Below are 57,671 nucleotides of genomic sequence, written 5' to 3'. Positions count from 1 at the left end.
ATCTCCCCATCGTCCGTTTCCGAATCGCACGGCGATATCAATCTCCTTCGGGCGGAGGTCTGCGGTGAACATCTGCGTGGAGAGACGAAGCTGCAGGTTCGGTTGGGCATCCCTGAGGGAAGCCAGCCGAGGCAGCAGGCGAAAATGTGAAAATGCAGACGTTGCTGCAAGCACCAGTTCCTGCTGGACTGGGCCGCTGGCTAACCGGTCGAACACGCCGGCAATTTTCTGCATCGACTCGGCCACGACGAGATACAGGGCTTCACCATCCTCAGTGAGTTCGATTGAACGATGCAGGCGGTTGAAAAGCCGGGTCCCGAGCGTTTCCTCAAGAAATTTCACCTGCCGGCTTACCGCGGCCTGGGTTACTCCAAGCTCATCGGCTGCCAGAGTGAAGCTCGCGTGCCGGGCGACCGCCTCGAACTCGACGAGAGCTGTCACCGAAGGGATGAGCCGCCGGTATCCCTTGTTGCGTGCAGTTGCCGGCTTCACTTTGCTCCTCCAGTCAAAACAGTTCAGCGCTGAGCTTAAGCACCCGGACCTTGTGATTGAGAAACTATCTTCGACCCGGTGTGAGCAACGACCAGCACCGTGCAGCCTTCTTCCGAGGAGGTTCTATGCCTCGAGCCAGCTGGGTAGCACACCGTCTGTCCCGGAAGGAAATCAGTACCGTCGTCATCGGTGAACACACCATCCAGAATCAGAATCAGAATCAGTTCGGTCGAGTCGTGCTGGTGCTCTAACGACCGCGCCCCTGGTTGCAGACGCATCCAGTAGCTGCCCCATGCCCCATTCTCATCATCGGCAACTGGAATCGAGAAGAATCCGGGAAGCACCGTTTCCCCAATTTTCATCGGCCGCCAGTCGCGCTCATCAATTGAATACCAACGACGACCGTCTTTCACCTTCAATCCAAAGAGAATCATTTCATCGCACATACGCGTGGTCACCATTTTCAGCCGTCTCGGCTGTCTGAGCAAAAAGGTAAGCCCTGTTTATCAATCGGCGCTCGCTGCTTTCGCAGCCGCAGCGCTGACGCGAACTACGTAACTGCATGCTCGCTATGTATCAATGCTTGTTGGCCCTGTGGTCGCGCCACGCGATATGCGTTTGGCGATTCGCCAAACTCCTTCTTGAACTCACGGCCAAGATGAGAGGAGTCGGAGAATCCGCAGGAAGAAGCAATATCAGCGACCGAGCGGTCGGAGCTCGTCAGCAGCCATGACGCCGTCCGTATCCTGATCTGTCGCCCGTACGCCAGCGGTGATTTCCCCGTCTCTGCAGTAAAAAGGCGCTCAAGCTGCCGGACAGACATCTCAAGACGCCTGGCTAGCTCGACCAGGCTAAGTGGGCTCCCAATGTGCTGTTCCATCAACAGGATTGCCCGCCTAACCTTTGGATGTGCCGCGGGTTCAAGTCCGGCCGGATGCGGCTGCGGGGCATTCCCTTTCTGGGCGTCATCCACAAGCATGATACGCAGCGCTTTATGTACGACCGTCGCCTCGACATGTCGCAACAGGATAGCGGCTGCCACATCGATTGAAGCCCGTCCGCCTGAACAGGTAATGCGGCGCCGGTCGATGACGAATAGCCGGTCCGCAACGAGATTGCGTTCGTCGACACCAGGGAAGCGCTCGACGAAATCCCAGTAGTGGAACCAGCTTACGCACATCCGATATCCATCCATCACTTCAGCCCGCATCAAGGCAAATACGCCCGTGCAAATCCCGACCAATGTGGCAGGCGTTCCCGCCGCGTCATGAATGAACTCGAGCGTCGCTTTACTTGCGGACGGCCCCGAATGCAGCAAGCCCCCGACGACCACAACGTCATCGAAGGACCGGGCTTCGCCAAAAGTTGTCCATGGCGTGACCTGGATTCCACAGCTTGCTCTGACAGGAACGAGAGACTCTCCGACGATAGTCCATGAACAGCGAACAGGTCTGCTCATGTCGCCTTCGTCGCTTGCCAACCTGAGAAGGTCGACAAAACCGGAAAACGCCGTCAATGTGAAGTTGGGCAATAGCACGATTCCAAAGCGGATCTGCCGGGACGTTCCGGCGTTGGAATGGTTATGGTCGGGAAACATGGAGCCGCCTGGGTTAACGCTTTACCATTCGACCAGAACTGTCGTCGTTCGACGGACCTGCTCGCCCTTTCAACACTGACTCCAGCGGGGGTTACTTGATAGTTTCCGATTCGGCGCCTTTCCATTCGCGCATCATCGCGCCGACCTCCTCGCCAAGCCATTCGCGGAATCGTGGATACTCGGTTCGAAGCTTTGCCTTCTTGTGCGTTATCAGATAGTGGTGGCGGTCGTGGAATTCGAGCGCATCCTGCACCGGTCGGACCAGGCGGCCTTGTTCGACCTGGCGATGCACAAGATGATGCCAGCCGAGCAGGGTGCCCTCACCGGCTTCGGCCTGCGACACGAGAAGTCGATAGTCGTTGCTCTCCAGGCGTTCGTTCTCGAACAGTCTGTCTGAGCCATCGCTCTGCTGAAACCAGTTTCGCCACACGCGCCAGTCAACATGCTCGCAAACCTGGGCGCGCCCCAGCAGGGAAAGATTCAGCGTGGCATGCGATAGCAGGTCCAGCGGCTTCAATGACCGGCCGCGGAAATGACGCTCGTAAAACGATTGACTGCAGACGGGATACACAACGTCGTGGAAGAGCGGCTCAATTTCATACTCCGCCTCGCGCGGTGGATTCTTGCTGATGATGACGTCAGGTTCCATGAGCTCATCGAGTTCCATGAAATGCTCCGTCACCATCACGTGCAATCGAATATCGGGGAACCGTTTGCGGAACGACGGCAGCCTGAACGACAGCCACAGCGCCGAGAAAGTATGCGAGACGCAAATGGTCAGCGCATGTTTGTCGGTACGACGCACCGCCTGGGCCGCTTCAGCGATGTTCATGATTGACAGATAGGACGCGTTGTACAGAATACGCCCGGCATCGGTAAGCGCGATATGTCTACCCGTCCGTTCAAACAGGGGAACCTCCAGCGAGTCTTCCAGCTCCTTGATTTGTCGGCTGATTGCCGCCTGGGTGACACATAGCACCTCCGCTGCCTGTGTGAAACTTTCGTATCGTGCAGCCGTGACGAAGCATTTCAGCGCCCGTAACGACGGCATCTGGGCGAGAAGTCGGTCCGCAACCAACTGTTTCTTTTGCATGGCTTCACCTGTGAAACGGACGCACCCGATGGCCCGAGGACAACCCGTCACGCTATGCACTGCCCCGTGACAGTGCGACGACCGCGCGCCTGAGCTGATGTGCTCCTGCGCAAAAATAGTTTGCGAGTCTTGGACGTAACTGGCAAGCGGAGGCAACCCGACGCCGGAGGCTCGCCAAGACCCAAAACAGGCTGTATCCGGGTGATACCCGTTCCTAAATATTACCCTTCGTGTGCACTTGCGGGTGCCGGGAATGGGCGTCCCTGGATTCGGCTCAGCACACCATCAAGCGCCTCTCTGTACAGCACGTATGCGCCTCGGCGAGAGAGTTCGGCATGCACCTGCTCGTTGATACCGCCCGGTGTCATGCATTGCATAGCCATTGCTGAAAACGGTTGTTCAGTCTGGGCGGCGTCATTGGCAAGCCCAACACAGTAGCCGGAGAGAAAGGCTCGCGCCGAAGGGTATTCAAGACCTTGCTGCACAAGCCAGGCCGCCTGGGCCTCGAGAACGGCGTAGAAACTCGCCATCGTCGCCGTCACAGCAGACAGCGCGTCAAACTTGCGTTCGTCGTCCACCTCCACGGCTTCGCCTAGTACCGAAAAGATGGCTTTCGCAACCTCATCGGCGGGACAGATTGCAGTGCTGCCCTTGCCCTCAGCGACCGCTGGTAACGGAACTGCGCGCGCGACCCTGTCCGCCGGCAGGACGAGCCGCCTCACTTCATCAAGCGAGACACCAGCGATGAAACTGATGACGTGGTGACGAGAATCAAACGCGAGTTCGCTCAGGACGTTCACAGCAATTTGCGGAACGACCGCAAGGCACACGATGTCCGACGTCTCCAATACTTCCTGGTTGCTTGCACAGACGCGCACCCGTTCATCAAGCGCGGCAAGTTCGGCAGCGGTATTCGGATTACGAGGCGATAGCGATACCCGCTCGAATGGAACGCCAAACTTGAGCATGCCCGTCACAACCGCTTGCGTGATAGTCCCTGTTCCGATGAATCCAAGTCGCATGAAGCCTCGCGTGAGTTTCAAGTGCCGCGGCGTCGAAGGCTGCCACACCCGAACAGTCAGTAATCCAGGTTAGGACACCGATTGCGTCCAATAGTCGAACTGGCCTAGTCGAGCTTCAGCCAGGTGGTCTTCAGCTCACAATATTGGTCATGCGCGTAAACGGATTTGTCACGCCCACCAAAGCCTGATTGCTTGAAGCCGCCGAACGGCGTCGACAGGTCTCCCTCGCCGAAGCAGTTCACTGTTACGGTACCAGCCCGGATTCGCGCAGCAATTTTGTGAGCATGATTGATGTTGTCTGTCCAAAGCGATGCGGCCAGACCGTAGCACGTGTCGTTGGCAATCCGGACCGCCTCATCGACATCGTCGTACTCGATAAAGCAGACGACAGGGCCAAAGACTTCTTCGCGAGCAATGCTCATCTCAGGAGTGACGTTATCGAAGATGGTCGGCTCGACGAACCACCCACCCGTCTCAGTGCGTGTGGCCTTGCCGCCGCACACCAGACGCGCCCCCTCGACCTTCGCTTTCTCGACGTGGGCAAGCACCTTTTCGTAGTGCTTCTCTTCTATCAAGGAACCCAGCTTGACGTCAGGGTCGAGTGGGTCGCCAGTTTTCCATCCTTTCAGAACTGCCCGGACCTTTTCAAGCAACTCGGCTTTAGAACTCGAGGGAACCAGAATACGAGAGCCTGCGCTGCAGTTCTCGCCCATATTCCAGAATGCGGCCGCGACCGCCTGCTCCGCGACAGCATCGAGATTCGCGACATCGGGAAGCACGATTTGTGGGTTCTTGCCGCCGCACTCCAGTACGACCCGCTTCAGATTCGTGTCTGCCGAGTAATGGAGGAATCGCTTTCCCGTTTCCGTCGAGCCGGTGAAGGCAATCAGGTCGACGTCGGTATGCCGGCCCAAGGCTTGACCCGTGGTTTCTCCAAAGCCAGTGACGACACTGAAGACACCGGCAGGCAGCCCGGCTTCCATCGCCAGGTCAGCGATGCGCAATGTCGAGAGCGAGGTCTGCTCGGCAGGTTTCACAATGACGCTGTTGCCAACCGAAAGCGCCGGACCGATTTTCCAGGCAAGCATGAGCGCCGGGAAGTTCCAGGGCAGAACTGCGCCCACGACACCAATTGGTTCACGGGTAATCATGCTCACCACACCCGCACCGGACGGCGACAGGGCGTCGTACCGCTTGTCGGTGACCTCCGCGTGCCAGCGGATACACGCCGCCGACTCAGGAATGTCCAGTCCCATGCACTCGCTGATTGGCTTGCCCGCCTCAAGCGCTTCGAGGAGGGCCAGTTCCTCGGCGTTTTCCTCAATCAGTTGCGCCAGCCGCAAAAGCACGGTTTTACGCTGCGCCGGTGCTGCCTTTGACCACACACCAGACTCGAACGCATCTCTGGCGGCTACGACCGCATGGTCGATGTCTTTCGCATCGCACTTTGCCACATTGGCAAGTACCTTTCCGGTCGAAGGATTGAGGGTCCCGAAGGTCTCGTTCGAGGCAGCAGCACATCGTTGCCCGGCGATCAACGCCCTTCCATCGAGCGACAAGGCTTCTGCTTTCTGCTTCCATTCCTGGTAAGTCGTCATGTCCTGTCTTCCCAAATTTAAAGCTCGGCTCCCGCCGAAAATTCCTTCATCCAGATAGCTGCGGATACTGCGACATCGGTAATCGGACGGACTGGCAGCGAGCGCGGATGCGGCTGATTCAAAAGCTGACGAATGAGCTCGTTGTCGTGGCCGAGCGCATACTCGGCGATGAGCTTGCCTGACGCCGACCCTCTGCTCAGACCGAGCCCATTGCACCCGATGGCTTCAAGGACTCCATCATCTCTACGCCCAAACAACGCTCCGTTGTTAGCAGACAGACACAACGGGCCGCCCCATGTGTATTCGAGTTCGACATCTTTTAGCATCGGAAAGCGTCGGTCGAACGACCGCTGATGCAGACTTTTTGCCTTCGCCAAGTCGGCCTGCGACACCTCGAGATTGGGACGAAATGCGAAGTGATTGCGAACGCAGATGCGGTCCGTAATCAGGCGGCGAACGGTCGTGCCCATCGGGTCGGCCGGAATCAGTGCCCACGACCGCGTGCCGCCGAGCCGTCTAACTTCTTCCGGATTCATCACGCGGGTCATGGATGCAAACGTGTACACGGGCAGCAAGCCATTCGGATGCCCTCCGAACGTCGCCGCGTAGGCGTTCGTACACAGAATCACTCCCTTCGCCACAATCTTGCCGCCGCCAAAGGTCAGGACCTTCGCTTGCCCTCGGTCCTCTATTCCCCTTACCGCGCTAAGCTCGAAAACTTTCACATTCTTCGGCAAGGTCGCAGCAAGACCGCGCATCAGGGCTGCCGGCTGGACCGTGCTACATCCAGGCGTAAAGAGCGCGCCTTGGTAAAAGTTCGTGCCTGTTACGTTCCCGATTGACGCCTCGTCCAGCCACTCGAATGCTTCATCGATACGCGCGAGACCTTCTGCGAAGTGGGCGAGCGCGTTGTGCCCCTTCTTGTTTACCGAAGCGTGAAACTTGCCGTCGTCCCGCCAGTCGCAGTCGATGTTGTACTGCTTCACCGCTGCGCGTACGTAGGCGATGCCGTGTCGTTGAAAGCGGACGTCTGCCTTATCCGCTTCCACACTTCGCGAGTAACTTTCGCTGCTTATGTCGTGTGGCAAATCGACGAAGAATCCGGAATTTCGTCCGGCTGTGGTGCGCCCGATACGCTCCGCCTCGACCAGAGCTATCGAGGCGTCAGGTGCTAGCTCGGCCAGACGCCGGGCAGCACAAAGCCCTGTAATGCCGCCCCCGACAACGACCCAGTCGTACCGACTTTCAGAAGACACCGTATTGGCAGATGAGGGAGGTGGCAGAGTTTCCCACCACCCGTTCACACCGTCAGGAGCGGGAAACCGCACGAATTCCAGTTTCGAGGCCATGCAAAATTACTGCGCGTTGTACAACAGGGGTTGAACGAGCTTGGCAAAGGTGCTGCGCTCTTCGTCAGTGAGCGTGCCGAGCGGCGCGCGGGCAACACCGACAGGCATGCCGGCAAGCTCACAACCGTACCGAACGTATTGAATGAATTTGCCGCCGCGTTCCAGCAGTTCGAGCACCGGCAGCAGTTGCGCCATGAGCTTGCGGCCCGTGTTGAAGTCGCCTCGCTTAACGCACGCGTCAAAGAGCGCTGTGTGTGCTTCCGGCAAGAAGTTGGAAGCGCCCCCGACCCAGCTCCTTGCGCCCCAGACGAAGAATTCGAGCGCCTGGTCGTCCATCCCGCAGCTCAGCAACAGCTTGTCGCGGAAATGCGTGGAAAGGTGATGCAGACGCGAAATGTCGCCGGTGCTTTCCTTCATCGCGACGAAGTTCGGCCGATCGAGCAGCTTTTCCAGAACGCCATCGCTGATTTCCGTGCCCGTGCGTGCCGGGAAGTTGTACAGCATGATGGGCATGTCGAGACTGTCATCCACCTTCTGCAGATGGTTCAGAAGCTCTTCTTGCGTCGGTTGGGCGTAGTACGGAGCGGCAACCAGCAAGGCGGACAATCCGGCGCGCTTTGCTTCCTGACCCAGGCGAATGACTTCCTTAGTCGTCGTGGCATTGATGCCGGCAGTCAGATAGGTCTTGCCACCTGCTGCTTCAGCCACGGTGTTAAACGTCTGCACCCGTTCGTCGAAACTCAACGCGTAATATTCGCCTGTGGTTCCGCCGACTCCAAGACCCGAGACCCGGCCTGCGAGATTTGCGGCATGCTTGCCAAGCAAATCGTGGTCAATTTCGCCGTCTGCCTTGAACGGGGTAACCAGAGGCGTGTGTACTCCATCGAAGCTCATTTCCAGTTCTCTCTTTAAATAAGTTGGCCAAGTCCTATGCCGCCCCTCCGCGGTAAAGCCTTTACGACGGATGGTTGGCAAGGTGGCATTTAAGCGTTGGACTTATCCGTGCGGGCGCGAACAACGTGTCGCCCCTGGCCGATTCAACTACCACCTCGAACACCCGACCGGAAGCTGTACGCGACGATTAAACGAGTGCGTCTGCGTGTGAGTAAATGGGGAACTGACCACACAGGTCCCTTACGCGGCTACGGACTGCGCGCTCAGCCTGCTCATCGCCGTTGGGCTCGCGTTCGAGCGCCGACAAGACCTCCAGAATCATTTGCCCCACCTGCTCGAACTGGGCGATACCGAATCCGCGCGTTGTTCCAGCGGGAGTGCCGAGCCGGATTCCGGATGTCACCGTCGGGCTTTCTGTATCGAACGGGATACCGTTCTTGTTGCAGGTGATGCCTGCACGCTCCAATGCTTTTTCCGCCTGGGTACCGGTTAGCCGCTTCGAGCGCAAATCGACCAGCAACAGATGGTTGTCGGTCCCGCCCGTCATCAGGTTCAGACCACCCGACGTCAGAACGTCGCCGAGTGCCTGGGCGTTACGTAGTACCCGGTCGATGTACGCCGTGAACTCCGGACGAAGCGCTTCGCCAAACGCAACTGCTTTGCCCGCGATGACATGCATAAGCGGACCGCCTTGTAACCCCGGGAACACAGCGGAGTTAATTTTCTTGGCGATGTCGCCTTTGTTGGTGAGGATGAACCCGCCTCGCGGTCCGCGAAGCGTCTTGTGGGTAGTGGACGTCACCACATCGGCGAATGGAACGGGGTTCTCGTGTTTGCCCGCTGCGACAATGCCCGCGATGTGTGCCATGTCGACCATTAACAATGCACCAACGCTGTCCGCAATGGCGCGGAACGCTGCAAAATCCAAAGCGCGTGGATAGGCAGAATAGCCCGCGATGATGAGCTTGGGACGATGTTCCTCGGCAAGCCGGCGGACCTGCTCATAGTCGATGCGATAGGTATCGGGGCTCACACCATATTGGACCGCGTTGAACCACTTACCGGAAAGCGCAGGGCGTGCACCATGCGTCAGGTGGCCCCCTGCATCGAGGGACATGCCCATCACCGTCTCGCCAGGCTTCACGAGCGCGAGCATCACTGCGCCGTTCGCCTGCGCTCCCGAATGAGGCTGCACATTGGCGTATTCGGCTTCGAACAGGGCTTTGACGCGGTCAATGGCAAGCGCCTCGACTCTGTCCACATGCTCACAACCGCCGTAGTACCGTTTCGAAGGATATCCCTCCGCGTATTTGTTGGTCAGCACGGTACCCTGCGCTTCCATCACCGCCGCCGAGACGATGTTTTCAGAAGCAATCAGTTCAATCTGCGTCTGCTGACGGCGCAACTCCAGTGCAATCTCTGATGCGATGACGGGGTCACGGCTCTGGAGCGTTTCAGCAAAAAAGCGCGAGTTCTCGTTCACGTGGTCACTCCGTAAGTAGTCGTCTGAAGCATGTCTTGCAGTACTGCAAAATTTGTTGATGTGATGCAGGTACCGATTTCCCGGCGCGTAACGAGCGACGCGGCTCTCCGTGAACAAAGATGCGTCCCAAGACGTCACAAAGAGCCCATCGCCAATTTACTGCTGCAACCAGGCCTTCAGCTTTTCCGGATGCGCTTCGACGAATTTCTTGGCCGCCGTCGCGTAGTCGTTCGTGCTGTTGCCCTCGTACTCGATGGCCTCGACGTCCGCGAGAGTCAGCTTGAAATGCTTGAAGAACACGTCCGCCCGCGGGAATCTGGTTGCAAACTGCTTCGACGCGAATGCATGAATCTGTTCTTCACCACCCAACGCCCCCTTGGGGTCCTTGAGGTAGCGCATCTGCCATTTCTGGAAGAGCCAGTGCGGGCTCCAGACCGTCGCAACAACCCATTGCTTCGACTGGTAAGCTCGCTGGACTCCGGCGAGCATGCCTGCTTCGCTTGATGATTGCAGGTTGTACCCGTTCAGGTCGTATGCCTTGATTGCCTTTTCGGATGCCTGCATCAGGCCGCCGCCGGGCTCGATTCCCTGAATGGTGCCGTTCAGTTTGCTCTTGACATCCGGTTTTTCCAGGTCAGAAATCGACGAGACCTGGGATTCGGGAATGTATGCAGGCACTGCCCATCCGTTCTTGCCGCCCGTGTAGATGACGCCGACATCATCCAGGTCGTTCTTGTACTTTGTGTAGTACATAGCGTGGGTAACGGGAAGCCAGCCACCCACCATGATGTCGAGGTCGCCGCGGGCGACGCCCTGATACTGGATGCCAATATCGGCCTGCACGAACTGAACTGGCTGCTTGAGGCTGGTCTCGAGAACGTACTTGGCCACATTAGCGACGGACAGAACGTCTGCCCAGTTTGTTACTGCTATCTTGATAGGTTCGGCCGCGACAGCGGGCCCAACGACGATACCCATGGCAACGACCGTCGACATCGCCAGTTTCGTCATAAGCGATTTGAACAGATTGAATTTCATTTAACACTCCTACGTGATTGTAAGATTTCTTGAAAACTTGACGGCCGCTTGAATAGCGTGTCTGGTCTCCGAACTCCGTACTGCCTCTAGCGATAGCACTACACCCGCGCTACGTCCGTTGAGCGCTACCACCAGCCAAACTTTCCCCGAGCGGCCGCCTTTTCACGCGACCGCCGTCCATGCGTCATCAGTGGTCAGGTCCGCACCGCAGTGCCGGTGCCAGCCTTCGCTGGTGCGTTGCGCTTGGCCTTCTTGGCCTTCACACCAAAGCTCTCCGTCAGGCGGTCAAGTACGATGGCAAGCAGAACAACTCCCAGCCCGCCCTCGAAGCCAATCCCGATATCAAGCCGCTGAATGCCGCTCAGCACATATTCCCCCAGGCCACCAGCACCGATCATTGATGCAACCACAACCATCGAGAGCGCCATCATGATGGTCTGATTTACGCCTGCCATGATTGACGGGAGGGCGTTGGGAAGCTGGATTTTCCAGAGAAGCTGCGCATCTGTGCTGCCGAACGCGCGGCCTGCTTCTAGCAACTCTTCGCGCACCTGGCGGATGCCCAAAGTCGTGAGCCGTACGACTGGCGGCATCGAGAATACGATGGTCGCGATGACTGCCGGAACCCGCCCCAATCCAAACAGGATGACGGCCGGAATCAGATACACAAACGCCGGCATTGTCTGCATGAAATCCAGCAGTGACCGCAGAACCATCTCAACACGTTTGTTTCGCGCCCCCCAGATTCCCAGCGGCACGCCAAAGACGAGGCTGAAGAACGTCGCCGCGATAACGAGTGCCAGGGTGGAGACCGTTTGAGCCCACAAACCCATGTAATGGATGGTCAGGAGTGCAAGGCCGACGAAGACCGAGAACACGACCCCGCGTCGCCACAAGGCAAACGCCACGAGGATAACGAGGATGGCAACGAACGGAATGGCAGCTAGCCCGTCCTCCAGCAGCTTGACTACTGCGCCCAGTCCGGCAGAGAAAGCGTCAAAGCCGCCCCGGAAATGCTGAAAGAGGAAATTGACAGCGTCTTCCGCAAACTTCCCGATAACTGACGAGTTCATGCTGCTCTCCGTTCCATAACCTGCTTGAGTATCGTCCGGCAGGACACCACGCCTGCGAGTCTCCCGGCCGTGTCAGTGACGGGCACGTCGTGCTCCTGGCTCAAAGCGATGCCAGCCAGCTCATGCAAATCCGCGTCAAGCGAAACAGCATTCACATCTTGGAGCAATGCGTCCCGGACGGGGCGTGTACCGGTCTTATGCAAAGAGGCCGGCGTAACGCAGCCTTGATATCGACCAGATTCGTCGCAGACATAGCCGCATTTGGCGCCACTATCGATGAGCTGATTCAGGTAGCGTTCCGAGGACGTGCCGACGTCGCAAGATATGAGTCCCCCGTTGACCTTTGTCATCAGGCTAGAGGCCTTGAGGAACCGGGAGACGTCAACGTTGCGAAAGAAGTCCCGTACATACGAGTCCGCGGGAGATTGGATAAGCTCTGCCGGCGTGCCAACCTGAATCAGGCAGCCATCCTTCATGATGCCAATTCGGCCCCCAATCTTGACGGCTTCTTCAATGTCGTGGGAAATGAAGACGATTGTTCTCTGCTCGTCCTTTTGAAGTCGCAGAAGCTCATTCTGCATCTCGAATCGAATTAGTGGGTCCAGCGCCGAAAACGCTTCGTCCATCAGCAGCACCGAGGGATTAACAGCAAGCGCACGTGCTAGACCCACTCGCTGTTGCATGCCGCCGGACAGTTCACTCGGAAGCATCTTTTCGTACGAGCCCAGACCGACTCCCGTCAGCGCGGCACGGGCGATTTCATACCGCTCTGGTTTCTTCAGACCGGCGACTTCCAATCCATACGCGATGTTGTCGAGCACCGTACGGTTCGGCAGAAGTGCGAATGACTGGAAGACCATCGCCATCTTCTTGCGGCGCACAGCGCGCAGTTCCAATGTGGACATGGGCGCAATGTCGCGACCCTCGAGGATGACCTGGCCGGACGTCGGTTCAATCAGCCGATTGAGCAGTCGAACAAGCGTCGATTTGCCCGACCCAGAGAGACCCATGACAACGAAAATCTCTCCTGCCTTAACGCTGAGACTGACGTCATTGACTGCCACCATATTGCCGGTCTGCTCGAAAATCTCATTTCGGCCCAGGCCTTGCTTCACCAACTCGGCGGCACGCTCCGGCTTTGGTCCAAAGATTTTCGACAGGTTCTTGACCGTAAGAATGTCCGTTCCGGCTACCGCGACGGGTTTCGTTGCCGGGATAGCATCCTCAGCCTTGATTGCGTCCGGCGGTATCACGCCTTTCGGCGCAAATGTTGTGTTTGGGGTCATTCTGTCATCTCAACTGGCAAATTCAAGAAATTGAAGCCCGCGACTTCAGCCTTTATGGACTCGGCACTGAACATTGGTTCGCGTGCGGTTGGATACACTGCTAGCCTCGCCACTAACCTTGGCACAGGCGTCGAAGGTGAACGCTGCGAACCGGCTAAATCGCACAAGTGACCTGTCATCGAAATCGTTGTGCCGCCCACTAGTGCTCGTCGGTGTTGACTGCATGAATTGCAGCGTATCAAGCCAATTTGACCCATCCAGCTACATTTTCTGCGCACTTTCCCATACCTTTGGTAATGGATTGGCGACTATGTTGGGTTTGCAGAAAAGAGGCTTCGAAAATGACATGCTCGCGACGCCAGCATTTGCGCGGGTTTGCGGCCGACATGAGTGCGATATCGAGGCGTTCGAAAGCCTCTGGCCACTATGCTGCAAGGCTTGCGCTGTAGGGAATGTCCTAGGTCAGGTGCATTACCCATAACGTTCCTTGTTGTTATCCGCCTTGCCTCGCGGCTCGGCTTACCGGGTATCCGGCGGCTACGTTGTCCCGGATGCTAGCAGGCGATGTGCTGCCGGCGCAGTTCGCCACGCGGCTGAGCATAGACGGCCGTGTAGATGGTTTCTTGCGAAACGTCTTGAGTCGGGCCGGTCGGATACCTGCGACAAAGATGCGTGACCTCAAAAAAATACCCGAGCTGTTGGACCCGGATGTACATAACGTTTGATCGCATGCGGCATCAGCGTCATGCCCGACGAAGGAATGGTCGCGATGCGCCGCCTACCTGACGGTGGGTTTGGGAAGCAGAAAATCACCGAAGGAGACGCGACGTACAACTCGATTGGCAGCGATGATGGCGGATTCAACCGGTCGTCGCGGCACTAGATTGCTGAGCAGATTTTTGGTGTTCGTCCAAGGCTTCGACAGGTGTCTTCCCACCAGGCGTTTTCGAGGCGTGGAATTCAGTGTATTGCAAAGAGCCCAGATCTCTCGAGCGCTCTACCGAGATAAGTTCTGCCGCTGGGAAATGTCCGACCCAATACCTGCTCTGCACGTCAGCCTTGCCGATTGTGCAACGTACCTGCACCATTTGTTATGGTCATCCAGTCGCCGCTCTACGATACTGTGGCATCCCCGTCTCCGCTTCCAGCGCCCTTGGTACGTCCGTCCCTTTAACCAGCAGAGAGCCTGCCGCGTACCGAGGCATGAAGCCGTCGATTGATTCTTGACGATTGACCGCAGCGAGGACTGGTTACAACGGCTTAGTCGACCCAATTTGCGAATCTCTATTTGAACGCAACGTTGGCCTTTCCGATCGACCTCTTCGCTCACTGTTCGAACTCGCAATCGACAAAGCACGCCATTGATCTCCACTCTCAAGGTGAATGGGATATCGCGTCGCCACCGCTCTTCCGGCTGTCCCGGTCTGGCGCGTCCGAAGAGTGCAGGTCCAGAAGCTGATGAATCGCCCCAGTCAGCCAACCTGCTGGGCTGCGTTCAACAAAGATAGGCATTGCAGTACGCGTCGTGACAGATTCGCCGCATCCTGGACCGTAGCGCAGACGTGACCTGGTAGAGCCCTCGGTTACGTCCGGCCAAGCGTTCGATACAGTTCGTTTGCACGATTCAGATGCGCGCGCATTGCTTCAGCCGCGCCGTCGCCATCATGTTTCGCGATTGCATCGACGATTCGCTGGTGCTCCGACAACGTCAACTCTTCAGCGCCCGGCGCGCGCACGAGCGGCCGGTAGTATTCGCCCGCCCAGCGAAACAGCGATTCGACAATCGACGGGAAAATCGGATTGCCGCTGATCAGCGCAATCTCGCGATGAAACGCCATATCGCGCTCGATAAACTCCTCGAGATTGACCATGGAAGCGCGGTGCCGCGCCACGCTGAGTTGCAGGCGAGCCACGTCCTCTTCGGTCGCGCGCTCCGCCGCCATGCGCGCGGTGCCCGTCTCGAGAAAGACCCGCGCCTCTTTCAGGTGAGCCAGCATGTCGGGATGACTGCGCAGCAGGTGCATCGCGCCGCCGGCGATCTGCGCAATCAGCCGGTCGGCCGTGGGAACAACGACCCTCGCACGCTCCCCGTGCACGATCTCGACGATGCCGGAGCGCTCGAGCGTTTGCAGCGCCTCGCGAATGGCGGGCCGGCCCACACCGTAGATTTCCATCAACTCCCGTTCAGACGGAAGCTGCGCGCCGGGCGCGATTTCGCCCGAACGGATTCGCTCCATGAGCCGGTCGACAACTTCCTGATACAGCTTTCGGCGCTGAATGATCTCAGCCATGACATGTCCGCGTAAAACCAAGTGGTGTAATGACCTTACCACGGACACGCCGCCGGATGGAAGGGCGCGGGGGCCGTCGCCACCTATGACCTGACAAGACCCGGTGGCGCGCGGCGCGACCGCTCGCTGGTTTAACGCGCGCCGCACGTTACGCGCTCGACAGCCGCCCTTCCCTGACCATGCCAAAGAACGTTGCATCGCCGATCTGGCCGCCTTTCAGCACGATTTGCAGACCATCGCGCCGCGGCTCGGCGGACCACGCGCGGCACATCGGCGCGCCAGGGACGAGCCCCGCCATGACGCTCAGCGCATCGATGCCGAGCACGCTCGCCACTTCCCCCGAACTGTCGCCACCGGCGACGACCACGCGCGTCAGCTCGACGCTATCGAGCAGCCGCCGCATCACCTCGGCCAATGCGCGTCCGACCTTGCGCGCCGCATCGTGCCGCGCAAGTCCCGCAGCGGACGCAATGGCGTCGAAGCCGGTGACCGCCGGGTCGTGCGGCCCTTCGGCGCTATGCACGATCACGCTGATGCCGCGAGTCAACGCCTGCGTGGCTGCCGTCACGACGCGTTCGATCTCGGCGGCCCCGTCGCGCGAATCGAGCGCCCGAGGCAGATCGAGGCGCTCGGTGTGAAAACCGTGTGCGCGCGCCCAGCCGATTTGCGCGGCTGTCACCGGCGAGCAACTGCCGCTCACTGCCGCGATCGCCGGCACGGGATCGGCGACCGGTAGAGACGGCGTCGGCGGCAACCACCCACGCGCGCGCCAGTGCGCCGCCAGCGCGTATTGCAGACCCGACGACGACGCCGTGAAAATCCCTTCGCCACGCTGCTCCCAAACCAGACGGCCCGCCTCGGCCAGGGTCTCTTCGTCGAGCACGTCGATCGGGACGACCGGCGTGTCGGGCGCGCACAGCGCTCGCACCCGCGTCGCGACATCGGCGCCGCGCAGTTCAAGCATGTCGATCAGCTCGATGCGCCGCGCCGTTTGCCTCGCGAGATGCAGGCGAAGATCGGCCTCGTTCATCGGCGTGACGGGATGCCGCGACATGGTCGGATGCCGGTCGAGCCGGTAGCCGACACCATCCACGGCGGCGAACAGGTTGCCGAACATCTGGTAACGCTTCAGGCGCGGCGCGCCGATCACCATCGGCGACCAGTTGCCGGGCATATGCCTGACGCCGATGTCGATTGCGCGGCCGATCGATCCGACCTCGGGAGACGAATCGAACGTCGAGCAGACCTTGTATTGCAGGATCGGTGCGCCGAGCGCGGCAAGGCTCGCGTAAACATCCGGAAGCTCGTCGTCCATCCATGCGCTGGAGCGTCCACGCGAAGAACCCGCCATGCCCACGCAGCGCACTTCTGGAAAACGCGCCAGCAACTCGGGCGTCGGCTTTTGCAGACACAGCACGGTTGGCACGCCGGCGGCTTGCATGGCTTCCATCGCGTCCGTCGAGCCCGTGAAGTCGTCGCCGTAATAGGCGAGCAGCAGCCCGGCAGGCCACGCTGTCGCGTTCGTCCCGTTCGTCGGCTCCGTCCCGTTCATTTCCAGAACTCCAGCGCGGCGTTCAATGCCGGATGTCTTGCGGCATGCTGCTTGAGCGGCACGCCTTCGACGGCCGCGACCCACGCCTCGCGTAACGCCTCGACGCCCGCTGCCACGCCGCCCGGATGACCGAAGATGCCGCCACCGGCCGTGTGAATCAGATCCGCACAGCCGATCGCGGCGTACGTGTCCGCGGCCTGCAAGCCGGTCTGCCCTGAACTGAACACCGGCATCGCGGACATCGGCGCTTCGCGCATCACCGGCGCGAGCACCGCGCGCGCGGCGGCGATCACGCTGTCGTCGGACTCGCTGAACTTGTTGCGCAGCCCGTTCACATGCAGATGGTCGGCACCCGCGAGACGCCAGATCATTTGCCACGGCGCGTAGTCCCAGCCGAGCTCGGGGCAACGCGACAGATAACCCCAGCCGGCGCGATGCGCGTGAATCGGCAATTGCGCGTGCCGCCGCAGTTCATGCATGCCGACCAGACCGATCGAGTTGAGCACCGCCATCACACATGTGCCGCCCTCGGCCAGCACGAGATCATGACGACGACGCATCTGATCCAGGTCGCCCGTCACGTTGAACGCGACCATCGCCTTTTTGCCGGTGCGATCCGCTTCCGCATTGACCACACGCATCACGGCCCGCACCCGTTCGTCGAACGGACAGTGCGGACCGTCGGCCTGCAATTCATCGTCCTTGATGAAGTCGATGCCGCCCGCGACGAGTTCGCGCACCTGCTGCGCCGTCTCCACGGGCGACAACCCGACGCTCGGTTTGATGATCGTGCCGATCAACGGACCGTGCGCGACCCCGCTCAGCCGCCGCGTGCCTTCGATACCGAACGCGGGCCCCGGATACGCCGAAGCGAACGACGGCGGCAACGTCAGCCCGGTTAGACGCAAACCCGACACCTGCCGCAGCTCGAACAGATTGCCAGCGATGGTCGACATCAGATTCGGCAGGGACGCACCGAGATTTTCGATCGGCCACGACAGTTCGAGCGTGCAGCGGCTATACCGCTCCGACACGATTCCGCCAGCCAGACTCGGCCTGCCGACCGTTTCCAGCACCGAGAGATGCTCGACGCGCGCGCCCGAGCGAGCCTTCAATTCCGGCGTTTCGTTCGGCAGCGCGACAAAGGTGCCGCTCGATTGCTCGCCGGCAATCACGTCGGCAGCACGTTGTGGATCGTCGCCGGTTTCGAGCCAGTAAGTCGCGTGAATACGTTCGCTCACGATATCAATCCCTGTTTGGAAATCGGAAAGAAGGCGCACATCGCCCTATCACGTGATCCGGCGGATGCTCTCGGCGATTTCCGCGCGATCGAACACGTTCTTCCAGTCGTCGCGCATCAGCCGCGGCTTGCCGAATTCGATCGCCTTGTTGCACGCATCGGAGAACGCGCCGGGAATTTCGTTGAAGATCACCGCGCTCAGGATGTTCATGTGCCCGAGCAGAAAGTCGCGCGCGGCCTCTTTCGGCACGCCCCGCTTCACGGTCTCGTCCATCGCTTCGCGCATCACGTAGAGCAGCGTCGCGCAAATCGTTTCCGACAGGCCGGGTTCGAGCAGCGCCATCTGGTCGACGCTCAAACGATACGAGCGAAGAATCGGCGCGTAGATCACTTTGGCCACGTCTTCACCGAGGTCGAACGCTTCTTCCGGTCCTTGCATCAGCGCGCTGGTGATCGACTGCTTCGCGTACGCGCCACCGAAGAAATCGCGCCGCGCTTTCGGATCGTCATCGTTATTGAAAATGACCGGATGACACGGGTGCGCGACGAAATACGTCAGATCGGGCCGCTCAGGCAGATGGCCCGCGAACGGCGCCGCGGCGTCGAGCGTCATCACCATCGTGCCCGCCGGCAGCTTCGGCGCGATCTCATGACTGAGCTTGCCGATCAGTGTGTCGGGCACGGCGAGGATCACCACCTGTGCGCCGTCGAGCGCGGCATCGGTCGACACGCAGTCGACGTTCAGTTCTTCCTTGAGGCGCTTTTGCCCCGCCTCGCTCACCTCGACATGCGCGACGCGATAGTCGGACTTCAGCAGATTGCTGGTGAGGCGAAAGCCCATCTTTCCGCCGGCGCCGAACAGTGCGATTTTCTCTTTCATGGTGTGAGCTCCTTGCATGGATTCATTGAAATTCGTGGCGATCAGCTCGAATGCGATTGCGGCTCGAGCGTGACGGGCGCGATGCCGTCACCGGGTTTTGGCAGGCGCGCGCTGCTGCAGAACGCGAAGGCCAGTCCCGCGCTCATCAGCATCAGTACGCCGACGACGAACATCGGCGCGTGATATGAGCCCGTCGCATCCTTCACGGCGCCCGTGACGTACGGCGCCATGAAGCCGGCGAGATTGCCAATGGTGTTGATCAGCGCGATGCCCGCCGCGGCTGCGGCGCCGGAGAGAAAGCGCGCGGGCAGCGCCCAGAAGTTCGGCAGCGCGGAAAAGATCGCGCAGGCGGCGACGGTAATCACGGCGACGGTCGCGGCAGGCGATTGCATGTACAGCGCGAGGGGAATGCTCGCCGCGCCGATCAGTGCCGGCACGCCGATGTGCCACGCACGCACGCCATGCTTCGTCGCGTTGCGGCTCCACAAATACAGCGCGAGCGCGGCGGGCAGATACGGAATCGCGGTGATCAAGCCCTTCTGGAACACGTTGAAGTGCGTGCCGAACTGGCCTTCAAAGCCGCCGATGATCGTCGGCAGAAAGAAAGCGAGCGCATAGAGTCCGTAGATCAGGCCGAAGTACATCAACGCGAACATCCATACGCGGCCGCTTCTGAGCGCGGCTCGCGCATGCATCGAGTGCTGTGTCGACGCATTGGCGCGGGCGAGTTCTTCCGCTTCGAGTTCGGCGGTGAGCCAGGTCTTCTCGGCCGCGGTCAGCCAGCGCGCCTGCGACGGCCGGTCGGCGAGATAGAACCACGCCACCACGCCGATCACGATCGCGGGCACGGCGACACCGAAGAACATCACGCGCCAGCCGGCAAGTCCGAAGAGGCCATGCGCTTCGATCAGCAACGCGGCAACGGGTGCGCCGATCACGATCGTCAGCGGCTGCGCGAGATAGAAGAGCGCGAGGATGTGGCTGCGATAGCGCGACGGCACCCACATGCTGAGGAACAGAATCGCGCCCGGGAAAAAGCCCGCCTCCGTCACGCCGAGCAGAAAGCGCAGCGTGTACAGGCCGGGAATACTGCTGACCCACGTGAACAGCAACGCGACGATGCCCCACGACACCATGATGCGAGCGAGCCAACGGCGCGCGCCGAACTTGTGCAACGCGAGATTGCTCGGAATCTCCAGCACGATGTAACCGATGAAAAACACGCCGGCCGCGAGACCGAACTGCGCGGCGCTCAGGCCGAGGTCCTTCGTCATGCCGTTCGGACCGGCAAACGAGATCGCCGTGCGGTCGAGAAAATTGATGAAGAACATCAGCGCCACGAACGGCACAAGGCGAATCGATACCTTGCGTATGGCCGATCGCTCGACCTGATTCACGGGTACGGTTTGCATCTCACATCCTCCAATCAGGTCGCCTCGACACATCACTCATGTGATGTACTGGTGTGATGAGTAGACCATGACGCTTAAAGTGCGGCCAGTGGGGTATTCACGGAGCGGTTTTTATCGGTGGCGGGCGGCGGACATGGGCCGTCCGAAAGGCGTCAGCCCGAAAGCTATCTGCACGCAGGCGAAGGGCTTGAGGGACACGGTGCCGTGCCCGGGGCTCAGACAGTCCACCGGGATTTGCCCGCCTCGCGCCGCTTCGAACGACGATTCATCGAGCGTCGAAACGCTCATGTCGCCCGCCACCTCGCCGCCGGCGAACCTCAGGCGGACCGTGCATGGATCAGGCGTGAGGTTGGCGACGACCAGGCGCATGCGTCCCTTCGCGTCGCGCGCGCCAAAACACGCCACCTCGCGAGGATTCGCCGCGCCGCACTGCAACCGGTCCATACCGGCCATCCGCGCCATCGCGGCCGCGACATGAAACATCGGATAACGCGCCGGACTGGACGCGATATCGACCAGGCCACGCGGCCCCGTCAGTGCGCCGAGGGTCAGGCATTCGAGCGCCGCGCCTTCGAGCGCCATTGCATAACCGGCCAGCCACGCCGCGCCAAACAGACCGCGCTGACGCGGGTCGTCGCCGGCCATCGCCACACGCTCGCCTTGCGGATTCGGCATCACGCGCGAACCATACGGGTTCTGCCGCATGCCGATCGATACCGGACCGATCGCATACGGCTGCGCGCCAATCAACGCGCGACAGGAACGCGTGATGTGGGGAATCGCCTCGAGCGTTTGCATCACGCTGCGGTCGTCGGCTGCGTGAACGATGGGACAGGTTGCGTGCGTGACCCAATCGACCAACTCCAGCGGCGGCCGCTTTCGATTGAGTTCCGTGAAGTAGCTCAGCATGCCGCCGCCCAGACGCAAGCCGGGAAACGCGCGGCGTGCGGCGCGGTAGACCTCCTCAAGTGGCGGGCATGGCGGGCTGATGCTCCCCGGCGGGTTCGACTGCCGGTGCACGGACGGACTGACAACGATGCCGGCCAACTCGAGGCCGGCTTCCCGAATCCGCGCCGCGATCCATTGCAATTCCTGTTCGGGCGCGGCCACGCCAGGCAGCGCGCATTCGAGCAAGGCCGGGATCCCGGCGCGCCGCTGCAACTGCGCGAACCGCACGAGTTCCGCCGCACCATGACCGGCGACGGGATCGAAGTGCAGCATCAGGCGCTGCGGCGCAAGTTCGGCCAGCAATGACAAGTTGGCAAGCGTCGCGTCGATCTCGTCGGGCGCGATCGCCACGCCGAGATCAGGCATCGGCTCGTCCATGCCGCGCAAGTCGATCAGTATTTCGCTATGCCGACTTTCGCCATGCTGCCGCGGCAGTGCCGCTACCTCGTTCAATTGGCGCGGCGCACCGTCGACTTCGATACATACTGACTGCTCGCCCGTCCAGCCCGTTTCGATCGTATACGGCCACGGCAGTTCGAGCGGACGCGAGTAAGTCTTGAACGATGCGTCCGACCAGTTGCGCTGGTCTTCCATCTCGAACACATCGCCCGTGAACGCGCAGCGCACCGTTTCGCCGGATGCAAGCGCATGCTCGATCGTGCGGATACGCGTGAACGGTTGCCACGGATCTATCAGCGCAGGAAACGACGATACTTCGATCGTGCCGTCATCGTGCTCCACGCGCGCCGCCGCACCGGCGACGCCCTCGATCGGATGGAGAACCACGAAGCCGCAGCGCGCAGCGACGAAATCCGTTTGCGCCGTCGCCTGAGCGCTGCATTCGAACGCACCGTCCGCATCGCATTCGATCAGGACCGTGTAGGTCAGCACATGACCGTCCGGATTCGCGCAGCGCGCGGCGTATGAGACGCGAAAGCCTCGCGCATGCGAGTCGACTTCGACGTCGCGAATGTCCGGCCGGCAAGTGCCCCAATCCCGATCGCGCACGAGCCAGCTGATCGCGCGAATCACTTCGGTGCCGCCGTAGCGAATATCGCGCAACGCACCGTCGATGAAAAGCGCCGACCACGGGCCGGCCGTCAGCGTCTGCCCCCGTGGCTCGATCTGCGAGGTGCCGTAGTAAATGTTGGCGGGCGAGGCGTCACGGCTATTCATCGCCGCACCGCACCGGAAGAAGTGGACGTGACCGCAGGCGCTTCCGCCTCGAGCGATTTCAACTCGACCGTGCGGCCTTCACGCGCGGAGAGATACGTTGCTTCGACGAGCGCAAGCGTCTTCAGGTTGTCGCGGCCGCTCGTCTGCGGCTCGCCTCCATTGCGAAGGCACGCGATCCAGTGGCGCTGGATATTCACCACGCTGGCCTGGATCGCCTCCCACGGCACGCTTGCCCACGCCAACGGCGGCGGCGCCGCTGTTGCGGTGCGCGTGCCGTCGCGGTTGTGAATCTCCAGCCGGTAGTCCGCCGACAGCCGCAGCGTGCCCTCAGCGCCGTCCACTTCGACCAGCGTCTGCGGAAACAGCTCGTGTGCCTGACGCGACGCGTAGCTGCAATCCACCACGCTCGTCACGCCGCTTTCGTGTGTGAGCAGAATGGTCGCAACGTCTTCACCGGCAATCGCGGAATTCACGCGCGAGGTCCCCGCGGCAAGACGCGTCACGTCGCCGAACAGAAAGCGCGCGATGTCGAGAATATGAATGCCGAGGTCTTCCACAATGAAACGTTCGTTTCGCGCGAGATACGGCTGCCCGCTGAATACGTCGAACGCTGAACGAAACGACACGCGGCCCCAGAACGGCGTGCCGATCGCACCGTCATGCAGCGCGCGGCCCACGGCCTGAATCGCAGGCTGCCAGCGAAAGTTCTCATGGACCATCAGCGGCACGCCGGCCCGATCGCAAGCGGCGACCATCGCGCGCGCATCGGCGAGCGTCAGTGCGAACGGCTTCTGGCAGATCGCCGCGACGCCCGCTTGCGCGGCCAGCTCGACAAGCGAACGATGACTCGGCGCAGTCGTGGCGATGTCGACGAAATCCAGTTGCTCGGCGCTTAGCATCGCCGCTGCATCCCTGTACAGACGCTCGATACCGAACGCCTGCCCTGCCGCCTTCAACCGCTCGCTATCGGCATCGCACAGCGCGACGATCTCCGCGCCGTCGATGTCCCGCCATGCGTGCAGATGATTGCGCGAGAAGAAGCCGCATCCGATCAACGCACCTTTGAAGCGTTTCACCGTTGTGGTCGTTGTGGTCGTTGCGCTGATTGCCTGCATTGCGTCCGTCGCACTCATCGCTCACGCTCCTGTCGCCGCCTGTTTCTGCAACGCGAAGCGCTGCTGCACCCGCCGCTGGATCTGATCGACCACCACCGCCGCGACGATCACGACACCCTTGATAACGGTCTGCCAGAAGGAGCTGACGCCCATCATCACGAGCCCGTCGGACAGAATGCCGATCACGAACGCGCCGATAATCGTGCCGCCGATCTTGCCGCGTCCGCCCGACATCGATGTTCCGCCCAGTACGGCCGCGGCGATCGCGTTGAGTTCGAAAGTCTCGCCGCTCAACGGATGCGACGCGACCAGTTCCGACGAAATGATCAGCCCGACAATCGCCGCGCAAAACCCCGAAAACATATAGACGAACATCTTCACGCGATTCACGCGCACGCCGGAGAGCTGCGCCGCGCGCTCGTTGCTGCCGATCGCATAGATCTGCCGCCCAAGCGGCGTGCGGGCCGCGAGATAGGCCGCGAATGCACCGACCACGACGAGCAGCCAGATCGTGAGAGGAATGCCGAGAATGGACGAACTACCGAGAATCGGAAAGCCTGTGGTGCCGAAATCCGGATTGCCGGTCAGGTTGGGAAACGTCTCGCCGCCCGACGACAACAGCGCCGCGCCCCGCGCGATATACAGCGTGCCGAGCGTGGCGATGAACGGCGCGACGTTGAGCCGCGTGATCAGCAAGCCGTTCACCGCGCCGACCGCGACGCCCGAGAGCAGCGCGACGCCGATCACCTCGGGCACGCTCAGATAGAGCGTGTAGCTGCTGCCAAGTGGAATCCCGTTGAGAATCAGCCCGCCCGCGATCATCCCTGACAGGCCGACGATCGAGCCGACCGACAGATCGATGCCGCCCGCCACGATGACGAAGGTCATGCCGATCGCGAGAAACGCGTTGAGCGCAACATGACGCGACATGATCAGCAGGTTCTCGATGCTCAGAAAGTTGTGCGCCGCGAACGAAAAGAAAATGACGACGGCAAAGAGCGCGATGAACGTGCGCAGCTTGAGCAGGAGTAAAAGCGGCGCTTCACCGAGGTTCGCGCCGGGCGCGGCGCTTTTGATCGCTACGGTCATGAAAAGGTCTCCAATCGTCCAGTCAGGCCTGCGTCTTTGGGTTACATCCCGGGTTGCATCGATTCTGGTCAGGCGGCGGCGCGTTGTCCGGTTCCGCGCGTGTCGACGCGGTGTCCGATCGCCGATGCGGCAACGAGCGCGTCCTGCGTGGCTTCGTTTGCACCGAATTCCGCCGTGATGCGCCCGTTCGACATCACCAGAATGCGATCGGACAGCGCCATCACTTCTTCGAGGTCGGACGTGACGAACAGAATGCCGAGTCCCTTGACGGCGAGATCGCGCATCACCTTGAAGATGTCCGCCTTCGCACCGACGTCGATGCCGCGGCTCGGCTCGTCCATCAGCAACACCTTCGGCGCCGTCATCAACGCCCGCGCGATGACGACCTTCTGCTGATTGCCGCCGGAGAGCGAACTCACAGGCAGATGCGAGTCGGCCACCTTGATCGCCAGATCGCGGATGAAACGCGTGACGGCGTTCTGCTCGCGCTGCCGCTCGATATGAAAGCCCCGCGCGAAATCGGCGAGGCTCGACAGCGTCATGTTGCTGCCGATCGACAGGATCGGCAGCAACGCATCGGCCTTGCGGTCTTCGGGGATCAGCGCGAGGCCCTGCGCCACACGCTTTGCAACCGGCTTGCCGTTCAGCGGCTTGCCGTCGAGCACGACGTCGCCCGTTGCATGCGGATGGCAGCCGAGAATGCATTCGAACAGTTCGGAGCGCCCCGCCCCCATCAGCCCGTAGATGCCGACGATCTCGCCCGCATGCAGCGACAGCGACACGTGGTCTACGAGCAGGCCGGCTCCCTTGCGCGGCAGCGATACGTCATGCACGCGCAGCACTTCGGTGCCGCGTTCGTGTCCGATGGGGCGTGAAAAATCCTTCGTCTCGCGGCCGACCATCTGCCGCACGATCCACGGCACGTCCACCTCGTTCATCGGCTGATGGCCGGTGATGCGGCCATCGCGCAACACGGTGATGTAGTCGCCGATACGGATCAGTTCTTCGAGCCGGTGGGAGATATAAACAATCGCGACCCCATGCGACTTCAGATCCGCGATCACCTGAAACAGCACATCGACCTCGGCTGCGCTCAGTGCGGAGGTGGGCTCATCGAGAATCAGAATGCGCGCGTCGTGCGCCAGCGCCTTGGCGATTTCAACGAGCTGCTGCTGACCGATGCGTAGATCCTCGACCAGCGTATCCGGGCTGACGTCGAGTTCGAGGCGCTTGAGCAACTCGCTCACTTTGCGGCGCTGCGCGCCGGCATCGATGTCGATGCGCCCGCGCGTGATTTCATGCGCGATGAAGACGTTCTCCGCGATCGACAGATTCGGGAACAGGTTGAGTTCCTGAAACACGATGCCGATGCCGTGACGCAGCGCGTCCGAACTGCTCGCGAGCTGAACGGGCTGGCCGTCGAGAAGCAGCCGCCCCGTGCTGGGCTGCTCCGCACCGGCGATGATTTTCATCATCGTCGACTTGCCCGCGCCGTTTTCTCCCACAAGCACGTTGACCGCGCCGCGCCGCACGGTGAAGCTCGCCTCCTTCAATGCGACCGTGCCGGGATACACCTTCGTCACCGCCTCGACCTGAAGGACGACATCGTTCTCCACGAGGGCCGCGCTCATGGCTTGCTCCCGAGCGCGAGAGCCAGCGGCACCACTTCCGGCTGGTCGCTCGCGCCGTCGTAGGAGAACGCGCCTGTCACCGTGATCGGCTGCCCTTTCAGGTCGTTGCGCGGCAACGGCTTCATCACATGTGCCGCCGCGTAGGCATTGAGCGCGGTTCCGAATCGGGCGTATTCGATCTGATTGCGAAAATCCGCGAACGAGACGAAGTCGAGCGAATCGCGCAGAGTCGTTCCCAACACCGTCGGGCCGATGTCGACGATCACGTCTGCCTTGCCGTCGCCGTCCGTATCGACGCCCACCGTGCCCTGACTCGAGTCCGTATCGACCGACACAATGGTGCCCCGCACCCTGGTCGGGAAATTCCAGGGCGCGCTGTCGTCCTTGCCCCGGTAGCCATATTTTTTGCCGGCCGCGTCGGGATCGGCCTTGATGGCGTCCAGCAGCACCTTGATATCGGTCGCGCGCTTCTCGACGCTGGGCAGCACTTTCGTGGTCCACATGGAGGCGACCATCGCGTTCGGATCGTAGCCCGCCGACGCGTACGCATCGCGCGACCCTTTGGACGCCTGAGGATCGTGCTTGACGAGTTTGCAGCCAGACAGCGCACCGCCCGCGACCAGCAGAATGACCGCGTAAACAGAAGCTCTCATGAATGTCCTCATTCCACGCCGGAGGAAAACCCGGGGACGTGCCGCCCCGGGCGACAGACACGCTTTAGCGCAGGGCGAACATATCCAGCTTGCCGGCGTTCGCCTTGGTAATCAGCGAGCAGTTGATCAACTGCTTTTCGGGCTTGCCGGTCGAACCGGTCTTCATGTATTTATCGGCTTGCTCGACCGCTTCCGTCGCGGCCAGCGCCGCCGGTTGCAGAACGGTCGCGCGGATGTCGTTGCGCATGATCGCATCGCGCACATCGTTGCTGCCGTCGAAACCGACGACGATGACGTCGCTGCGCTTGGCCGCCTTCAATGCCGCGGAGGCTCCCATCGCCATCGTATCGTTGCCCGCGATCACGCCTTTGACATCCGGGTGACTCTGAAGAATGGTCTCCATGACGCGATACGCTTCCGTCTGACTCCAGTTCGCCGACTGCCTCTCGACCATCTTCATGTTCGGGAACTGGTCGATCACGTCGTGATAGCCCTTCGAACGGATACCGGCGTTGATATCGGCTTCACGCCCAACGAGTTCGACGTAGTTGCCCTTCTCGCCGAGCGCCTTGACGAACGCGCGGCCGCCAAGCTGCGCGCCCTGGTAGTTGTTCGACACGATTTGCGAAACCGCGATACCCGTCGCGTTGATTTCGCGATCGATCAGGAAAGACGGGATGCCCGCCGCCTTCGCCTTGCGCACCGCCGCGATCGATGCCTCGGAACCGGCGTTGTCGAGAATGATCGCCTTGGCACCGCGGGCGATTGCGGTGTCGACGAGGTTGGACTGCTTGTTCGCGTCGTCGTCATGCACCAGCACGATCGTGTCGTAGCCGAGCGCTTTGGCGCGCGCATTGGCGGTGTCCGCTTCGGCCTTGAAAAATGGATTGTCGTGCGATGGGGTAATGATGGCGATCAGGTTGGCCGCCTGTGCGGTGCCCGTCGCGGTAAAGAGGGTAAGCGTGGCTGCGGCGAGCGCGACCCAGCGTTTTGAGGCCTTCATCGTTTGTCTCCTTGTCAACGTCTGTGCACTGCAAAACCAGTCGCGGGCGATGCGTTATTTTTATTTTTTGCGCTCGTCACTTATGCCGTCATGATGTCATCATACCAGCTACGTTTGACCATGGAAGAGCGATCTCGCCAGGGTTTTCGCTACTCAGAGCGGTCCCAGACATGTTGGGATCCTTTCCTTGCGTTGCCACTTTGCAGGTCGATGCAGCGCGTAGGTTCATTGCTGGCATGACTGCGCCCTGAAGGCAAAAAGCGACAAAAGATGCGACCGTCTGATCCGGACCAACATGTGGACCTGCGCCGAAATGCCGTGTGGGAAGGGGATGATCGGAGCGAAGAGACACGTCCAGCAGCGCGGGCATGGCTGCATCCATCCGACAGCCGTTTGCAGCTGAAAAAGATCAACGTCCGACGGTTCGTCAATGCCGAAGAATGCCACTTAAGTCCCATATCGAGCCGGGTCATGGGCGAGCGAAACGACGAAGATTATCTTTGCAGGCGTTGTGCGACGCGCTTTTGGCGACCGGCGGTGCGGCCCATTTTGACTGCGGTGATACGAATTCCGTTCATCGGCCTTAGCGATCCGTCACCGCTCGATGCAGGTGCGACTGTTCCAATCGATTTGCCGACATTCGTCGCTCGATAGCGGTGAATGTCGGCGTCCCCAGCGACGTTTCCTTAATCGTCGAAATGAATTCGCTCAGCATGCTCGGCAACACGTTGTAGAGAGCCTGTGGCACGATCACCTGCCGCAGCGTCGTCATGTAGCCGAGTCCGAGCGCGCGTGCCGCTTCGAATTGCCCGCGAGGAATCGCCTCAATGCCGGAGCGGATGACTTCGGAGAGGTACGCGGCCTGATAAACGATCAGCGCGCAGATGAGTGTCACTACACCCGAGACGGTCACGTGCGTGAGCGTCGGCCAGGCCAACGGATTGACGCGGCGATCTGCCTCCCTGGACCTATCACGATGCGGGGGGCAGGAGCTTCCGGTCTATGAAATACTGCTGCGCGTTGCAAAATGCCTCACGGGTATCAACGGCCGCATCGAACCCCGCTTTGCGAAGCTGGATCGTGCTGACGAAAGCAATCGCGCCCGCCGGCGCGCCGTATGCAAACGCAAAGTCGGCATGCTTATCGCCTTGCCCGACGAACGGCTGGATTCTGAACTGCTGCACTCCGTCGCTATTGAAGGAACGCGTGCACTGCCGGAGTTCGATCGCGGGCGCTTTTAGGCAAATGGCCTGCCATCGAGCGCATCCATGCCGCCGCGTCGGTCTGTTGCCGTTACGGGTCTCATCGCGCCGCGAAAAGCGACACCCCGCCATTGACGAACCCGTTCGCTGCGCAACCCGGACAGCCCGCAGGCGATGTCGCTGAAGAATACGGAACGAAGATGAGACCCGTCGCCGGATCGACCGCAACTGAGTGCGCGTTATTGCCCGTGTTCAGGCGGGTAACAACACGGCGGTTGCCTGCGTCCACGATAGTCAGCACCGGCGTGCATGGCGAGGCGGCCGAGCAGGCGCCGTTGGTCGATGCATTGCCAGAAGACGTCCAGCGGCTCGCTGCGTTGTAGTACCGGTTGGTGGGCGCATCGTATTCGAGCTGATCGCCGCCGCCAGCGTTGAGAGACGCCACAAGCGCGCCGTTCGAACGGTTCAGTATCTGCATCAGTAAGGGAGCGCCACTCGTCCCTTCCCTGCACCCCACGGCAATATCGCTTCCGGGTCCAAGTGCCAGCCCGGTAGGATCACAATTGCCTTCGGAGTACATCGCGACGCCCGCAAGGGTCGTGTAGTTCTGCGTAGCACCGTTCGGTATCGCGCGAATCGCCGCACCTGGCAATTTCACCAGCTCGCCATGAGGATTCGCCGTGCTTCCGTCGACGTTCACATAGAAGTTGTCGCCGGCAGCGTCGTACCGGCAGGCTTCGAGGCCCGCGGTGGGCTGGCCTGCGCTATCGGTGAACGTCACTTTGGCGATAACGGTCTGCGTGGCCGTGTTGATGAATGTAGCGAACGGAGGCGTCTCTTCCGGGCTTGAAATCATGAAGATGCCGTGCACGGAATCCACGCAACCTTCATCTGCGCGCACACCCGTTGCGCTGACCGTGATCTTGCTCGTTACGATGCCCGCCGATGGATCGACCACCTTGACGGAGTTCACGTCGCCCGCATAGATGAGATTGCCGACCGGAGTTGCGCCGTCTGGACCTGCCTGCGAATTCGGTCCGGGACCGAGGCCAGTGAACGCGAACGGCCCGCTTCCCTGGATGAGCTTGACGAAGGCTTTCGACGGTATGTCGATCTGATCCAGCGATGTGTTGTTCCTGTCAGTGAAGTAGTACCGGCTACCCAGGACGACGCCGATATCGAATGAGAAGTTCACGCCCGCCTTGACGTTGGGTACGGATATGTCCGACACGTGGTGCGGTCCGCCATTGTTGAGATCATCCCCGCCACAGCCTGCAATCGCGACAGCCGCTGATGCGACCAATGCATTCGCCCACCTGTACTTCCGCATCGCATACCTCCCATTGTCGTCGTCGGAATACGTCTGACCAGGCGCGCACCACGAAATAATGGACGCTGCTACAGCTTAGGCATTCCATTGCATAGCGCTCCTTATCGTTTTCCCAGGTAATAGCGGGGCATGCTTCAGGTTCTCTTAAGGTTCAAAGGCGGGAGTAGCCGTGATCGTCGCTAAAGCGACGTCCTCGACTTACACTTTGGAAACAAGCTGCATGTGTTCTGCAAGCTTGGGCTCACTCCCACACATGATGTCTCCAGCCAGACGGCCGGCCTTCGTTTCAGGCAATCCCCGCACCGAGGCCAAGTTGCGTCACACGCGAGCGAGCATCGTTCCGCGGCATCGACGGTGACCGCAGCGGCACGCATACTGGGCCCGCACTGCGGCTGAAGCGCGGCCCTCCGTCGTGAGTCCATATGCGATAAACAGCTCGTCGCCGGCTTTGATATTCGACACTGCCTGAATGTAGACCCTTCCGTCGGACTCGACCGCCTCACAGTTGGCGACGCAGGCATGGTTAAGCCAGCGCGCACTGTTGCCGCCAAGCGAACCGTCAATGACGCGCCCATCGGAAAGACCAAAGAGGAACGTATGGCCCGCCTCCCCGAATCGGCGATGGCGGCTTACGGCATGCTTCCAGGCCATGACCGTACCGGTGTATTCGAGGATGAGTTCGCCGGCGCGCAGCGCTCTCAGCGCAAACACGCCGCGGCCATGGACGCTCGAGCGACGGACAGAAATTCTTCTCATCGTTGATTGATCGTGTGTGAAGGACTATCGACGCATTCTGGAGAGCCACGGCCGCTCGGCCGGCGACGATGCCATCGCGCCGCCGGTCGTAGACAAATCTTTCTCATGAAGCTCTCTAAGTCGGTAAGCGTACATCATCGGTTGCGTCATGTGCGTACGCGCCTCATCACGCCGACACCATGTTCGACTCAGGAATCCGCCTTGCTGCTGCTGTCGCGAGTAGCTCGCTCGTCGCCGCCGACTCGCGAGGATGCGGGCCAGGCGTTGTTCACAAGTGACTGGCAGAACGACTCACTGCGAATGTCGCCCGGTAACGCGACCGCCTTGCGTCCCGGCAACAACTGGGCGGCCTCGACATTCTGATCAACAACGCCGGTCGCCAGCAAAGTCACGATTCGATCCTCGACATCACGACCGAGCAGTTCGACTGGACATTGCGCACCAACCTGCACGCGATGTTCTGGATTACAAAGGCCGCGATTCCGCACATGCCGCCGGGCTCCGCCATCATCAACACCAGTTCGGTGAACGCGTACGAGCCGTCCGCGAACCTGCTCGATTACGCGCTGACAAAAGCGGGAATTGCGAACTTCACGAAAGGGCTCGCGAAGCAGATGATCAAGCGAGGCATTCGCGTCAACGCCGTGGCACCCGGTCCGTTCTGGACAGCGCTGCAGGTCACCGGCGTGACAGACGCCGGAAAACGTGCAGAAGTTCGGCGAGCAGGTGCCGATGGGTCGCCCTGGGCAGCCCGCCGAAATTGCACCGCTTTACGTAGAGCTCGCGTCCACGCAGGCGAGCTACGTGACCGGGCAGGTATTCGGCGCGTCAGGAGGTGCGGGCAATCCCTAGAAGCCGTAGCGGTAACACATTGGCTCGCTTCCTTGCTGGCATGACTGCGAGCGCCGGAAGCATCAGCGCAACGACCGTGCGCCACACGCGCTCTTTACTACGGTCCGAGCTGCGTCCCCATCGCGGCGGGCGAAGCGCAAAAATGCCGATTCGTGTATCGCACGCGCGAATTGACATCGGGTCCCACGCCACCGACACTAGCCAACTCCTTTCACGGTGTGACCATTGGGATGGACTTCGAGATATCCGACTTGCGCGCCTTTGTCGCTACAGCCGACCTGGGGAGCTTTCGCGCCGCAGCGGACACGCTGCATCTTTCGGCATCAGCGCTATCGCGTCGAATAGAAAAGCTGGAGGAGGCACTAGGCGTCAGGCTTTTCGAGCGAACCACGCGCAAGATGGATTTGACCATCGTCGGCCGCGGATTTCTGGAGCGCGCGTATCGGATCCTCAACGAGGTCGACAACTCGATGCTGGAATTCGACGATCTCGCCCGCAAGATGACGGGCGAACTCACCATTGCGTGCGTGCCTTCGGCTGTACGCTATTTCCTTCCGGAGGCCATTGCGGCCTATCATCAACGCTACCCGGGCATCCGGCTGCGTCTGATCGACGAGCCGTCGTCGATGGTTTTTCTCGCTGTCGCGCGGGGTGAAGCTGATTTCGGGCTAACTTACGTCGGGACACACGAGCCCGATATCGAGTTCACGCCGCTCCTCGACGACCCGTTCGTTCTCGCCTGCCCGCGCAGTCATCCGCTCGCGAAACGCAAAGCTGTCGCCTGGGCCGAACTCGCCAACCTCGACTATCTGGCGATAGCGCAAGGCAGCGGCAATCGCGCCGTGATAGATGAGGCGCTGGCGGGCGTCGCTGAGCGCCCGAAATGGTTCTGCGAAGTGCGCCATGTGCCCGCTCTCGTGAGCCTGATCGAAGCAGGGCTTGGCGTGGGCGTCGTGCCTCGTCTGGCCATGCCTCGCGGGCCACACAAGGTGCTCGCCAGCGTGGCGCTCACCGATCCGCCTATCCGGCGCACACTCGGCGTACTTCAGCGTCGCGGACGCGGCTTGTCTTCCGCCGGACGCTTCTTCCTCCAGTTGCTGACGGAGATGCGCGCATCCGATGCGTTGCAATAGCTTCGCGGCTATCCGGTAGTTTGAATCGATTCGTGCATACGACGCACCAATTGCACGGAAATATGCGTTTGTCACGTGGGTCGCCTTTCCCCGATCATCTGCAAAAAGGAAGCGCTGTCTGTCGCAGCCACCTGATTCGCACTGTTTTTTGATCGAAGGAGACACCCTGTCCATGACGCACCCCACCTCAACGCACGGCATCGTCAGCAAGGCGCAACTGACCGAGCTGACCATCGAAGCACTCTGTGCGCTCGGCCTGAATCGCGCCGACGCTACCGACACCGCCACCATCCTCGTGCTCGCCGACCTGTTTGGCTTGCGCACTCACGGCACCAGCCGAATCGAATCGTACGGCTCTCGCCTGCGCATCGGTGGCATCAATCCCACCCCGTCGATCACCGCGCAACAGGTCGGTCCCGCGCTTCACCGACTCGATGGCGACAACGGCATCGGTCCGCTCGTCGGCTATCGCGCACTCGATCTGGCGATGACGGCGGCGCGCAAACATGGCATCGCGTGCGTGTTCGTTCGGGGCAGCAATCATTTCGGCCCGGTGTCGCCCTATTCGTACCTCGCTGCCAGGCAGGGGTTCGCCAGTATCATCGGCAGCAATGCGACGACGACTATCGCGCCGTGGGGAGGCACCGATGCGCGCCTGGGAAACAGTCCCGTCGGCTTCGGCGTTCCGGATCCGGACGGTCATCCGTTCATTCTGGACATGGCGATCAGCGTTGCGGCGCGGGCAAAGATTCGAAACGCGCTCAAGCGCGGTGAACCGATTCCCATCGATTGGGCGACCGACGCCCAAGGCAAGCCGACCACCGACCCAAAAGCAGCGCTCGATGGCTTCCTGCTGCCGATTGGCGGCCACAAAGGCTACGGCCTCGCGCTGGTCGTTGACCTGTTCGCTGGACTGCTTTCCGGCGCGGCCTATCTGACGCACGTGAAGTCCTGGGAAGACGACCCTGAGCAACCGCAGAATCTCGGCCACTTCTTCATCCTGATCGATACAACCAGGCTCGGCAGCACCGAGTGGCTCGCGAAGCATATGGCCGACTATGCGGCAATCCTGCACGGCTCGAGGCCTGCCGATCCGGATGCGCCCGTGATCGTGCCCGGCGAGATCGAACTCGGCCGTCTGGAACGCCAGATGGCCGAAGGCATCGATATCGGTGCGGCACAACTCGCGATGCTGGAAGCGGCCGCGCGTCCGCAGCACTGAAAAGCCTATTTATCTGCGTAACCCACAACGCCCATACCGCCTCGACCCGCGGCGCGCCGGCGAACAGAAAAGCGACAGGCCGGGCGGCCCAACGCGCGCCCGGCGGTCAAGCACATAGCAAGCTTGAAGGAGACAACAGGTGACAAACATCCGATGGCGCATCGTCCTGCTGCTGTTCATCGCAGGCTTCATCAATTATCTCGACCGCTCGGCGCTGTCCGTCGCCGCGCCCGCCGTCATGCGGGAACTGCATATGTCGCCCGGCAGCCTCGGGCTGTTGTTTTCGACCTTCTTCATCGGCTACGCGGCATTCAATTTCATAGGCGGATGGGCGGCGGACCGCTGGGGCGGCAAGCGCGTCTTTTCAGGCGCAGTCCTGATGTGGTCGTTGCTATGCGGCGCGACCGGCCTCGCCTCCGGCTTCGGGTCGCTGCTGGCAGTGCGCACCTTGTTCGGCATGGCCGAGGGTCCGCTTGCGACAACGATCAACAAGCTCGTGAACAACTGGTTCCCGCATAAGGAATCGGCGACTGCATTCGGCTTCGCGAACTGCGGTCTGCCCTTGGGTGGCGCGGTTGCGGGGCCGGTAGTCGGTCTGCTGACTGCGACTTACGGCTGGCGCGTCGCCTTCGCGGCAATCGCGTGTTTGGGATTGCTCTGGCTGATCTTCTGGCAGTTCATGGCGACGGACAAGCCGCATCAGCATCCGCGCGTATCCGACGACGAGCGTCGGCTTATCGAATCCGACCGCAGCGTCCCGGAAGATCCTTCGGACGTGCAGCGCCTCGGCTTCTACCTCAAGCAGCCGGCCATTCTAGCGGCGATGATTTCGTACTTTGGCTACAGCTACATCCTCTTCTTCTTTCTGACATGGTTTCCGAGCTTTCTGATGATGGACCGTCATTTGAGCCTCAAGAGTATGAGTCTCGCGACGGTACTGCCGTGGTTGCTAGGGTTCATCGGTTATGGCTTGAGCGGTGTGCTGTCGGACTTTATTTTTCGCCGCACGGGCAATGCGTTGCGTGCCCGTAAACGGGTACTGATCGTATGCCTCGGGACTGCGGGAGTTTGCGTTACGCTGGCCGGCGCCGTGACCACGACAGCCAGCGCGCTGCTGCTGATGGCCATTGCCGTGTTCGCGCTATATCTCAGCGGTAGCACCTACTGGGCGCTGATTCAGGACACGATCCCCGGTCCGAGGCTCGGCAGCGTCGGCGGATGCGTGCACGCCATCGCAAACTGCGCAGGGATCGTCGGGCCGGCTGCAACCGGATTTCTCGTCGAGCAAAGTCATACCTTCTTCAGCGCGTTCGTCCTCGCTGGCGGCATTGCGCTTGCCAGCGTGCTCGCCGTGGCAATACTGCTGCGACCGCGTTCGTCGACGAAGCTAAAGTCGAGCAACGCGCGGGTCTGCGGCTGAACACTCATGCTCATCCACGAATTCCAACCTTCTAACACTCTCACCATGAAACCCGACCTATCCGTCATTCGCGCGTTCGCACCTACCGGCAAGCTGCGCGCATCGATCAATCTTGGCAACCCGATTCTCGCGGGCAAGGACACGTCAGGCGCACCGACCGGTGTTTCGGTCGACCTCGCGCGGGCCTTGGCCGCAACCCTCGGGGTGGAGTTCGAGCTCATGGTCTGCGATTCGGCGGGCAAGTCTGTCCAGGTGGTCAGCGAGGAACGAGCAGACGTCGGCTTCTTCGCCGTCGACCCACGACGAGGAGAAACCATCGCGTTCACCGAGCCATACGTTTTGATCGAAGGCTACTACCTGGTCCGCGACGCTTCGCTGATTCGCTGCAACGAGGACGTCGATCAGCGGGCCGTCCGCGTGGCCGTCGGCGAGGGAAGCGCTTATGACCTGTTCCTGACTCGCGAGCTCAAGCATGCGCAAATCGTACGCGCGCCGACGTCCCCGACAGTCGTCCAAACCTTCCTGGACCAGGGCCTCGAAGTTGCGGCTGGCGTCAAGCAACAACTCGAGGCAGACGCAGCTCGAGCGCGGGGCTTGCGTTTGCTCGATAAGCGATTCATGGTGATCCGTCAGGCAATGGGTTTGCCGAAGAGCCGTGGACCAGCGGCAGCAGATGCATTGGGGGCTTTCGTCGAGGAAGCGAAGGCGTCCGGGCTCGTCGCGCAGTCACTCGCACGCCACAACATCATCGGCGCGTCAATTGCGCCTGCTGCATAACGGAAGCCACGCAGCAGCCGACCGCCCTCACTTACACATCCGAACCTTCTATCGCGCGGCAGTGAAGTGCACGGCGGTCAACATAACCTGGTAGACGTTGCGTGGGTATCGATCCCGATGGTTCAGAGCCCGCGGCTCGCGTCCGTGTCAGAGGCCCGCGCCAGTGCTTGCGTGTCGATATATTCCCGGATATTCGCCAGCTTGCCATTCCGGACGGTAATGGCGAATACCCACTCGTCCTTGAACGTCCTGTTCGTCGCTTTGATTTTCCCCGTAGCGACGCCGACGACCAGAACCCGGTCTCCCTGCGCCACGAATTCGGGAGGCTTTGGATAGGTCATTTCCACCTCCTCTGAAGCCTTCTGAAGCACTTTCGCCAACCCCGCGTGCCTGCGGTGCGTGCCGGCCAGCGGCCAATCTTCGCCCGGAATTACCCACTCGATATCTTCGGCAACCAACGCCAGCAGACCTTGCTTATCGCCGCTGCCTATCGCTGCAAAGAAATCCTTCACGATCTGAATGTTCTCTTCGATGCTCATCGAATCTCTCCATTTCCTTTTATCGGATCGTGTCCGTTTTAATCGGCTACCTTGTGGATTGGCGGCGAGGACGTGGCGCGAGATGAGCGGAGCGCGGGTACCAGTACAGCGTATCGAACAAATCGAACCGGCCGTGCAGACCGATTCGACGAAACCCGAGATGGTGTTCGCTCGCTCCGCTCGCTGCTGCACAGATAGCCTCATTCATGACATCGATCGACACGCCCCCCACCCATGCCGCGTGTATGCCAGCCCGAAAATCTCCGGCGAACGACGCATGACACTGTGAGGCGAATCAGGCGACCACCGGTCCAATTTTTGCCCCTTGACACAACTCTGCTGTATGCAATCTCGAAACTCGTACGGTACGTCGATTGAATACCGCAGAGTTTCGCCGTCGTGCTCATGTGCCGGCACGCCCGCGACGATGCCGAACTGGATCGCATGCAATCTGTCGCGCAAAGCCATCATCTTGGTCTGTTCGCAGGTCGACGCCGCCCGGTGCAATTTACCTTTTCTCGTTTCGACGCTGACAGCGCGGGACAACTCGACGCCTATCCCGCCTGAACGCGCTGCATCCGACACCGCTAAGCACCCCGGCCCATCAATCGCCACTGCCGCGAAGCCTTCAGGCCCGCATCGGGGCATTCCGCAGTTTCCTCCATCGGGCTTATTCGACGTCTGCCGATAGGCGCGGAGGCATTCATGTGGCCGATAGCGGTGCGCGCGGAACCGATACTCGTGGATGTCTAACGTCCCCAAAGGTCATGAAAAATCTAGATGTCTCAGACTCGCTGGTCATCCGGCTGTTGACAACGGTCTTTGGCAACGATTGTCATTGCGCGGCTTTGCTTGCATATCTTCGATGCGGAGTTCGGATCTCCGCTGCTGGAGGCAGCCGCACCCGCGGCTCTACTTTTCAGCAATCCCGTCGTCCGGCGTTGCGAATGCGATGTATCGATGCTCATGCCGCCGACAATCAGAACGATTAAGGGTTCGGAAACAGCATCCGCAGCGCAGCCCGGGCGAACGGACGTCGGTGGCTCAAAAATGGTTGACGATGGACAATAGCGTTGGGCTGGAAGAGTTCAAGCGGACGCATGGAACACGGGCACTTGGGGAAATCTACAAATTTATGCAATTGCTGCCTAAAGGAACAATTTTTTGCCCAAACCGTCGTGGGAAAATTGGTCTTGAGAGCGCCCGAGCCTTTGTTTAAGGCCCGCTGGCCAGGAACAAATTTCTGCAAACCGGCGGCATACCTCGGGCACTTTGCCTTGCTCATTATCGACCGGTCTCTTCTCCGCCCACCTGCCCCCTGACGACTTGCGACATCACGCGTGCACGATCGATTTCCAGCGCGGTCTTCGCGTCGACGCGCCCGAACAGATCGAGCAGCGGCGCGACGAGACCGGTCCAGCCGGTTTGGTGACTGGCGCCGAGGCCCGCGCCGTTGTCACCGTGAAAGTACTCGTAAAATAGAATCAGGTCGCGCCAGTGGGGATCGCTCTGGAATTTTTCCGTTCCGCCGTAGACCGGTCGTTTGCCTTCCGCATTGCGCAGGAACGTGCCGGTCAGACGACGAACAATCTCCTGCGCCACTTCGAAGAGCGTCATCTGCTGCCCGGAGCCGGTGGGGCATTCGACCTTGAAGTCATCGCCGAAAAAACTGTACAGGTTCACCAGCGCGCGGACGATCAGCAGGTTGACCGGCATCCACACCGGTCCGCGCCAGTTGGAATTGCCGCCGAACATGCCGGTATTCGATTCGGCCGGCAGGTATTGCACCTTGTACTCCTGTCCGCCGACGTTGATCACATAAGGATGTTCCAGGTGATACAGGGAGAGCGAACGGATGCCGTGCGGCCCGAGGAATTCGTTCTCGTCGAGCATATAGCGCAGCACCCGTTCCAGCTTGCGCCTGTTCAGAATGGACAGCAGCCTGCGCTGGTTATAGCCGATGAAGCCCGTGTCGGTCGGGGCAATCTGCGCGATCAATTCGGGGTAGCGTTTGCGAAACTGCGCGATCAGCGCGGCGAGCCTGGGCATGCGCTCGAGAGAGTGCGCCTCGAACACCGTGGACGCGCACAACGGCAGCAGCCCGACCAGCGACCTGATCTTCAGCCGCGTCGTCTTGCCGTCGGGCAGGCGCAGCAGATCATAGAAAAAGCCGTCCTGCTCGTCCCACATCTCGTCTTCGTGTTCGCCGCGTCGGTCCATCGCATAGGCGATCCACATGAAATGCTGAACGAACTTGAAGGCGACCTCCTCGTAGAGCGGGTCGTACTCGGTCAGATTGATCGCCATCTCCAGCATGGTCTGGCAGTAAAACGCCATCCATGCGGTGCCGTCCGCCTGTTCTAGCGCCCCGCCCGTCGGCAGTTCCGCGCTGCGGTCGAACACGCCGATGTTGTCGAGACCGAGAAAGCCGCCGGCGAATACGTTGCGGCCCGAGGGGTCCTTGCGATTGACCCACCAGTTAAAGTTGAGCATCAGCCCCTGAAACGAGCGCTCCAGGAAACGCGGGTCGGCTCGTCCCAGTTCTTTTTCATACTTGTACAGCCACAGCGTGGCGGCGGCGTGCACCGGCGGATTCACATCGCTGAAATTCCACTCGTAGGCGGGAATTTGCCCGCTCGGGTGCACGTACAGGCTGCGCAGCATCAGCAGCAACTGCTCCTTCGCGAAGTCGAAATCGACCTGCGCCAGCGCGATCGTGTGAAAGGCCAGGTCCCAGGCCGCGTACCACGGGTACTCCCACTTGTCCGGCATCGAGATCACGTCGGCGTTCAACATGTGAAACCACTCGGTATTGCGCACATCGCGCCGCGCGGAGTCGAGCAATGGATGGCTGCCATGCTCGCGCAGCCACAGTTCGAGATCGAAGTAATAGTACTGCTTGCCCCAGAGCATGCCTGCCAACGCCTGACGATGCACCCGGCGCTGGTCTTCGGACAGCGATCTGGGCGTAATGCGCTCGTAGAACTCGTTGGCATCGGCGAGGCGGCTATCGAAGATCTGCTCGAAGCCGCCGAAGGCGTCGTCGAGTCTGGATGGCGCAAGGCGCAAGCGGATGGTCGCGCTGCCGCCGCCAGGCACCTCGCAGCAGTAATGGGCCGCTGCCTTGGTTCCGGTTCTCTCCGGATTCACGGCGTCGCGCTGTCCCGAGACAACGTACTCATGGAACGCATCCTTGACATAGCGCGACGCGTTGGACTGATCCCACAGGCGCTGCGTATTGCTTTCGTTTTCGGTGAAAAGCGTCTCTGGTGCGCCTTCGCAGTGAAGCCAGTATTCGCCGAGATCGTGGTGCGCGGCCCGGATGACGCCAGCGCCCGCATCCTGCACGGACGGCTTGCGCTCGTCCTCGCCCCATGACCATGTATTGCGGAACCAGAGTGTCGGCAGAACGCGTAACGGTGCGGTCTCGGGTCCGCGGTTGTGCACGGTAATCCGCACGAGGATGTCTTCCGGAGCGGCCTTCGCGTATTCCACGAATACGTCGAAATAGCGGTCATCGTCGAAGATGCCGGTGTCCAGCAGTTCGTATTCCATCTCCTCGCGCGATCTTTGGCGGTTCGTCTGGACGAGATCCCGGTACGGATATTCGCGCTGAGGATATTTATAGAGGTACTTCATGTACGAATGCGTGGGCGTGCTGTCGACATAGAAGTAATACTCCTTCACGTCCTCGCCATGATTGCCCTCACTGTTGGTGAGGCCGAACAGGCGCTCCTTCAGGATGGCGTCCTGCCCATTCCATAACGCCAGCGCAAAACACAGCCGCTGCTGATCGTCACACAATCCGCCTAGCCCGTCCTCGCCCCACCTGTAGGCGCGCGAACGCGCATGGTCATGGGTGAAGTAGTTCCACGCATCGCCGTTGTCACTGTAGTCTTCACGCACCGTGCCCCACTGCCGCTCGCTGAGGTAGGGCCCCCACTTCTTCCACGGCACGTTCGCCTCGCGCGCATCGTTCAGGCGTGCTTGTTCGGCTACATCCACGATTGCAGGGCCCATGTTTTCCTCCGGTACAGGTGAGCCGCGATGTGCTGGTCGTGATGAAACAGAACAGCCAGACCGCTGCTGCTCACGCTACAACCTTCGAACCACCGCCGCCATTGGACCTTAGTCCCATGCGCTCCGAGGAAACCGACGGTAAGCGGCCCTTGCGAATGACTATTGGAAAAGCATCGATCCCGCTGCACGTGGAACTAATCCAGGTGCTCGCGCGTAGGTGCGGCTGCGAAGCGCGACGGGCACCTGGTGACACCGCCTGTCGTCGCGAACTCATGCCAACTCAGCCGCCAACTCAGCCGCCTCCGAAGGCACTGGTATACTCACCTGTTCCGCATATCGATACCGCGAACGGCCGGCTCCATACCGCGGCCTGTCCCGGCGTGAACAAATGAGTCACGTCAGAATCGCATCCCCAAAACGCAACCATCGAAGGCCCGATTTTCCATATCGAGTTCCCTATCGTTGACGCATTACTCGGAGGAGTCAAAGAAATGGACCTCAGAAGTATTTTGAAAAGATCCAGCCTCAAGGGACTCCTTTATTCGCTTGTCAAACCGCGGACCATCCAATTTGCGGGACGACCCATAGTCGACGGATACTTTCCTGATTTCGCCGGCAAAGGACGCGTCACGCTCGGAGAGAATTGTTGCTTCCGCTCGTTTCGTCTTCGGCAGCAATTCACGGTGCTCCAGGATGCCGTACTCGAAGTGGGCGACAACGCATTATTCAACGACGGTGTCGTTTTATGCGCCGCGAAATCGATCAAGATCGGCCACTCCGTGAAGGTCGCGGACATGGTCTATATCTACGACACGCACTTTCATCAGGTATGTCCGGATGAACCGCTAACCGAGGCATCGGTTTCAATCGGCAACAACGTGTGGATCGGTGCGAACTCGATGATTCTGGCAGGCGCTTCTATCGGCGACCACAGTGTCATTGCGGCCGGATCGATTGTCACCGGCGCAATTCCTCCCAGGAGCCTCGCCGGCGGCATACCGGCACGCGTGATCAAGACATTCGAAGCGCCTGATGACTGGGTCCGCAGCTAGACTGACGTCGCGCCGCTGCGGCTTTCACAGCGCGGCTTTCACAGGCTCAACACGATGCGTCCCGACGTGCCCGCGTCGACGGCACGGTAAGCCGCGACGGCATCGCCGAGTGGATACGTTCTCGCGATGGCGGGCGGCTGATAACTGCCCTCCTCGAACCCAGCGCGCAAGTCTTCGAGAATCCTGGCGGCCGCGGTGAGGTCCCGCTTGAGCGAATCGACGCCCATTAGCCGGCTTTCATTGTGATAAAAATCGGCCAGGTCAAAGCTCACCTGACGACGATCCGTCGCCGAGATTTCGATCAGACGTCCACGCAGCGCGAGCATTTTGACGGCCGTTTCGAACATCGAGCCGCCCACCGTATCGAACACGACGGATGCGCCGCCATCGCTCGCCGCACGCAACTGCGCGACGGTATCGCCGAGGCTGTCGACGGCGGCATCGACATACGGGTTCATGCGCGCGCCTCGCGTCACGCCAATCACCCTTGCCCCAATGCGCCGCGCGATCTGCGCCGCCGCGCCGCCTACGCCGCCCAGCCCGATGATCGCCACCGTGTCCGCGTTCGTGACCTGCGCCGCTTCGACTATCGCGCACCACGCGGTCACGAAGTTGACGCCGATCGCAGCCGCCTGTTCGTGCGACAGGTTGCCCGGCTTGCGGCAAAGGCTCGCGACGGGCACCGCGATCTGCTCGGCGTGTGTGCCGTCATAGGTAAAGCCGGCATCGCCCGAGCCCCACACTTCCACGCCGAGCCATTCCTGCGGGCCGTCAATCACGACGCCCGAGTAGTCGCGCCCCGGCGTGCGCGGCAGCGTCGTCTGGCTCATGCGGCCGCCGACATTCTTTACGTCGCTCGGATTGATGGATGCCGCCCGCACCTGAACGATTGCGGTATCTGCACCGGCCGAGGGCGCCGGAACTTCGTCGACGAACAAGACGTCCGGCTGACCGAACTGCGCAAATCTAAGTGCCTTCATGATGACGGGAACGCTCCGATGGATGAGATGCCGTCAATGATGCATCAACGCGGCGGCAACGCCCCAAAAAATCGCTCGACCAGATCCGGTTTGTCGAGCTGAGCGATCCACCACTCCAACGCGCGGCCCATTTTGTCTTCGCGCCACGCGAGATAGCAATTTGTATATTCACGCACGCCCGCGACGCGTCGCGTCACGAGCTTGCCTTCGCTTATCGGACCTTCCGCCACGCGATCGGGCAACATGCCCACAGCGATACCTTCGCACAGCGCTTCGACCTTGGCTGCGAGCGTGGGCACCACGATCACGCTCTGTCCGTCGTGCCTTGCGACCGATTGAGGCTGCAATTGCCGGGACGTGTCGCTTATCACGACTCCCCTGTATCGCGCGATTGCCGCGCTTTCCAGCGGCTGCGGCAAATCGGCAAGTGGATGGTCGGGCGCAACGACGAACACATGACGAAGGGTGCCTATCGGCCGGGCTGCAATATTCGATGCATGCGGCGGCTCGCCGAATGCGCCCACCGCCAGGTCGGCGCGTTGCGTTACCAGCGCGTCCCATACGCCGCCAAGCACTTCGGTGGAAAGGCGCAACTGGGTCACCATTCCAAGGTCGTAAAAAGCACGAACATGCGGCCACAACGAGGCGGACGGCAGAATCGCATCCAGACATATTCGCAACTCGCTTTCCCAGCCGCTCTGTATGCCCTTCGTTTTCGCTTCGAGATGCCGGGCGGCTGCCAGGAGCTGACGCCCTTCATCGATAAGAAAGCGCCCTGCCTCCGTGAGTTTCGCCCGTCTGCCGCTGCGGTCGAAAAGCTCGACCTGCATGTCGCTTTCCAGTTTTTGCACGAGGTACGTTAGCGACGAAGGAACGCGATGCAACGTTTCCGCAGCTTCAGCGAACGTGCCCGTACGGTCGATCGCGTCCAGCACCTCCAGAACTTCAAACGAAATGCTTATCGGCATAGGTATTCATGTGCTCAAGGTCTTGCAGGTAATGTGCAGCCGAATGTCGTCGCGTTCGTCGCTTGCTGCGGGGCATAAGGTTCGTATCAATACGCGGTCTTTGTCAAGGAAGGCCGCTCAAGCGGGCAAGCACAATCCATTCGCATACCGGTAATGCATGCGATGCCAGCGCGGTTAAACTGCGGACTCCAGCGCCGCTTTTCCGCGATGCATCGCAATCATCATCACAACACTCAACGGAATTTGCGTCCCATGCGTGTACTACTGGTTGAAGACGACGACCTGATCGGTTGCGGGGTCGAAGCGGGTCTGCGTCAGGCGGGTTTCACGGTCGACTGGGCGCGGGACGGCCATAAAGCAGGTCTCGCGCTGGACACCACGAGCTACGCGCTCGTCGTACTCGATCTCGGCCTGCCGCGCGTGTCCGGCATGGATCTGCTCAAGCGAATCCGCGACGCCGGCAACGACGTGCCGGTGCTTGTGCTGACGGCACGCGGCACGGTGGTGGACCGCGTGAGCGGTCTGGAGGCCGGCGCGGACGATTACCTCGGCAAGCCCTTCGACCTCACGGAACTGACGGCCCGTTGCCGCGCCTTGCTGCGCCGCGCGCAGGGCCGCAGCGTCGAGCTGATCCGCTATGGCGATCTCACGGTGAACCCCGCGGCGCAAACGGCCCAGCTTGCCGGCACGCGGGTGCCGCTCACGTCGCGCGAATGGGCAATCCTGCTGCAATTGCTGACCAACCAGGGCATTCCGCAGTCGCGTTCGCGTCTCGAAGAAAGCCTGTATGGCTGGCAGCAGGAAATCGAAAGCAATGCAATCGAGGTGCACATCTCCAACCTTCGCAGAAAGCTTGGCGCAAAGCTCATACGAACCGTGCGCAATATCCGCTATGTGGTGGAGAAAGAGTAAATGAGCGCATCCATTCGCAGGCGGCTCATGCTGCTCGTGCTCGGCAGCATCGCGGCGGTCTGGGCGATTGCGCTTGCGTCGAGTTATCGTGAGGCCACGCACGAAGTCGGCGAATGGGAAGAAGCGCGCCTCGCGGAAGTCGCGCAGGTGCTCGCGCTTCTCGACCGGGCCAACCTCGCCACGCTTGCCAACGCGCACATCGACGTGCGCGAGGAAGAAAGAGGCGGCGCGACCAGTGCGAGCGAGAACGACGACGACGACTCGCTGCCGCGCGACGCGCTCTTTCAGGTGCGCACGCGCGACGGCGACGTGATTGCCGGCAGCCCTGCCCTGCGCGCGCTCGGTGCATGGGACCTGCCGCTGCCGGCGGTCACGGGCACGCAAGACGTCGTGCTGGACGGTCAGACGTATCACTCGTTCACGCTGCGCGGCACGGCGCTCGGCCACACGGTGCGCGTATTCGAGCAGGCCAATACGCGCAGCGATCTGGTCAGCGGAGTGGCGAGCCGTATCGCGCGCCCTGCCCTGATTGCGCTGCCGGTCCTCGCGTTGCTCGTGTGGTTCAGCATCGGCTGGAGCCTTGCGCCGCTGCGCGTGCTGTCGGATGCAATCCGCTCGCGACATATCAACCGCCTCGAGCCTGTCGAAATCGGCGACGCGCCGACCGAGGTGCGCCCGCTCGTCGACGCGCTCAATCTGCTGCTCTCGCGTCTGCACTATTCGCTCGAACGTGAACGCGCGTTTACCGCCGACGCCGCGCATGAACTGAAGACGCCGCTGGCCGCCATCAAGGTCCAGGCACAGGTTGCGCTCGCCGAGCCCGACCCGGCGCGGCAGCGACTCGCGATGGAGCGCGTCGTGCAAGGCGTGGATCGCAGTGCGCGGCTCGCCGAGCAATTGCTGCTGCTCGCACGTCTGGACATGCATGAAAAACTGTCGACGGCACCGCTCGCGCCTGGGTCGCTCGCGAAGCATGCCGTGCTGGCGAACGCCGGCAACCTGCAGCAAAAAAACATGCGCGCGATGCTCGACTGCGACATGCAGGCCAAGATCGATGCGGAGCCCGTGCTGATCGGTATCCTGTTCGACAATTTGCTGGACAACGCAATCAAGTACGGAAGCGAGGACGGCAACATCGAAATTTCGGTCAAGAGCGCGACCGAGCCGCTCGATAATCGCGTTGTCGTGACCGTGCGCGACGACGGCCCCGGTGTGGCCTCGGCAGATGTCGCGCGTCTGACCAGCCGGTTTTTTCGCGCCACCGGCAACCAGGCGACCGGCAGCGGTCTTGGCCTCTCGATTGTCGCGCGCATCGCGGAACATTTTGGCGCGACCGTGCGCTTCGGGCCTGGCCTCGAGAGCCGCGGACTCGCCGTGGAACTATCGTTCCCCGCCTCTGGCGCCGCGCCTGACGAGCGACTGAAGGCCGCGGCCTAGCGGCGGTTGGTATCGCAGGCGACGCGGGTGTCGGGCACGCGCAGAAGTACGGAGCTACTTTCCGCTACTAGATACCCGGCATCATCTGATACGGCTCGGTGTGATCTTCCACACGCTTGACGCCGGGTATGTTCTGCGCCGCGACGCGCACGGCATCCACTGCGTCGGCCGACTGGAAAACGCCCCATAGATGCACGACGCCGTCTGTCACCACGATATTGCGGCCAGCAAAGCCCCATCTGCGCCCCGCCAGTTCGCCCATGAGGACCGCGCGAATTTCCGCGTCCGAGAGCGTGGCGTCCGACACCGGTTCATGGGGCACGCTCGCGAGCGCCTGGACGAGATTGGCACGACTCACGATGCCGACCACCTGTCCCCGTTCCGTCACCGGCACGCGTTTGATGTGCCGTGCTTCGAGAATGCCCGCAACTTCGCCAAGCGGCGTGTCAGGCTGCACGGTCACCACATCGGTCGTCATCACATCGCTCACCTTGGCCGCATGCGTCTTGACGTAATCGCGCGCCTCGTGCCTCGCGGACCAGAAATCGAGCCACGACGCGCGCCTGGTCTCGTCGGTTCCGATCTCGCTGCGGCGAAGCAGATCACCTTCGCTGATGATGCCGACGATGCTGCCGTCCGTATCCAGCACTGGCGCGCCGCTGATGCCGTTATCGACAAACATCTTGGCGACCTGACGAATGGTCATGTCGGGCGTGGCCGAGACAACGGCGTCGGTCATGACATCGGATGCGCGCATGGTAAGCCTTCTGAAGGTTGGGCGTTGAAGCGAGGGGCAACGCGACAAACCCCTGTGCTATTCAAGGTTAGGCGTGTGCGGCACCGTTCTGTTTGACGTGGATCATGTCGGCGAGGCTCGAATGCCGGCTGACGCTCGAACGAGCGTTTACGCCACTTCGATGATGACCTTCAATGCATGAGATCGGGCCGCATCGCCGAAAGTCTCGTAGGCTTTCAATACATCGTCGAGCTTGAAGCGATGCGTGATCAGGCTCGCGGCGTCGAGCCGGCCGGCGCGCACGGTCTTTAACAGCATCGGCGTACTGACCGTATCGACGAGACACGTCGTGATCGAGATGTTGCGATCCCACAGCGATTCCAGACGCAGATCCGCCTTCACGCCATGCACGCCCACGTTGGCGATGACGCCACCAGGCGCCACCAGCGCCTGGCATAACTCGAAAGTTTCGGGCACACCCACGGCCTCGATCACGCAATCCGCGCCCGTTCCGGCGGTGAGCTTCATGACCTTTGCCACCGGATCGTCGACGCCGCTATCGACGCACGCCGTCGCCCCGAAGCGCGACGCCACTTCCAGACGGTAAGGGTCGCGGTCGATGATCACTATCTGCGCCGGCGAATAGAACTGCGCGGTAAGCAGCGACGCGAGTCCGATCGGCCCCGCGCCGACAATCGCCACCGTGCTTCCCGGTTCAACCTTGCCGTTGAGAACACCGCATTCAAAGCCGGTCGGCAGGATGTCGGAAAGCATCACTAGCGCCTCTTCGTCCGCGCCTGCGAAAATGCGGTACAGGCTTGTTTCCGCGTGAGGAATGCGCACGTACTCCGCTTGCGTGCCGTCGATCCGGTTGCCAAGAATCCATCCGCCCGTCGCGCAGTGCGAGTACACTCCGCGCCGGCAGTAGTCGCACTTGCCACACGACGAAATGCACGAGATAAGCACAGGGTCGCCCTCTTTCAGCGTGCTGACGGCAGCGCCAACCTGATAGACGATTCCCACTCCTTCATGGCCGAGAATGCGCCCCGGCTCGCAGGTGGGGACATCGCCCTTCAGGATATGCAGGTCGGTGCCGCAGATCGTCGTGCGCGTCACCTTGACGATGGCGTCGGTGGGCGACGCGAGTTGCGGCATCGGCCGCTCGTCGAGCGATGTTTGCCCGGCGCCGTGATAAACCAGTGCTTTCACGAGATGACTCCAATGATCAGAGAGACGAGCGGCTAGTTCAGATCAAAGCGGCGCCTCGCGCTTTGCGTCAGTGGGCTCGCGAACCAGCAGAACGGGGCACGTCGCATGGCGGAGAAAACGCTCCGCAACGCTGCCGATCACCATGCGCCGCAATCCGCGCCGTCCGTGAGTGCCCATCACGACAAGGTCCGCGCCGCTCCACTGAACGAAGCGCAGCAACGTGCCGGCGATGTCTTCGGCGATGCCCCGCGTTTCCACGATCTCCGTGTCGCCCACGACGTCCATCTCGCGCATCTGTTTCTGTGCGCCATCGAGCAGCGTGGTTCCGACCTGCCGCGCGGCGCCGCTCAGAAGATGCGGATCGCAAGCGCCTGCGTAGGTGAACGCGGCCGACTGATCGAGCACGTAGACGGCCGTCAACCTGCCGCGCGAGAGCTTCGTCAACTGAATCGCTTCGCTCAGCGCGCGCTTGGCTGCGTCGCTGCCGTCGAGTGCCACCACGATGTGTGCGTACATGTTTGCCTCCGCCCGATCTGCACGTTTCCGTCGACCGTTGCGGCAGCGAAAGCCACCTGGAGCAGCGAGTCGATGAGAGAATCATGAGCGCGTATCCGCATCTGACGATCGACCTGCGTCAACGAGGTCGCAGCGCCGCGCACGGTGCGCATCGTTTGGTTCAGTGCAACGCTCGTGGCGGAAAGAACGACTGGCAACGGACGGCGCGAAGACGCGCCCGCCTATGCGCTCGTCGAAACGGGCACTGGAAGGTTCAATGTATTGATGATGAGGAGACAGCGTCAGAGCAGGGTCTGGCCGCTGGTGGTGGCAATGCTTGGTGGCAAAGCTTGGTGGCAATGCTCGGAGCGCCGCTGACGTCAGCAAGCGGCCGCCACGCAGCGAGGCGATCATGAGTTGCCGTCGCGTGCGGAATTGAGCAACCACACGAAGCACGCAACGCCACCGACTACACCGGCAACGCCATAACGAAAAAATGACGGCTCGTCGAACAGCAAGCCTCGGATCGACACCCCTATGCCCGCGAGCGCCACAAAAACGGCGATTGCCGAAAATAAGATCCTGCCGTCCGAGCCAGTCATGATGTCCTCCAACGCGATGATTAAAGTCGTAACGACATCATCGGTCAGAAGACGTGGGCGCTCTTGATCGAGGTCAAGCGTAAGAGCCGCGATGGTGCGACGCATTGCGCTCTGTCTTCGGCGGCTGCAAATTAACGGCTAAATCCAGGCGGATTACCGCTCACAGAAATCCGCCGCGCCGCTTCAGAACGAATGGCGCATGCCGATGCGCACATCAGCCTGCGTGCTGGTCGACGACGGCGTGAAGCTATAGCCGATCACCGCGTTCACACCATCCGATGCGCGCAGATAATCGCCCGAGATGTACACATCCGTGCGTTTCGACAACAGGTAGTGAAGCCCGAGCGAGCCCTGATTCCAGTGGTTTCCTTCAAACCGCGTGTGCTGATAGCCGCCGTAGAGCATCAACGCCGGCGTGAACGTATACGAAGCGCCGCCCTCATAAACCTGCATATGCGAGGTCTGGCCAAGGCCCTTGATCGTCGTGTAAGTGAAGTTGCCGCTCAGCATCACATTGCCGATCGTATAAGCGGCGCCGACTGCAAACGCGCCCTGCCTGTCGACCGGAAATGAAGTCGAGCTATACAGATCTGTAACCGCGCCGGTTGCAGGATCGACGGAAACGGTCGGCCTGCCGAGGAAAGTATGCGTGCCGATCATCGCGTACGGATCGAACGCATAGATGCCGAACGGGTTGTTCAACTGCGTATAAGCGGCGCCCATGTTGAACGGACCGTGCTCATAGCGCGCGCCCACGCTCCATGCGCTTTTCTGATGGAAGTCGCCGGCCGTGTTGCCGAACGAGTACATGCCGCCGAAAGAAAAGCCGGATATATCGGCGGAGAGAAACTTGATCGAGTTTGGCAGCCGGTCGCCGTTCATCCGGTCGAAGTCGCCCTGGTGAATCGCGTAACCGCTTGCCCACGCGGATATGTTGTACAGGTACGCGAATTCTTCGGTCATGTCGAGCTGGTTACCAAACGACAAGGTGCCCCAGTTGTTCTTCAGACCGACATACGCCTGGCGTCCGAACTCAGCGCCACCGAATCCAAGTTGTCCATTGCCTACGTGGAAACCCGACTCGAGTACGAATACCGCCTGCAAGCCGCCGCCGAGATCTTCGACGCCCTTGAAGCCGATCCGGTTGCCATACGAAATGCCGTCGTCGAACTTCACCTGGTGGGAACCACCGGCGTTGTTCACGTACGTAATGCCGGCGTCCAGAATGCCGTACAGCGTGACGCTGCTTTGTGCATGGACAGCCGTTGGCGCACATACCGCACTTGCTGCAATAGCGAGTCCCGAAAGACTGACGGCATTTCTCTTCTTCATCTAATTCTCCCCTGCTCTATGCCTGCACAATTCGTTGGATAAAGCGATCCCTGCCGCGCGGCTTTCAGGCGTGCGGCATTTCTCGCATGACGGGCAGTTCGAAACCGGTTGAGACCGGTCGATAAGACCTGGCTGCTATTTGTTGAGCATTAAAATTCCGCCAGGCCGGCATCGACGAGTCAAGAATACGGGTCCAGATTTACGGCGAATCGATTGGATGCGACATGAATCTGTCGCCTCGCGACCTGGCGATTGCAATGGCCTTTGTTATTTCACACCGAGCGCCGTTTGCACGGCTTGCAACCCATTGGCGCCATTCGCGGTGCTCACGCCGTCGAGCCACGCTTTGAGCAGATCGGGATGACGCTTGAGTGCTTCGGTTGCGGCCACATCGACACTGGTTTTCTTTTCCAGTACTTCAGTAATCACGCCGTTTTCCAGGTCGACGTTAAACGTAAGCTGCCTGAAAAGACGGCCGACATTCGGACACTGCTCCGCATAGCCGCTGCGCGCAACGGTGTTCACGGTGGCGCCGCCGTAGTTCGGACCAAAGTACTTGTCGCCTCCGTCCAGATACGACAGTTTGAACTTCGTATTCATCACATGCGGCTCCCACGCAAGAAAGACGATCCACTTCTTCTCACGCACGGCCCGCTCCACTTGTGTGAGCATGCCCGTCTCACTCGATTCCACCACCTTCCAGCTATCGAGCCCGAACGCCTTGTCGTCCACCATTTTCTTGATGTTCTGGTTGGCCGGCGCGCCCGGTTCAATGCCGTATATCTTGCTGTCGAACTTGTCGGCATTCTTCGCGAGATCCGCGAACGAATGGACGCCGGCCGCCGCCACATAGTCGGGCACCGCAAGCGTGAACTTCGCATTGCTCAGGTTCGGATGCACGACCACGATCGACTTTTCTTTTTCGAAAGGTTTGACGACCGGCGCCTGCGCGGGCATCCAGTTGCCGAGGAATACGTCGATTTGCCCTTTTTTCAGGCCCTGATACGTAATCGGCACCGACAGGTTCGCGACCTTCTGCTTATAGCCGAGCGCCTTCAGCACGACGCCGGTCATCGCATTCGTTGCGTCGATGTCGGTCCATCCCGGCCCCGCCATGTTGACCTGCATGCACGATTGCGGCTCGGCGGCCGACGCAAAGCTCGCCGCCGCGCATAGCAGCGCAACGCCGGACATGGCCTGTTTGAATAGCTTGTTCATCATCGCGGCTTCCTGTGAGTGGGTGAATCGTTAGCGTGGAGCGTCGGGCGTAGCGGTGCAAGACAAGTGGGACAACTCAGTGCGCGACTGCGGGAAAGCGCGCCATCGCCTCGAACGTATCGAGGTCGATGTGGTTGCGCATATAGCGCTGGCTTGCATCGACGAGCGGTTGCCAGTCCCATGAAGCAACCGTGCCTTGCGTGGTCGCGGCGAAGTGAAAACGGCGACGACGCTGGCTCTGCAGCACCTCCTGATGCAGCGCGGCGAGATTCCAGCGAGCGGCAATCTCTTTGCGGAATGCTTCGACCTGAGCGGCGTACTCCGCGTTGAATGCGAGATTCGCGCGCTCCAGCGGATCGGCCTGCACATCGTAGAGCTGATCAGGATCGGCCGGCGTGTGAATGAACTTGAAGCGCCCGCGCCGAAGCATGACGATCGGTGCAATTGCACCTTCAGCGAGGTACTCGCCGATCGCTTCATCATGACCGCCCCGCTCTCCCAGAAGATGCGGCATGAGACTATGTCCGTCGAGCGAATCGGGCCACGCCGCGGGTGGTTCGCCACGCGCGAGTTCGACAAGCGTGGGCAGCAGATCGAGATGCGATACCGAAGCAGTCACACGATGCGCGTCGAATTGCTGCGGCGCATGCACGATTAGCGGCACGCGGCAACCACCTTCGAAGAACGTCATCTTGTACCAGAGTCCGCGCTCGCCGAGCATTTCGCCGTGGTCGGAAGTGACGACAATGATCGTATCGTTCGCGAGCCCGGCCTCTTCCAATGCTTCGAGAATCGCGCCGAACTGATCGTCGACATAGGAAATCGCGCCGTAATACGCACGCCGTGCGTTGCGGATCTGCTGCCCGGTCGGCGGCGTGCGATCGGTTTCGCAAACGTGACGCAGGCGCTTCGAATGCGGATCGGCTTCGTCGAATGAATCGCGGTGCATGGGCATGTTGATCTCTTCGTCCTGGTACATGTCCCAGTACTTCTGCGGAATGGCATACGGATCGTGTGGATGCGTCAGCGAGGCGACCATGCAGAACGGCCGTGCATCTTTACCCGCGTGACGTTCGCGCGCAATGTCGAAGAGCTTCTGGCGCGTGGTGAACGTCACTTCGTCGTCGAAATCGAGCTGGTTGGTGCGCACGCAAGGGCCGGCGTCGATCACGGAACTCATGTTGTGATACCACGTAGGGCGCGCTTCGAAGTCGTCCCAATTCGGTGTCCAGCCAAAGTCGGCGGGATAAATGTCGGTAGTGAGGCGCTCTTCGAAACCATGCAACTGATCGGCGCCGCAGAAATGCATCTTGCCGGAGAGAATCGTGCGATAGCCTTCCGCGCGCAGATAATGCGCGAATGTCAGCGTTTGCGACGGAAATTCTGCTGCGTTGTCGTAAGCGCCAATTGCCGACGGCAGCTTGCCGGAGAGAAACGAGAAACGCGACGGCGCGCATAACGGGCTCGCGCAGTACGCGGAATCGAAAACCACGCCCTGCTTTGCCAGACGATCGAGGTTGGGTGTTCGGGTGAGCGGGTGGCCGTACGCGGAGAGCGCGAACGGAGTCATCTGGTCGGCCATCAGAATAAGAATATTCTTTTTGCTGTCAAGCATTGGAGCGCGCCTCGAATAAAATCATGAATGTCAGTGCAAGTACCTGTGCCGGTGCATCTGCAACAACAGCCGCATTTGAGCGGTGCTCTTGGAGCGCGTGCGGCATCAACGTCACTATTGCCGTTCAATTCGGCGCTGTGAAGACGGCAATTCGTTATGTGCCTATAAGGGGGCGTTATGTCGAGGCAGGACCGCTTGCCGCCAATGCAGGCATTGACGATGTTCGAATCCGCCGCGCGGCTCGCGAGCTTTACGGCGGCCGCGCGCGAGTTGGGCTCCACGCAGCCGGCAGTAAGCCAGCGCATCGTGCAACTGGAAGAAACGCTGGGCGCGCCGCTTTTCGAGCGCGGTCATCGTGGCGTGCGGCTCACGGAAGACGGCGAGCGCCTTTTTGAAGCCGTGCGTCATGCGCTCGACACGATCCGCGTTGCCACCGCCGAAATCCGCGCGCGCCGCACGCCGCAAACGCTTACGCTATCCACCGACTTCGGCTTCGCAACCTATTGGCTCATGCCGCGGCTTTCGCAATTCAAGGCGCTCATGCCCGATGTCGACGTCAAGATCATTACGTCGCAAAGCGTATTCGATCCATCGCACGATCAGACCGATGTGGCGATTGCATTCGGCGACGAACATGCGGACTGGAATGCACGCAGCGTGGTCAAACTTTTTCCCGAGCGTGTGACGCCGGTGTGCAGTCCGGCGTTTTTCGCGGCGCATCCGCCGCTCACGTCGCCCTCCGAACTGCTCACGCTGCCGCTGCTTCATCTCGAACCCACGCAACCGGCGCGCTGGCTGTCATGGGCCGACTGGTTCGCGGCGCATGGTCTTGTCGCGCCTGCCGCGCATCGCGGCATCACGTTCAACAGCTTCACGCTCGTCGCCCATGCGGCGATCATGGGCCAGGGCGTGGCGCTCGGCTGGGCGCCGCTCATCGACGAATTGCTTGCAACGGGGCAGCTCGTCGAACTGTTCGATGCGCCGGTGGTCACCGAGCGCGGCTATATGCTGGTCACGCAACGCGCGGCCACGCCGGTGGTCGACGCTTTCCGCCAATGGCTGCTCGGCGAATGCGGGCTCGACCCGGAATGAGGCTCTGACGCTCCCGTTCCATTGCCACGGCGATTCGCTTCTATCCGCCTCGCGCACGGATTTGCTCTACTGCGACGATGCATGCCGCGTCCGCGGCATGAGCCTATCGTCTATGTGGAGAGCGCATGTCCGCCGATTCCCGTCCAGATCAACTGGTTCTCACCGTTGCGTGTCCGAGCGCCGCGGGCCAGGTTGCCGCCGTTGTCGGCTTTCTCGACCGGCATCATTGTTATATCGACGAACTCACCGTTTTCGACGACGATCTCAGCGAACGCTTCTTCGTGCGCTGCGTCTTTCACGGCGTGAACAGCAATGAGACGCTGAATATCTCGGCGCTCAAACGCGAATTCGAGTCCATTGCCGAGCGCTTTCATATGAAGTGGGCCATGCATGACGTCGGCACGCGACCCAAGGTTCTGATCATGGTGTCGAAGTTCGAGCACTGTCTTGCCGACCTGCTGTTCCGCTGGAGAATGGGCGAACTGAAAATGGACATTGTCGGTATCGGCTCGAATCATCGCGATTTCGAACCGCTCGCGCAGCAACACGGATTGCCGTTTCACCATCTACCCATTACGGCGGATACCAAGCCGCAGCAGGAAGCGCGTCTGCTGGATCTGTTCGAGACTTCCGGCGCCGAACTGATGATTCTCGCGCGCTATATGCAGATTCTTTCGGGCGAGACGAGCCGTGCGCTCGCCGGGCGCGCGATCAACATTCACCACTCGTTTTTACCTGGGTTCAAAGGCGCGAAGCCCTATCACCAGGCGCATGCGCGCGGCGTCAAACTGATCGGTGCAACGGCGCACTTCGTGACCGACGATCTCGACGAAGGTCCGATCATCGAGCAAGTGGTCGAACGTGTCGATCATTCGTATAGTCCGGATCGACTTCTTGCCACCGGCCGCGACGTCGAGTGCATTACGCTTGCTCGCGCAGTGAAAGCGTTTATCGAGCGGCGTGTGTTTATCAATGGCGATAGAACGGTCGTTCTGCAATAACATTGCAGCACAAAAAAACGCCGCTTCTGGAAAAGAAGCGGCGTTTCGTCGTATCGCTTAACCGGCAATAGAATGGATTACTTCACCCAGCTATCCACCCGATCGCTATGCGCGCCGATCCACGCATCGGCTGCGGCGGTCGGCTTTTCGCCGTTTTGCGTCGCGAGCATCACGCTGTCGATCTCGCCCGGCTTCCACTGGAACTTCTTCAGGAACGCAACCACCTGCGGCGCCTTCTTTTCCAGTTCCGGATTCACGACGCTATCGACGTGCTCCGCTTCGCCGAATACCTTCTTCGGATCTTCGAGGAATTTCAGCTTGTACTTCGCGAACATCCAGTGCGGTTTCCAGCCGGTCACGATGATCGGCTTGCTCGCCGCTTCCGAACGCGCGAGTTCCGCGGTCATTGCGCTGCCCGAGCTGGGCATCAGCTTGTAGTCGAGTCCATAGGCCTTGATGGCCTCGCTGGTTTTCTGCATCACGCCCGCGCCGGCGTCGATACCGACGATACGCGAGCCGAATTCCGCTTTCTTCGCTTCGAGATCGCCGACCGTTTTCACGTCGAGATTGTCCGGCACGATCAGACCGATCTTCGCGTCGTTAAAGTTCGGCCCGAGGTCGACCACCTTCTCCTTGAAGTTGTTCCAGTACGCGCCGTGCGTAACCGGCAGCCACGCGGACAGCGTCGCGTCGAGATCGCCGCGCGCCACGCCTTGCCACATCACGCCGGCCGCGACCGGCACGAGTTGAACCTGATAGCCGAGACGTTTCTCGATCACGCGTGCAGCGACGTTGGACGTCGCCACGCTGTCGTCCCAGCCTTCCACGTAGCCGATTTTGATGGTCGGCTTCGTATCCGCCGAAACGCTCACGCTGCTTGCTGCCAGCGCCGCGCTCAGGGTGCTCAACACCAATATCTTTCTGATCAGTCTCATCGCCGTTCTCCCGTTCACTTCCACAAACAACCCAATGAGCATTTAGAATCGCCAGCCAGAATTGCCCAGTAACGTTGTTTTGCGACACGCAGTTGTCCGCATGCGACCTGGTTAATCTGCGTGCCCGGCCACTGGCGGCAACTGCTTTTCCTGGCGCGCGCGCCAGTCACTTTTCGACGACGAGATCGGTGAGCGGCTTGCTGCAGCACAGCAGCACCATGCCCTGATCGATTTCGCGCTGACGAATGCCGCCCGCGTGCTTCATCGCGACTTCGCCGGATACGAGTTTTACCTTGCAGGTTCCGCACATACCCTGGGTACACGATGCCGGCAGGCGCACGCCCGCTTTTTTTGCAGCGTCCAATACATGTTGGCCGCTGCCGCATTCGATCTCGCGATTGCTCTTCGTGAAGCTCACCTTGTAGCGCGTTTCGATTTCGGTTCCGATTTCCGGCGCCGCGGGAGCCGGCTCGAAAGCCGGCGCTTCTTGCCGCGCTTCTGCAAAGCTCTCCACAGCAACCGCTTCAGTCGCGGTCTGCAATACATCGCCGACGTGAGCGGTCGTCAATTGCGCGGCGACCTCGCTGACCGTTTCGAACGAAAAGCTCTCTTCATGATAATGACGGCGATCGAAACCGCCTTCCTCCAGAAGATTGCGTACCGCCTGCATATATGGCGCGGGGCCGCAGGTAAAGATCTCGCGTTCCAGAAAGTCCGGCGCAATCAGCTTGAGCAGCGGTAAGGTCAAAAAGCCCGTCACGCCAGGCCAGTTCGTGCGCGCGCCCAGCCGTTCGCACACAAACGCGGTACGAAAACGCGCGTGATTCGACGCAATCAGGTCGAGTTCGCGCGCGAAGATGATGTCGTCCGGCGTGCGAGCGCTGTGCACAAACACAATGTCGCTGTCCTCGCCGAGTTCGT

49 protein-coding genes and 3 pseudogenes (2 of these 52 cut by a window edge) are annotated in these 57,671 nt (G+C 60.7%); 11 read left to right on the top strand and 41 right to left on the bottom strand.

What is annotated here, in order from left to right; genetic code table 11:
• The 25 genes and pseudogenes from AB6809_RS28725 to AB6809_RS28605 form a co-directional block, all read right to left on the bottom strand.
• Nucleotides 1–492, bottom strand: the 5' portion of a protein-coding gene (locus AB6809_RS28725; protein WP_371027707.1) for a LysR substrate-binding domain-containing protein. 438 nt of this gene lie to the left of the window's left edge; only the first 492 of its 930 coding nucleotides appear in the window; its start codon is at nt 490–492; its stop codon lies beyond the left edge, outside the window.
• Nucleotides 493–527: 35 nt separating this feature from the next.
• A complete protein-coding gene (locus AB6809_RS28720) occupies nt 528–953 on the bottom strand; it encodes a cupin domain-containing protein (protein WP_371027706.1) in 426 nt (141 codons plus the stop codon).
• A gap of 89 nt (nt 954–1,042) precedes the next feature.
• Nucleotides 1,043–2,089, bottom strand: a complete 1,047-nt coding sequence (locus tag AB6809_RS28715) for a GlxA family transcriptional regulator (RefSeq protein ID WP_371027705.1) — start codon at nt 2,087–2,089, stop codon at nt 1,043–1,045.
• Nucleotides 2,090–2,180: 91 nt separating this feature from the next.
• Complete coding sequence (locus tag AB6809_RS28710; protein WP_371027704.1) at nt 2,181–3,182, bottom strand: LysR substrate-binding domain-containing protein; 1,002 nt, start codon at nt 3,180–3,182, stop codon at nt 2,181–2,183.
• A gap of 221 nt (nt 3,183–3,403) precedes the next feature.
• The gene (locus tag AB6809_RS28705; protein WP_371027703.1) at nt 3,404–4,204 is read right to left on the bottom strand and encodes a pyrroline-5-carboxylate reductase; all 801 of its coding nucleotides are present in this window, start codon (nt 4,202–4,204) and stop codon (nt 3,404–3,406) included.
• Between the two features lie 104 nt (nt 4,205–4,308).
• Nucleotides 4,309–5,802, bottom strand: a complete 1,494-nt coding sequence (locus AB6809_RS28700) for an aldehyde dehydrogenase (protein ID WP_371027702.1) — start codon at nt 5,800–5,802, stop codon at nt 4,309–4,311.
• A 17-nt stretch (nt 5,803–5,819) separates the two neighbouring features.
• Entirely contained in the window at nt 5,820–7,151 is a 1,332-nt protein-coding gene (locus AB6809_RS28695; RefSeq protein ID WP_371027701.1) for an NAD(P)/FAD-dependent oxidoreductase, read from the bottom strand.
• Nucleotides 7,152–7,157: 6 nt separating this feature from the next.
• A complete protein-coding gene (locus AB6809_RS28690; protein WP_371027714.1) occupies nt 7,158–8,045 on the bottom strand; it encodes a dihydrodipicolinate synthase family protein in 888 nt (295 codons plus the stop codon).
• 187 nt (nt 8,046–8,232) lie between these two features.
• A complete protein-coding gene (gene glyA / locus AB6809_RS28685; protein WP_371027700.1) occupies nt 8,233–9,528 on the bottom strand; it encodes a serine hydroxymethyltransferase in 1,296 nt (431 codons plus the stop codon).
• Between the two features lie 156 nt (nt 9,529–9,684).
• Nucleotides 9,685–10,566 (bottom strand): glycine betaine ABC transporter substrate-binding protein, encoded by an 882-nt coding sequence (locus tag AB6809_RS28680; RefSeq protein ID WP_371027699.1) that lies wholly within the window; start codon nt 10,564–10,566, stop codon nt 9,685–9,687.
• A 194-nt stretch (nt 10,567–10,760) separates the two neighbouring features.
• Complete coding sequence (locus tag AB6809_RS28675) at nt 10,761–11,639, bottom strand: ABC transporter permease (protein ID WP_371027698.1); 879 nt, start codon at nt 11,637–11,639, stop codon at nt 10,761–10,763.
• Nucleotides 11,636–12,925, bottom strand: coding sequence for a glycine betaine/L-proline ABC transporter ATP-binding protein (locus AB6809_RS28670; protein WP_371027697.1), 1,290 nt, complete (start codon nt 12,923–12,925; stop codon nt 11,636–11,638). Before AB6809_RS28670 ends, AB6809_RS28675 begins: the two co-directional genes overlap by 4 nt.
• A 687-nt stretch (nt 12,926–13,612) precedes the next feature.
• A pseudogene (locus AB6809_RS28665) lies at nt 13,613–13,720 on the bottom strand (LysR family transcriptional regulator); the annotation flags it as partial.
• Nucleotides 13,721–14,508: 788 nt separating this feature from the next.
• The gene (locus AB6809_RS28660) at nt 14,509–15,216 is read right to left on the bottom strand and encodes a transcriptional regulator NanR (protein ID WP_371027696.1); all 708 of its coding nucleotides are present in this window, start codon (nt 15,214–15,216) and stop codon (nt 14,509–14,511) included.
• 148 nt (nt 15,217–15,364) lie between these two features.
• Nucleotides 15,365–16,768 carry a 3-oxo-isoapionate kinase OiaK gene (gene oiaK, locus AB6809_RS28655; RefSeq protein ID WP_371027695.1) on the bottom strand — a complete coding sequence of 468 codons (1,404 nt, stop codon included), beginning with the start codon at nt 16,766–16,768 and terminating at the stop codon, nt 15,365–15,367.
• Nucleotides 16,765–18,009, bottom strand: a complete 1,245-nt coding sequence (locus AB6809_RS28650) for a ribulose-bisphosphate carboxylase large subunit family protein (RefSeq protein WP_107709705.1) — start codon at nt 18,007–18,009, stop codon at nt 16,765–16,767. Before AB6809_RS28650 ends, oiaK begins: the two co-directional genes overlap by 4 nt.
• Before the next feature lie 48 nt (nt 18,010–18,057).
• A complete protein-coding gene (locus tag AB6809_RS28645; RefSeq protein ID WP_371027694.1) occupies nt 18,058–18,888 on the bottom strand; it encodes a phosphogluconate dehydrogenase C-terminal domain-containing protein in 831 nt (276 codons plus the stop codon).
• Between the two features lie 41 nt (nt 18,889–18,929).
• The gene (locus AB6809_RS28640; protein WP_371027693.1) at nt 18,930–20,300 is read right to left on the bottom strand and encodes an MFS transporter; all 1,371 of its coding nucleotides are present in this window, start codon (nt 20,298–20,300) and stop codon (nt 18,930–18,932) included.
• A gap of 111 nt (nt 20,301–20,411) precedes the next feature.
• Entirely contained in the window at nt 20,412–22,424 is a 2,013-nt protein-coding gene (locus AB6809_RS28635) for a hypothetical protein (RefSeq protein ID WP_371027692.1), read from the bottom strand.
• Nucleotides 22,421–23,557, bottom strand: a complete 1,137-nt coding sequence (locus AB6809_RS28630; RefSeq protein WP_371027691.1) for a Gfo/Idh/MocA family protein — start codon at nt 23,555–23,557, stop codon at nt 22,421–22,423. The genes AB6809_RS28635 and AB6809_RS28630 overlap by 4 nt, the downstream gene beginning before the upstream one ends.
• Nucleotides 23,558–23,560: 3 nt before the next feature.
• Nucleotides 23,561–24,628, bottom strand: a complete 1,068-nt coding sequence (locus AB6809_RS28625) for an ABC transporter permease (RefSeq protein ID WP_006052132.1) — start codon at nt 24,626–24,628, stop codon at nt 23,561–23,563.
• A 68-nt stretch (nt 24,629–24,696) separates the two neighbouring features.
• Nucleotides 24,697–26,259, bottom strand: a complete 1,563-nt coding sequence (locus AB6809_RS28620) for a sugar ABC transporter ATP-binding protein (protein WP_107709698.1) — start codon at nt 26,257–26,259, stop codon at nt 24,697–24,699.
• Complete coding sequence (locus AB6809_RS28615; protein WP_371027690.1) at nt 26,256–26,912, bottom strand: DUF2291 family protein; 657 nt, start codon at nt 26,910–26,912, stop codon at nt 26,256–26,258. Before AB6809_RS28615 ends, AB6809_RS28620 begins: the two co-directional genes overlap by 4 nt.
• A 64-nt stretch (nt 26,913–26,976) precedes the next feature.
• On the bottom strand, nt 26,977–27,915 hold the full coding sequence (locus AB6809_RS28610) for a D-ribose ABC transporter substrate-binding protein (protein WP_029970710.1): 939 nt from the start codon (nt 27,913–27,915) through the stop codon (nt 26,977–26,979).
• Nucleotides 27,916–28,585: 670 nt separating this feature from the next.
• Nucleotides 28,586–28,843: pseudogene (locus AB6809_RS28605) on the bottom strand (ABC transporter permease subunit); the annotation flags it as partial.
• On the opposite strand from AB6809_RS28605, the gene AB6809_RS28600 reads away from it, so the two are divergent.
• Entirely contained in the window at nt 28,833–29,156 is a 324-nt protein-coding gene (locus AB6809_RS28600) for a hypothetical protein (RefSeq protein ID WP_371027715.1), read from the top strand. The pseudogene AB6809_RS28605 and the gene AB6809_RS28600 overlap by 11 nt on opposite strands.
• Before the next feature lie 61 nt (nt 29,157–29,217).
• Here AB6809_RS28600 and AB6809_RS28595 read toward each other — a convergent pair whose 3' ends face one another.
• The 3 genes from AB6809_RS28595 to AB6809_RS28585 form a co-directional block, all read right to left on the bottom strand.
• The gene (locus tag AB6809_RS28595; protein ID WP_371027689.1) at nt 29,218–30,348 is read right to left on the bottom strand and encodes a hypothetical protein; all 1,131 of its coding nucleotides are present in this window, start codon (nt 30,346–30,348) and stop codon (nt 29,218–29,220) included.
• 417 nt (nt 30,349–30,765) lie between these two features.
• Nucleotides 30,766–31,203, bottom strand: coding sequence for an SET domain-containing protein (locus AB6809_RS28590; protein WP_029970715.1), 438 nt, complete (start codon nt 31,201–31,203; stop codon nt 30,766–30,768).
• A 188-nt stretch (nt 31,204–31,391) separates the two neighbouring features.
• Nucleotides 31,392–31,595, bottom strand: coding sequence for a hypothetical protein (locus AB6809_RS28585; protein ID WP_371027688.1), 204 nt, complete (start codon nt 31,593–31,595; stop codon nt 31,392–31,394).
• On the opposite strand from AB6809_RS28585, the pseudogene AB6809_RS28580 reads away from it, so the two are divergent.
• The 5 genes and pseudogenes from AB6809_RS28580 (at nt 31,545) to AB6809_RS28560 (ending at nt 36,607) form a co-directional block, all read left to right on the top strand.
• Nucleotides 31,545–32,055: pseudogene (locus AB6809_RS28580) on the top strand (SDR family oxidoreductase). The gene AB6809_RS28585 and the pseudogene AB6809_RS28580 sit on opposite strands and share 51 nt — an antisense overlap.
• 230 nt (nt 32,056–32,285) lie before the next feature.
• Complete coding sequence (locus AB6809_RS28575) at nt 32,286–33,188, top strand: LysR family transcriptional regulator (RefSeq protein ID WP_006052142.1); 903 nt, start codon at nt 32,286–32,288, stop codon at nt 33,186–33,188.
• 172 nt (nt 33,189–33,360) lie between these two features.
• Nucleotides 33,361–34,410, top strand: coding sequence for an Ldh family oxidoreductase (locus AB6809_RS28570; protein WP_371027713.1), 1,050 nt, complete (start codon nt 33,361–33,363; stop codon nt 34,408–34,410).
• Between the two features lie 139 nt (nt 34,411–34,549).
• Nucleotides 34,550–35,830, top strand: a complete 1,281-nt coding sequence (locus AB6809_RS28565) for an MFS transporter (RefSeq protein ID WP_192698940.1) — start codon at nt 34,550–34,552, stop codon at nt 35,828–35,830.
• A 45-nt stretch (nt 35,831–35,875) separates the two neighbouring features.
• Entirely contained in the window at nt 35,876–36,607 is a 732-nt protein-coding gene (locus AB6809_RS28560) for an ABC transporter substrate-binding protein (protein ID WP_371027712.1), read from the top strand.
• 122 nt (nt 36,608–36,729) lie between these two features.
• Here the strand turns inward: AB6809_RS28560 and AB6809_RS28555 are convergent, their stop codons facing one another.
• Together AB6809_RS28555 and AB6809_RS28550 are read right to left on the bottom strand one after the other, a co-directional pair.
• Nucleotides 36,730–37,146, bottom strand: a complete 417-nt coding sequence (locus tag AB6809_RS28555; protein WP_371027687.1) for a nuclear transport factor 2 family protein — start codon at nt 37,144–37,146, stop codon at nt 36,730–36,732.
• Nucleotides 37,147–38,430: 1,284 nt separating this feature from the next.
• A complete protein-coding gene (locus AB6809_RS28550) occupies nt 38,431–41,166 on the bottom strand; it encodes a glucosidase (protein WP_371027686.1) in 2,736 nt (911 codons plus the stop codon).
• Nucleotides 41,167–41,657: 491 nt separating this feature from the next.
• Between AB6809_RS28550 and AB6809_RS28545 the strand changes: the two genes are divergently transcribed.
• The gene (locus tag AB6809_RS28545; RefSeq protein ID WP_371027685.1) at nt 41,658–42,218 is read left to right on the top strand and encodes a DapH/DapD/GlmU-related protein; all 561 of its coding nucleotides are present in this window, start codon (nt 41,658–41,660) and stop codon (nt 42,216–42,218) included.
• Nucleotides 42,219–42,256: 38 nt separating this feature from the next.
• On the opposite strand, the gene AB6809_RS28540 is transcribed toward AB6809_RS28545, so the two are convergent.
• Entirely contained in the window at nt 42,257–43,198 is a 942-nt protein-coding gene (locus AB6809_RS28540; protein WP_371027684.1) for a zinc-binding alcohol dehydrogenase family protein, read from the bottom strand.
• A gap of 44 nt (nt 43,199–43,242) precedes the next feature.
• The gene (locus tag AB6809_RS28535; RefSeq protein WP_006052151.1) at nt 43,243–44,166 is read right to left on the bottom strand and encodes a LysR family transcriptional regulator; all 924 of its coding nucleotides are present in this window, start codon (nt 44,164–44,166) and stop codon (nt 43,243–43,245) included.
• Nucleotides 44,167–44,418: 252 nt separating this feature from the next.
• On the opposite strand from AB6809_RS28535, the gene AB6809_RS28530 reads away from it, so the two are divergent.
• Together AB6809_RS28530 and AB6809_RS28525 are read left to right on the top strand one after the other, a co-directional pair.
• Nucleotides 44,419–45,078: a response regulator gene (locus AB6809_RS28530; protein WP_371027683.1), complete on the top strand. Its 660-nt coding sequence runs from the start codon at nt 44,419–44,421 to the stop codon at nt 45,076–45,078.
• Nucleotides 45,079–46,515, top strand: coding sequence for an ATP-binding protein (locus AB6809_RS28525; protein ID WP_371027682.1), 1,437 nt, complete (start codon nt 45,079–45,081; stop codon nt 46,513–46,515).
• A gap of 67 nt (nt 46,516–46,582) precedes the next feature.
• Here the strand turns inward: AB6809_RS28525 and AB6809_RS28520 are convergent, their stop codons facing one another.
• From AB6809_RS28520 to betC, 7 genes are all read right to left on the bottom strand, one after another.
• Nucleotides 46,583–47,272 carry a CBS domain-containing protein gene (locus AB6809_RS28520; protein ID WP_371027681.1) on the bottom strand — a complete coding sequence of 230 codons (690 nt, stop codon included), beginning with the start codon at nt 47,270–47,272 and terminating at the stop codon, nt 46,583–46,585.
• 147 nt (nt 47,273–47,419) lie between these two features.
• Nucleotides 47,420–48,460, bottom strand: coding sequence for a zinc-dependent alcohol dehydrogenase family protein (locus AB6809_RS28515; RefSeq protein ID WP_371027680.1), 1,041 nt, complete (start codon nt 48,458–48,460; stop codon nt 47,420–47,422).
• Between the two features lie 42 nt (nt 48,461–48,502).
• The gene (locus tag AB6809_RS28510; RefSeq protein ID WP_371027679.1) at nt 48,503–48,976 is read right to left on the bottom strand and encodes a universal stress protein; all 474 of its coding nucleotides are present in this window, start codon (nt 48,974–48,976) and stop codon (nt 48,503–48,505) included.
• Between the two features lie 389 nt (nt 48,977–49,365).
• Entirely contained in the window at nt 49,366–49,662 is a 297-nt protein-coding gene (locus tag AB6809_RS28505; protein ID WP_371027678.1) for a DUF2964 family protein, read from the bottom strand.
• Between the two features lie 78 nt (nt 49,663–49,740).
• Complete coding sequence (locus AB6809_RS28500; RefSeq protein WP_029971725.1) at nt 49,741–50,889, bottom strand: porin; 1,149 nt, start codon at nt 50,887–50,889, stop codon at nt 49,741–49,743.
• A 267-nt stretch (nt 50,890–51,156) separates the two neighbouring features.
• Nucleotides 51,157–52,110: a choline ABC transporter substrate-binding protein gene (locus tag AB6809_RS28495; RefSeq protein ID WP_371027677.1), complete on the bottom strand. Its 954-nt coding sequence runs from the start codon at nt 52,108–52,110 to the stop codon at nt 51,157–51,159.
• A 73-nt stretch (nt 52,111–52,183) separates the two neighbouring features.
• On the bottom strand, nt 52,184–53,722 hold the full coding sequence (gene betC / locus AB6809_RS28490) for a choline-sulfatase (protein ID WP_371027676.1): 1,539 nt from the start codon (nt 53,720–53,722) through the stop codon (nt 52,184–52,186).
• A 177-nt stretch (nt 53,723–53,899) separates the two neighbouring features.
• Between betC and AB6809_RS28485 the strand changes: the two genes are divergently transcribed.
• Both AB6809_RS28485 and purU read left to right on the top strand, forming a co-directional pair.
• Nucleotides 53,900–54,814 (top strand): LysR family transcriptional regulator, encoded by a 915-nt coding sequence (locus AB6809_RS28485; protein ID WP_371027675.1) that lies wholly within the window; start codon nt 53,900–53,902, stop codon nt 54,812–54,814.
• Nucleotides 54,815–54,939: 125 nt separating this feature from the next.
• Nucleotides 54,940–55,815, top strand: a complete 876-nt coding sequence (purU, locus tag AB6809_RS28480) for a formyltetrahydrofolate deformylase (RefSeq protein WP_371027674.1) — start codon at nt 54,940–54,942, stop codon at nt 55,813–55,815.
• 77 nt (nt 55,816–55,892) lie between these two features.
• Here the strand turns inward: purU and AB6809_RS28475 are convergent, their stop codons facing one another.
• The gene (locus AB6809_RS28475) at nt 55,893–56,750 is read right to left on the bottom strand and encodes a glycine betaine ABC transporter substrate-binding protein (RefSeq protein WP_006052163.1); all 858 of its coding nucleotides are present in this window, start codon (nt 56,748–56,750) and stop codon (nt 55,893–55,895) included.
• A gap of 166 nt (nt 56,751–56,916) precedes the next feature.
• Nucleotides 56,917–57,671 carry the 3' portion of an FAD-binding oxidoreductase gene (locus AB6809_RS28470; RefSeq protein WP_371027673.1) on the bottom strand. Its footprint extends 514 nt past the window's final position, so 755 of the gene's 1,269 nt are visible here — the last part of the coding sequence; its start codon lies beyond the right edge, outside the window — the gene reads right to left on this strand; it ends in the stop codon at nt 56,917–56,919.

It is taken from the genome of Paraburkholderia sp. RCC_158, from assembly GCF_041355255.1.
GTDB lineage: Bacteria > Pseudomonadota > Gammaproteobacteria > Burkholderiales > Burkholderiaceae > Paraburkholderia > Paraburkholderia graminis.
This window is presented reverse-complemented; position numbering and strand designations above follow the sequence as displayed.

What these genes read in the sequence shown, in the direction of transcription:
- AB6809_RS28720 (WP_371027706.1), bottom strand. Translation starts at nt 953, where the DNA reads ATGGTGACCACGCGTATGTGCGATGAAATGATTCTCTTTGGATTGAAG.
- AB6809_RS28715 (WP_371027705.1), bottom strand. Translation starts at nt 2,089, where the DNA reads ATGTTTCCCGACCATAACCATTCCAACGCCGGAACGTCCCGGCAGATC.
- AB6809_RS28710 (WP_371027704.1), bottom strand. Translation starts at nt 3,182, where the DNA reads ATGCAAAAGAAACAGTTGGTTGCGGACCGACTTCTCGCCCAGATGCCG.
- AB6809_RS28705 (WP_371027703.1), bottom strand. Translation starts at nt 4,204, where the DNA reads ATGCGACTTGGATTCATCGGAACAGGGACTATCACGCAAGCGGTTGTG.
- AB6809_RS28700 (WP_371027702.1), bottom strand. Translation starts at nt 5,802, where the DNA reads ATGACGACTTACCAGGAATGGAAGCAGAAAGCAGAAGCCTTGTCGCTC.
- AB6809_RS28695 (WP_371027701.1), bottom strand. Translation starts at nt 7,151, where the DNA reads ATGGCCTCGAAACTGGAATTCGTGCGGTTTCCCGCTCCTGACGGTGTG.
- AB6809_RS28690 (WP_371027714.1), bottom strand. Translation starts at nt 8,045, where the DNA reads ATGAGCTTCGATGGAGTACACACGCCTCTGGTTACCCCGTTCAAGGCA.
- AB6809_RS28680 (WP_371027699.1), bottom strand. Translation starts at nt 10,566, where the DNA reads ATGAAATTCAATCTGTTCAAATCGCTTATGACGAAACTGGCGATGTCG.
- AB6809_RS28675 (WP_371027698.1), bottom strand. Translation starts at nt 11,639, where the DNA reads ATGAACTCGTCAGTTATCGGGAAGTTTGCGGAAGACGCTGTCAATTTC.
- AB6809_RS28670 (WP_371027697.1), bottom strand. Translation starts at nt 12,925, where the DNA reads ATGACCCCAAACACAACATTTGCGCCGAAAGGCGTGATACCGCCGGAC.
- AB6809_RS28660 (WP_371027696.1), bottom strand. Translation starts at nt 15,216, where the DNA reads ATGGCTGAGATCATTCAGCGCCGAAAGCTGTATCAGGAAGTTGTCGAC.
- oiaK (WP_371027695.1), bottom strand. Translation starts at nt 16,768, where the DNA reads ATGAACGGGACGGAGCCGACGAACGGGACGAACGCGACAGCGTGGCCT.
- AB6809_RS28645 (WP_371027694.1), bottom strand. Translation starts at nt 18,888, where the DNA reads ATGAAAGAGAAAATCGCACTGTTCGGCGCCGGCGGAAAGATGGGCTTT.
- AB6809_RS28640 (WP_371027693.1), bottom strand. Translation starts at nt 20,300, where the DNA reads ATGCAAACCGTACCCGTGAATCAGGTCGAGCGATCGGCCATACGCAAG.
- AB6809_RS28635 (WP_371027692.1), bottom strand. Translation starts at nt 22,424, where the DNA reads ATGAATAGCCGTGACGCCTCGCCCGCCAACATTTACTACGGCACCTCG.
- AB6809_RS28630 (WP_371027691.1), bottom strand. Translation starts at nt 23,557, where the DNA reads ATGAGTGCGACGGACGCAATGCAGGCAATCAGCGCAACGACCACAACG.
- AB6809_RS28625 (WP_006052132.1), bottom strand. Translation starts at nt 24,628, where the DNA reads ATGACCGTAGCGATCAAAAGCGCCGCGCCCGGCGCGAACCTCGGTGAA.
- AB6809_RS28620 (WP_107709698.1), bottom strand. Translation starts at nt 26,259, where the DNA reads ATGAGCGCGGCCCTCGTGGAGAACGATGTCGTCCTTCAGGTCGAGGCG.
- AB6809_RS28615 (WP_371027690.1), bottom strand. Translation starts at nt 26,912, where the DNA reads ATGAGAGCTTCTGTTTACGCGGTCATTCTGCTGGTCGCGGGCGGTGCG.
- AB6809_RS28610 (WP_029970710.1), bottom strand. Translation starts at nt 27,915, where the DNA reads ATGAAGGCCTCAAAACGCTGGGTCGCGCTCGCCGCAGCCACGCTTACC.
- AB6809_RS28590 (WP_029970715.1), bottom strand. Translation starts at nt 31,203, where the DNA reads ATGAGAAGAATTTCTGTCCGTCGCTCGAGCGTCCATGGCCGCGGCGTG.
- AB6809_RS28575 (WP_006052142.1), top strand. Translation starts at nt 32,286, where the DNA reads ATGGACTTCGAGATATCCGACTTGCGCGCCTTTGTCGCTACAGCCGAC.
- AB6809_RS28570 (WP_371027713.1), top strand. Translation starts at nt 33,361, where the DNA reads ATGACGCACCCCACCTCAACGCACGGCATCGTCAGCAAGGCGCAACTG.
- AB6809_RS28560 (WP_371027712.1), top strand. Translation starts at nt 35,876, where the DNA reads ATGAAACCCGACCTATCCGTCATTCGCGCGTTCGCACCTACCGGCAAG.
- AB6809_RS28555 (WP_371027687.1), bottom strand. Translation starts at nt 37,146, where the DNA reads ATGAGCATCGAAGAGAACATTCAGATCGTGAAGGATTTCTTTGCAGCG.
- AB6809_RS28550 (WP_371027686.1), bottom strand. Translation starts at nt 41,166, where the DNA reads ATGGGCCCTGCAATCGTGGATGTAGCCGAACAAGCACGCCTGAACGAT.
- AB6809_RS28545 (WP_371027685.1), top strand. Translation starts at nt 41,658, where the DNA reads ATGGACCTCAGAAGTATTTTGAAAAGATCCAGCCTCAAGGGACTCCTT.
- AB6809_RS28540 (WP_371027684.1), bottom strand. Translation starts at nt 43,198, where the DNA reads ATGAAGGCACTTAGATTTGCGCAGTTCGGTCAGCCGGACGTCTTGTTC.
- AB6809_RS28535 (WP_006052151.1), bottom strand. Translation starts at nt 44,166, where the DNA reads ATGCCGATAAGCATTTCGTTTGAAGTTCTGGAGGTGCTGGACGCGATC.
- AB6809_RS28530 (WP_371027683.1), top strand. Translation starts at nt 44,419, where the DNA reads ATGCGTGTACTACTGGTTGAAGACGACGACCTGATCGGTTGCGGGGTC.
- AB6809_RS28525 (WP_371027682.1), top strand. Translation starts at nt 45,079, where the DNA reads ATGAGCGCATCCATTCGCAGGCGGCTCATGCTGCTCGTGCTCGGCAGC.
- AB6809_RS28520 (WP_371027681.1), bottom strand. Translation starts at nt 47,272, where the DNA reads ATGCGCGCATCCGATGTCATGACCGACGCCGTTGTCTCGGCCACGCCC.
- AB6809_RS28510 (WP_371027679.1), bottom strand. Translation starts at nt 48,976, where the DNA reads ATGTACGCACACATCGTGGTGGCACTCGACGGCAGCGACGCAGCCAAG.
- AB6809_RS28505 (WP_371027678.1), bottom strand. Translation starts at nt 49,662, where the DNA reads ATGCGTCGCACCATCGCGGCTCTTACGCTTGACCTCGATCAAGAGCGC.
- AB6809_RS28500 (WP_029971725.1), bottom strand. Translation starts at nt 50,889, where the DNA reads ATGAAGAAGAGAAATGCCGTCAGTCTTTCGGGACTCGCTATTGCAGCA.
- AB6809_RS28495 (WP_371027677.1), bottom strand. Translation starts at nt 52,110, where the DNA reads ATGATGAACAAGCTATTCAAACAGGCCATGTCCGGCGTTGCGCTGCTA.
- betC (WP_371027676.1), bottom strand. Translation starts at nt 53,722, where the DNA reads ATGCTTGACAGCAAAAAGAATATTCTTATTCTGATGGCCGACCAGATG.
- AB6809_RS28485 (WP_371027675.1), top strand. Translation starts at nt 53,900, where the DNA reads ATGTCGAGGCAGGACCGCTTGCCGCCAATGCAGGCATTGACGATGTTC.
- purU (WP_371027674.1), top strand. Translation starts at nt 54,940, where the DNA reads ATGTCCGCCGATTCCCGTCCAGATCAACTGGTTCTCACCGTTGCGTGT.
- AB6809_RS28475 (WP_006052163.1), bottom strand. Translation starts at nt 56,750, where the DNA reads ATGAGACTGATCAGAAAGATATTGGTGTTGAGCACCCTGAGCGCGGCG.